Origin of the sequence: Pseudomonas sp. E45-MNA-CIBAN-0222 (assembly GCF_040310405.1) — a bacterium.
In the GTDB taxonomy this organism is placed as follows: Bacteria; Pseudomonadota; Gammaproteobacteria; order Pseudomonadales; family Pseudomonadaceae; genus Stutzerimonas; species Stutzerimonas stutzeri_AC.
In genome coordinates this window covers 227,085-284,755 of the sequence record NZ_JBEOPU010000004.1, presented here as the reverse complement: position 1 = coordinate 284,755, position 57,671 = coordinate 227,085, and the positions used below count along the sequence as shown (strand labels likewise).

48 protein-coding genes and 1 pseudogene (2 of these 49 cut by a window edge) are annotated in these 57,671 nt (G+C 63.8%); 27 read left to right on the top strand and 22 right to left on the bottom strand.

All coding sequences use genetic code 11. The annotated features are described in order from the left end of the window. Together AAEZ08_RS08445 and AAEZ08_RS08440 are read left to right on the top strand one after the other, a co-directional pair. On the top strand, nucleotides 1-728 hold the 3' portion of the coding sequence (locus AAEZ08_RS08445; protein ID WP_003284028.1) for a sulfate/molybdate ABC transporter ATP-binding protein. The gene continues 277 nt to the left of window position 1, outside the view; 728 of the gene's 1,005 nt are visible here — the last part of the coding sequence; the start codon falls outside the window, past its left edge; its stop codon occupies nucleotides 726-728. 95 nt (nucleotides 729-823) lie between these two features. Next, entirely contained in the window at nucleotides 824-1,813 is a 990-nt protein-coding gene (locus tag AAEZ08_RS08440; RefSeq protein WP_500124084.1) for a 2-hydroxyacid dehydrogenase, read from the top strand. Here the strand turns inward: AAEZ08_RS08440 and AAEZ08_RS08435 are convergent. The 9 genes from AAEZ08_RS08435 to AAEZ08_RS08395 form a co-directional block, all read right to left on the bottom strand. After that, nucleotides 1,803-2,480 carry a uracil-DNA glycosylase family protein gene (locus AAEZ08_RS08435; protein ID WP_500124083.1) on the bottom strand — a complete coding sequence of 226 codons (678 nt, stop codon included), beginning with the start codon at nucleotides 2,478-2,480 and terminating at the stop codon, nucleotides 1,803-1,805. The two genes, AAEZ08_RS08440 and AAEZ08_RS08435, sit on opposite strands and share 11 nt — an antisense overlap. A 10-nt stretch (nucleotides 2,481-2,490) precedes the next feature. Continuing rightward, nucleotides 2,491-3,027: a DUF3299 domain-containing protein gene (locus tag AAEZ08_RS08430; protein ID WP_278398992.1), complete on the bottom strand. Its 537-nt coding sequence runs from the start codon at nucleotides 3,025-3,027 to the stop codon at nucleotides 2,491-2,493. A gap of 51 nt (nucleotides 3,028-3,078) precedes the next feature. Further along, nucleotides 3,079-3,330: a GlsB/YeaQ/YmgE family stress response membrane protein gene (locus AAEZ08_RS08425; protein ID WP_003297756.1), complete on the bottom strand. Its 252-nt coding sequence runs from the start codon at nucleotides 3,328-3,330 to the stop codon at nucleotides 3,079-3,081. 85 nt (nucleotides 3,331-3,415) lie between these two features. Further along, on the bottom strand, nucleotides 3,416-4,501 hold the full coding sequence (locus AAEZ08_RS08420; RefSeq protein WP_023445445.1) for a 5-(carboxyamino)imidazole ribonucleotide synthase: 1,086 nt from the start codon (nucleotides 4,499-4,501) through the stop codon (nucleotides 3,416-3,418). A 104-nt stretch (nucleotides 4,502-4,605) separates the two neighbouring features. Further along, a complete protein-coding gene (gene purE / locus AAEZ08_RS08415; protein WP_014822018.1) occupies nucleotides 4,606-5,094 on the bottom strand; it encodes a 5-(carboxyamino)imidazole ribonucleotide mutase in 489 nt (162 codons plus the stop codon). Between the two features lie 157 nt (nucleotides 5,095-5,251). After that, nucleotides 5,252-7,744 (bottom strand): sensor histidine kinase, encoded by a 2,493-nt coding sequence (locus AAEZ08_RS08410; RefSeq protein ID WP_500124082.1) that lies wholly within the window; start codon nucleotides 7,742-7,744, stop codon nucleotides 5,252-5,254. A 279-nt stretch (nucleotides 7,745-8,023) separates the two neighbouring features. After that, on the bottom strand, nucleotides 8,024-9,946 hold the full coding sequence (locus AAEZ08_RS08405; RefSeq protein ID WP_500124081.1) for a bifunctional sugar phosphate isomerase/epimerase/4-hydroxyphenylpyruvate dioxygenase family protein: 1,923 nt from the start codon (nucleotides 9,944-9,946) through the stop codon (nucleotides 8,024-8,026). 67 nt (nucleotides 9,947-10,013) lie between these two features. Next, the gene (locus AAEZ08_RS08400) at nucleotides 10,014-12,782 is read right to left on the bottom strand and encodes an AMP-binding protein (RefSeq protein ID WP_500124080.1); all 2,769 of its coding nucleotides are present in this window, start codon (nucleotides 12,780-12,782) and stop codon (nucleotides 10,014-10,016) included. A 137-nt stretch (nucleotides 12,783-12,919) separates the two neighbouring features. Continuing rightward, a complete protein-coding gene (locus tag AAEZ08_RS08395) occupies nucleotides 12,920-13,825 on the bottom strand; it encodes a LysR substrate-binding domain-containing protein (RefSeq protein ID WP_003284038.1) in 906 nt (301 codons plus the stop codon). Nucleotides 13,826-13,988: 163 nt separating this feature from the next. On the opposite strand from AAEZ08_RS08395, the gene AAEZ08_RS08390 reads away from it, so the two are divergent. Both AAEZ08_RS08390 and AAEZ08_RS08385 read left to right on the top strand, forming a co-directional pair. Then, on the top strand, nucleotides 13,989-15,413 hold the full coding sequence (locus AAEZ08_RS08390) for an aspartate ammonia-lyase (protein ID WP_500124079.1): 1,425 nt from the start codon (nucleotides 13,989-13,991) through the stop codon (nucleotides 15,411-15,413). 90 nt (nucleotides 15,414-15,503) lie between these two features. Next, nucleotides 15,504-16,763 carry a dicarboxylate/amino acid:cation symporter gene (locus tag AAEZ08_RS08385; protein WP_500124078.1) on the top strand — a complete coding sequence of 420 codons (1,260 nt, stop codon included), beginning with the start codon at nucleotides 15,504-15,506 and terminating at the stop codon, nucleotides 16,761-16,763. Nucleotides 16,764-16,772: 9 nt separating this feature from the next. On the opposite strand, the gene AAEZ08_RS08380 is transcribed toward AAEZ08_RS08385, so the two are convergent. After that, nucleotides 16,773-17,600 (bottom strand): helix-turn-helix domain-containing protein, encoded by an 828-nt coding sequence (locus tag AAEZ08_RS08380; RefSeq protein WP_500124077.1) that lies wholly within the window; start codon nucleotides 17,598-17,600, stop codon nucleotides 16,773-16,775. 169 nt (nucleotides 17,601-17,769) lie between these two features. On the opposite strand from AAEZ08_RS08380, the gene AAEZ08_RS08375 reads away from it, so the two are divergent. The 3 genes from AAEZ08_RS08375 to AAEZ08_RS08365 all read left to right on the top strand — a co-directional run bounded on the left by AAEZ08_RS08375 (nucleotide 17,770) and on the right by AAEZ08_RS08365 (nucleotide 21,202). Continuing rightward, entirely contained in the window at nucleotides 17,770-19,191 is a 1,422-nt protein-coding gene (locus AAEZ08_RS08375; RefSeq protein ID WP_102820316.1) for an alanine/glycine:cation symporter family protein, read from the top strand. 96 nt (nucleotides 19,192-19,287) lie between these two features. Further along, on the top strand, nucleotides 19,288-20,271 hold the full coding sequence (locus AAEZ08_RS08370; RefSeq protein ID WP_003284045.1) for an asparaginase: 984 nt from the start codon (nucleotides 19,288-19,290) through the stop codon (nucleotides 20,269-20,271). Between the two features lie 121 nt (nucleotides 20,272-20,392). Further along, the gene (locus AAEZ08_RS08365; RefSeq protein WP_003284047.1) at nucleotides 20,393-21,202 is read left to right on the top strand and encodes a substrate-binding periplasmic protein; all 810 of its coding nucleotides are present in this window, start codon (nucleotides 20,393-20,395) and stop codon (nucleotides 21,200-21,202) included. A gap of 54 nt (nucleotides 21,203-21,256) precedes the next feature. Here AAEZ08_RS08365 and AAEZ08_RS08360 read toward each other — a convergent pair whose 3' ends face one another. The 3 genes from AAEZ08_RS08360 to pdxR form a co-directional block, all read right to left on the bottom strand. Continuing rightward, nucleotides 21,257-21,955: a carbonic anhydrase gene (locus AAEZ08_RS08360; protein ID WP_003284048.1), complete on the bottom strand. Its 699-nt coding sequence runs from the start codon at nucleotides 21,953-21,955 to the stop codon at nucleotides 21,257-21,259. 52 nt (nucleotides 21,956-22,007) lie between these two features. After that, on the bottom strand, nucleotides 22,008-22,916 hold the full coding sequence (gene glsB, locus AAEZ08_RS08355; protein WP_003284050.1) for a glutaminase B: 909 nt from the start codon (nucleotides 22,914-22,916) through the stop codon (nucleotides 22,008-22,010). Nucleotides 22,917-22,991: 75 nt separating this feature from the next. Next, the gene (gene pdxR, locus AAEZ08_RS08350; RefSeq protein ID WP_500124076.1) at nucleotides 22,992-24,443 is read right to left on the bottom strand and encodes a MocR-like pyridoxine biosynthesis transcription factor PdxR; all 1,452 of its coding nucleotides are present in this window, start codon (nucleotides 24,441-24,443) and stop codon (nucleotides 22,992-22,994) included. A gap of 121 nt (nucleotides 24,444-24,564) precedes the next feature. Here pdxR and AAEZ08_RS08345 point away from each other — a divergent pair, with 121 nt between their 5' ends. Next, nucleotides 24,565-25,197 carry an FMN-binding negative transcriptional regulator gene (locus tag AAEZ08_RS08345; protein ID WP_500124075.1) on the top strand — a complete coding sequence of 211 codons (633 nt, stop codon included), beginning with the start codon at nucleotides 24,565-24,567 and terminating at the stop codon, nucleotides 25,195-25,197. A gap of 27 nt (nucleotides 25,198-25,224) precedes the next feature. Then, a pseudogene (locus AAEZ08_RS08340) lies at nucleotides 25,225-25,362 on the top strand (GNAT family N-acetyltransferase); the annotation flags it as partial. Between the two features lie 82 nt (nucleotides 25,363-25,444). Here the strand turns inward: AAEZ08_RS08340 and AAEZ08_RS08335 are convergent. The 4 genes from AAEZ08_RS08335 to AAEZ08_RS08320 all read right to left on the bottom strand — a co-directional run bounded on the left by AAEZ08_RS08335 (nucleotide 25,445) and on the right by AAEZ08_RS08320 (nucleotide 30,134). Beyond that, complete coding sequence (locus AAEZ08_RS08335; RefSeq protein WP_003284055.1) at nucleotides 25,445-25,747, bottom strand: DUF3240 family protein; 303 nt, start codon at nucleotides 25,745-25,747, stop codon at nucleotides 25,445-25,447. 1 nt (nucleotide 25,748) lies between these two features. Next, entirely contained in the window at nucleotides 25,749-26,690 is a 942-nt protein-coding gene (locus tag AAEZ08_RS08330) for a sodium-dependent bicarbonate transport family permease (protein ID WP_003284057.1), read from the bottom strand. A 200-nt stretch (nucleotides 26,691-26,890) separates the two neighbouring features. Next, nucleotides 26,891-28,708, bottom strand: coding sequence for a sodium-extruding oxaloacetate decarboxylase subunit alpha (oadA, locus tag AAEZ08_RS08325; protein ID WP_500124074.1), 1,818 nt, complete (start codon nucleotides 28,706-28,708; stop codon nucleotides 26,891-26,893). A 10-nt stretch (nucleotides 28,709-28,718) separates the two neighbouring features. After that, nucleotides 28,719-30,134, bottom strand: a complete 1,416-nt coding sequence (locus AAEZ08_RS08320; RefSeq protein ID WP_003284059.1) for an acetyl-CoA carboxylase biotin carboxylase subunit — start codon at nucleotides 30,132-30,134, stop codon at nucleotides 28,719-28,721. A gap of 254 nt (nucleotides 30,135-30,388) precedes the next feature. Between AAEZ08_RS08320 and AAEZ08_RS08315 the strand changes: the two genes are divergently transcribed. Beyond that, nucleotides 30,389-31,333: a LysR family transcriptional regulator gene (locus AAEZ08_RS08315; protein WP_181067433.1), complete on the top strand. Its 945-nt coding sequence runs from the start codon at nucleotides 30,389-30,391 to the stop codon at nucleotides 31,331-31,333. Here the strand turns inward: AAEZ08_RS08315 and AAEZ08_RS08310 are convergent. After that, a complete protein-coding gene (locus tag AAEZ08_RS08310; protein WP_003284061.1) occupies nucleotides 31,278-31,487 on the bottom strand; it encodes a PA3496 family putative envelope integrity protein in 210 nt (69 codons plus the stop codon). The two genes, AAEZ08_RS08315 and AAEZ08_RS08310, sit on opposite strands and share 56 nt — an antisense overlap. A gap of 112 nt (nucleotides 31,488-31,599) precedes the next feature. Further along, nucleotides 31,600-32,466: a transcriptional regulator HexR gene (gene hexR / locus AAEZ08_RS08305; protein ID WP_003284062.1), complete on the bottom strand. Its 867-nt coding sequence runs from the start codon at nucleotides 32,464-32,466 to the stop codon at nucleotides 31,600-31,602. A gap of 143 nt (nucleotides 32,467-32,609) precedes the next feature. On the opposite strand from hexR, the gene zwf reads away from it, so the two are divergent. From zwf to trhP, 8 genes are all read left to right on the top strand, one after another. Next, on the top strand, nucleotides 32,610-34,052 hold the full coding sequence (zwf, locus tag AAEZ08_RS08300; protein WP_003284063.1) for a glucose-6-phosphate dehydrogenase: 1,443 nt from the start codon (nucleotides 32,610-32,612) through the stop codon (nucleotides 34,050-34,052). A 629-nt stretch (nucleotides 34,053-34,681) separates the two neighbouring features. After that, entirely contained in the window at nucleotides 34,682-35,197 is a 516-nt protein-coding gene (gene ectA, locus AAEZ08_RS08295) for a diaminobutyrate acetyltransferase (protein ID WP_003297792.1), read from the top strand. Continuing rightward, complete coding sequence (ectB, locus tag AAEZ08_RS08290) at nucleotides 35,194-36,471, top strand: diaminobutyrate--2-oxoglutarate transaminase (RefSeq protein WP_500124073.1); 1,278 nt, start codon at nucleotides 35,194-35,196, stop codon at nucleotides 36,469-36,471. The genes ectA and ectB overlap by 4 nt, the downstream gene beginning before the upstream one ends. A 10-nt stretch (nucleotides 36,472-36,481) precedes the next feature. After that, nucleotides 36,482-36,883 carry an ectoine synthase gene (locus AAEZ08_RS08285; RefSeq protein WP_003284068.1) on the top strand — a complete coding sequence of 134 codons (402 nt, stop codon included), beginning with the start codon at nucleotides 36,482-36,484 and terminating at the stop codon, nucleotides 36,881-36,883. 67 nt (nucleotides 36,884-36,950) lie between these two features. Continuing rightward, nucleotides 36,951-37,859, top strand: a complete 909-nt coding sequence (gene thpD / locus AAEZ08_RS08280) for an ectoine hydroxylase (RefSeq protein WP_058063436.1) — start codon at nucleotides 36,951-36,953, stop codon at nucleotides 37,857-37,859. A 153-nt stretch (nucleotides 37,860-38,012) separates the two neighbouring features. Further along, on the top strand, nucleotides 38,013-39,443 hold the full coding sequence (locus AAEZ08_RS08275; RefSeq protein ID WP_482695058.1) for an aspartate kinase: 1,431 nt from the start codon (nucleotides 38,013-38,015) through the stop codon (nucleotides 39,441-39,443). Nucleotides 39,444-39,616: 173 nt separating this feature from the next. Continuing rightward, nucleotides 39,617-39,835, top strand: coding sequence for an HP1242/YdcH family protein (locus AAEZ08_RS08270; protein ID WP_058063434.1), 219 nt, complete (start codon nucleotides 39,617-39,619; stop codon nucleotides 39,833-39,835). 127 nt (nucleotides 39,836-39,962) lie between these two features. Then, nucleotides 39,963-41,336, top strand: a complete 1,374-nt coding sequence (gene trhP, locus AAEZ08_RS08265) for a prephenate-dependent tRNA uridine(34) hydroxylase TrhP (RefSeq protein WP_500124072.1) — start codon at nucleotides 39,963-39,965, stop codon at nucleotides 41,334-41,336. Nucleotides 41,337-41,369: 33 nt separating this feature from the next. On the opposite strand, the gene AAEZ08_RS08260 is transcribed toward trhP, so the two are convergent. Continuing rightward, nucleotides 41,370-44,222 (bottom strand): putative bifunctional diguanylate cyclase/phosphodiesterase, encoded by a 2,853-nt coding sequence (locus AAEZ08_RS08260; RefSeq protein WP_500124071.1) that lies wholly within the window; start codon nucleotides 44,220-44,222, stop codon nucleotides 41,370-41,372. Nucleotides 44,223-44,475: 253 nt separating this feature from the next. Here AAEZ08_RS08260 and uvrD point away from each other — a divergent pair, with 253 nt between their 5' ends. The 3 genes from uvrD (at nucleotide 44,476) to AAEZ08_RS08245 (ending at nucleotide 48,859) form a co-directional block, all read left to right on the top strand. Further along, nucleotides 44,476-46,665, top strand: a complete 2,190-nt coding sequence (uvrD, locus tag AAEZ08_RS08255; RefSeq protein ID WP_301633146.1) for a DNA helicase II — start codon at nucleotides 44,476-44,478, stop codon at nucleotides 46,663-46,665. Nucleotides 46,666-46,738: 73 nt separating this feature from the next. Then, on the top strand, nucleotides 46,739-47,842 hold the full coding sequence (locus tag AAEZ08_RS08250; protein ID WP_500124070.1) for a TRAP transporter substrate-binding protein: 1,104 nt from the start codon (nucleotides 46,739-46,741) through the stop codon (nucleotides 47,840-47,842). 174 nt (nucleotides 47,843-48,016) lie between these two features. Beyond that, nucleotides 48,017-48,859, top strand: coding sequence for a Tim44 domain-containing protein (locus tag AAEZ08_RS08245; RefSeq protein WP_102820329.1), 843 nt, complete (start codon nucleotides 48,017-48,019; stop codon nucleotides 48,857-48,859). Nucleotides 48,860-48,989: 130 nt separating this feature from the next. On the opposite strand, the gene AAEZ08_RS08240 is transcribed toward AAEZ08_RS08245, so the two are convergent. Both AAEZ08_RS08240 and AAEZ08_RS08235 read right to left on the bottom strand, forming a co-directional pair. Next, nucleotides 48,990-49,940: an alpha/beta fold hydrolase gene (locus AAEZ08_RS08240; protein WP_500124069.1), complete on the bottom strand. Its 951-nt coding sequence runs from the start codon at nucleotides 49,938-49,940 to the stop codon at nucleotides 48,990-48,992. 37 nt (nucleotides 49,941-49,977) lie between these two features. Then, nucleotides 49,978-50,406, bottom strand: a complete 429-nt coding sequence (locus tag AAEZ08_RS08235; protein WP_102820331.1) for an organic hydroperoxide resistance protein — start codon at nucleotides 50,404-50,406, stop codon at nucleotides 49,978-49,980. Between the two features lie 119 nt (nucleotides 50,407-50,525). Here AAEZ08_RS08235 and AAEZ08_RS08230 point away from each other — a divergent pair, with 119 nt between their 5' ends. From AAEZ08_RS08230 to selA, 6 genes are all read left to right on the top strand, one after another. Further along, nucleotides 50,526-51,362: an AraC family transcriptional regulator gene (locus tag AAEZ08_RS08230; protein WP_500124068.1), complete on the top strand. Its 837-nt coding sequence runs from the start codon at nucleotides 50,526-50,528 to the stop codon at nucleotides 51,360-51,362. Between the two features lie 150 nt (nucleotides 51,363-51,512). After that, entirely contained in the window at nucleotides 51,513-54,587 is a 3,075-nt protein-coding gene (gene fdnG / locus AAEZ08_RS08225; RefSeq protein WP_500124067.1) for a formate dehydrogenase-N subunit alpha, read from the top strand. Beyond that, on the top strand, nucleotides 54,587-55,525 hold the full coding sequence (fdxH, locus tag AAEZ08_RS08220; protein ID WP_003284085.1) for a formate dehydrogenase subunit beta: 939 nt from the start codon (nucleotides 54,587-54,589) through the stop codon (nucleotides 55,523-55,525). Before fdnG ends, fdxH begins: the two co-directional genes overlap by 1 nt. A gap of 57 nt (nucleotides 55,526-55,582) precedes the next feature. Then, a complete protein-coding gene (locus tag AAEZ08_RS08215) occupies nucleotides 55,583-56,206 on the top strand; it encodes a formate dehydrogenase subunit gamma (protein ID WP_045666661.1) in 624 nt (207 codons plus the stop codon). Nucleotides 56,207-56,339: 133 nt separating this feature from the next. Beyond that, nucleotides 56,340-57,257 (top strand): formate dehydrogenase accessory protein FdhE, encoded by a 918-nt coding sequence (gene fdhE / locus AAEZ08_RS08210; RefSeq protein WP_500124066.1) that lies wholly within the window; start codon nucleotides 56,340-56,342, stop codon nucleotides 57,255-57,257. Beyond that, nucleotides 57,254-57,671: the beginning of an L-seryl-tRNA(Sec) selenium transferase gene (selA, locus tag AAEZ08_RS08205; RefSeq protein ID WP_500124065.1), read on the top strand. 992 nt of this gene lie beyond the right edge of the window; only the first 418 of its 1,410 coding nucleotides appear in the window; its start codon is at nucleotides 57,254-57,256; its stop codon lies beyond the right edge, outside the window. The genes fdhE and selA overlap by 4 nt, the downstream gene beginning before the upstream one ends.

Below are 57,671 nucleotides of genomic sequence, written 5' to 3'. Positions count from 1 at the left end.
ACAACGTGGCCTTCGGCCTGCGCATGAAGCCCAAGAAGCAACGCCCGAGCGAAGCGGTCATCGCCGAAAAAGTCCGCGAACTGCTCGGCCTCGTGCAGCTCGACTGGCTGGCCGACCGCTACCCGGAACAGCTCTCCGGTGGCCAGCGCCAGCGCATTGCCCTGGCCCGCGCGCTGGCAGTGGAGCCCAAGGTGTTGCTGCTCGATGAGCCGTTCGGCGCGCTGGATGCCAAGGTGCGCAAGGAACTGCGCCGCTGGCTGGCCCGCCTGCACGAGGACGTGCATCTGACCAGTGTGTTCGTCACCCATGACCAGGAAGAAGCGATGGAAGTCGCCGACCGCATCGTGGTGATGAACAAGGGGGTGATCGAGCAGATCGGCACGCCGGCGGAGGTGTACGCCAACCCCGCCAGCGAGTTCGTCTACCACTTTCTCGGCGACGCCAATCGGCTGCAGCTGGACGATGAACGTAGTGTGCTGTTCCGCCCGCATGAGGTTTCCCTGAGTCGTGAAGCCGCCGCCGAGCACATGGCCGGCGAGGTGCGCGACATCCGCCCGCTTGGTGCGCTGACCCGGGTCACGCTCAAGGTTGCCGGACAGGCCGAGCCGATCGAGGCCGAGGTCGGCAACGACCACGCCAGTCTCATAGGTGTGCAACGCGGCGCGACGCTGTATTTCCAACCCAAGGGCCAATCGATCAAACCGTTGCAGGAGCTGCACCCAGGCTAAATTGCTGAAACACATCGGGCGACGAAAGCGACTTGGCCTGGGCAGGTAACTGCCGCACCCTGTGCGCAGTCGCCCTTTTTCAGCGAGGCATCCTGATGCGCATCACCCTGTTCAGCAGCAAGCCCTACGACCGCGACAGTTTCGAGACCGCCAATCAGGCCCATGGCTTCGAGCTGCACTTTCTCGAAGCCCGCCTCGACCCGGACACCGCCGCGCTGGCTGCCGGGGCCGAGGTGGTCTGTCCGTTCGTCAATGATGTGCTATCGGCGCCGGTGCTGGAGAAGCTCGCCGCAGGCGGCACGCAGCTGATCGCCTTGCGTTCGGCCGGCTACAACCATGTCGATCTGGCGTGCGCGAAGCGCCTCGGCCTGCCGGTGGTACGGGTGCCGGCCTATTCGCCACACGCGGTGGCCGAGCACACCGTGGCGCTGATCCTGGCGCTCAATCGCCGACTGCCGCGCGCCTTCAACCGCACCCGCGAAGGCAATTTCTCGCTACAGGGACTGACCGGCTTTGATCTGGTGGGCAAGCGCGTCGGCGTAGTCGGCAGCGGGCAGATCGGCGCAGTGTTCGCACGGATCATGCTCGGTTTTGGTTGCGAGGTGCAGCTCTATGACCCCTACCCCAACCCGGAGCTGGAGCGCCTCGGCATGCGTTACGTGGCGATCGACGAGCTACTGGCCGGCAGCGATATCGTCAGCCTGCACTGCCCGCTCACCGAAGAGACCCGTCACCTGATCAACCAGCAGAGCCTGGCAACCATGAAACCGCACGCCATGCTGATCAACACCGGCCGCGGCGCGCTGATCGACACGCCGGCGCTGATCGGCGCGCTGAAGAGCGGCCAGCTCGGCTATCTGGGGTTGGATGTCTACGAGGAAGAAGCCGGGCTGTTCTTCGAGGATCACTCCGGCCTGCCGCTGCAGGACGATGTGCTGGCGCGGCTGCTGTCGTTCCCCAACGTGATCGTCACCGCCCACCAGGCCTTCCTCACCGAGGAGGCGCTGGCAGCCATCGCCGGCACCACCCTGGGCAACGTCGCTGCCTGGCAGGCCGGACAGCTCGCCAATCAGGTCAGCGACTAGCGTCGAGCTGGCGCAGGCGCGCTTCCAGCAACGCGGGGAAGCGTTTGAACCAGGTCTGGTTCAGCGGTGAGGGGTGCGGCAGCGGGTGCAGGGTGAAGGTTCGTGCGTGGCCTTGCGCGTCCTGCAGGTCGATATCGAGGCTGGCCGTAAAGCGATCCTCACGCTGCCAGAACGCCTCCAGGCGCTGGCGCGCCTCGCGCGGCTGGTCGATGGCGAACCAGAGAAAGGCCTCGCGACCGAGAGTGACGATATGCCGGCCATGCCAGCTGTCGATCAGCAACTGGCGCATCAGCGGCTGGAAGCGGCGCTTCACCGCCATGGACCAGGCCTTGTTGCCGATGGGCTTGTACGGCACGGTGTTGATCCAGAAGTAATGCGGCCCGAGCGCCCGCCCCGCATCGAAGTCCGGCATCTCCGCTGCGTGCAGATGGCGATAGAGCACGCGGCGGACGATCTGCCCGCCGGAGCCGATGAAGGGCTCGCCATGGCGTATCTCTTCGCGGCCCGGGTCGCGTCCGAAGAAGCAGATAGCCGCATCGGCTTCGCCAAGCCCGATGATCGGCTCCTGTGGATCACGTTCGAATGCCTGGTAGACCGGCAGATCGATGCCATCGGTGTGCGCGGCGAGGTCCCGTAGCGCCTGGCGGAGTTCAGTGGGCAGCGCCATGACCGATGCCTCAGAGGTCGCTTTCGTCGACCAGTTCGACTGCCGCCGCTTCCAGTGCATAGGCGGCATCGGCCAGCTCGTTGCTGACCGGCTCGATCTGCAGGCGACCGTCGACCCACAGCGGGGCGTAGATGTCCTCAAGGGCGATGCCCTTGGGGTAGCGCACCAGCACGATCTGGTTCGGCGGCGGCGGCGGTACGTGGATGCAGGCGCCCGGATAGGGCACCAGGAAGAATTCGGTGCTGCGCCCGCGCGCGTCGCTCTCCAGCGGCACCGGATAGCCGCCCAGACGGATCTCGCGGCCATTCAGTTCGGCGACGGTCTTGGCCGAGTACATCACCGCCGGCAGCCCGGCGTCCTGCTTCAGACCGCCCTGATCGCTGAAGCCGGCATCTTCCGGCGTCGAGTGGTCGATTTCGGGCATTTCCTCCAGCGCCTGGCGGTCCTCGGGCGGCATCAGCTCGAGCCAGTCGAGTTCGGGCGGCGTGGCCTGGGCGTGGGAAACAAGTGCGAGAAAGCAGAGCAGCGAGAGGACGAATGTGCGCATAAGGCAACTACATGAGAGAGAACGGGGCCACTGGGCGCGGCCCCCGGTGGATCAATGTTTGCGGCTGGTGACCATGCCATAGATGACCAGCAGGATGATCGCACCGACCACCGCGCCGATAAAGCCCGCACCTTCGCCCGCCTGGTACAGGCCGAGCGCCTGGCCGCCATAGGTCGCCAGCAGCGAGCCGCCGATACCGAGCAGGATGGTCATGATCCAGCCCATGCTGTCGTCGCCGGGCTTGAGGAAACGCGCGATGAGGCCAACGATGAGGCCGATGATGATGGTGCCGATGATGCCCATGGATAAGCTCCTGAGGTCCGAAAGGTGGGTAACCAATCGGACCCGAGGGCTCTGTCACCGTTCGCCGAAGCCTGACGGCCGGGCGTCAGGAATGCGGGATCAGCGTCTCTACGGCGGTGATCTGCCGGTCGAGGGTGGCGCGATCGGGGCAGCGCAGGGTGGCGTGGCCAACCTTGCGTCCGACCTTGAAGGCCTTGCCGTAGTGATGCAGATGGCAATCCTCGATGGCGATGACCTTTTCCACCGGTGGCACTTCACCAATGAAGTTGAGCATGGCGCTCTCGCCCAGCTTGGCGGTCGAGCCCAGCGGCAGACCGGCGACGGCACGCAGGTGGTTCTCGAACTGGCTGCACTCGGCGCCTTCGATGGTCCAGTGCCCGGAGTTGTGCACGCGCGGGGCGATCTCGTTGGCCTTCAGGCCGCCATCGACCTCAAAGAACTCGAAGGCCAGCACGCCGACATAGTCGAGCTGCTTGAGCACGCGACCGACGTAGTCCTCGGCCAGCGCCTGCAGCGGATGGTTGCTGCTGGCCACCGACAGCCGCAGGATGCCGCTCTCGTGGCTGTTGTGTACCAGCGGATAGAAACAGGTCTCGCCATCACGCCCGCGCACGGCGATCAGCGAGACTTCGCCGGTGAACGGCACGAAGCCCTCGAGGATGCACGGCACGCTGCCCAGCTCGGCGAAGGCATTGCTCACATCCGCCGGCTTGCGCAACAGCTTCTGACCTTTGCCGTCGTAACCCAGGGTGCGGGTCTTGAGTACCGCCGGCAGGCCGATGCTGGCCACCGCGGCGTCGAGATCGGCCTGGGACTGGATGTCGGCGAAGTCCGGGGTGGGAATGCCGAGGTCCTTGAACATGGATTTTTCGAACCAGCGATCTCGGGCGATGCGCAGCGATTCGGCACTCGGGTAGACCGGCACGAACTGCGAGAGGAAGGCCACCGTCTCGGCCGGCACGCTCTCGAACTCGAAGGTCACCAGATCCACCTCGTCGGCCAGCCGGCGCAGGTGGTCCTTGTCGTCGTAGTCGGCGCGGATGTGCTCGCCGAGGGCCTGGGCGCAGGCGTCCGGCGCCGGGTCGAGGAAGGCGAAGCTCATGCCCAGCGGAGTGCCCGCCAGGGCCAGCATGCGGCCCAGCTGGCCGCCACCGATCACACCAATTTTCATATCAACGGCCCTTCAGTAGGCGGCAGATCGAGCGCGCGCGTCGCGCGGCGCAGGAAAGCAAGTTTATACCGGCCAGCGGGCGTCGCCGCGCCGGCAGGCTCGGCTCAGACGCGTGGGTCCGGGCTGTCCAGAACGGTCTGGGTCTGCTCGTCGCGGAATTTCTTCAGTGCCTGGTGATACTCGGGAAACTCGTGACCGAGGATGCTCGCCGACAGCAGCGCGGCGTTGATCGCGCCGGCCTTGCCGATGGCCAGGGTGGCGACCGGCACGCCCGCCGGCATCTGCACGATGGACAGCAGCGAATCGACGCCGGAGAGCATCGAGGATTGCACCGGCACGCCGAGCACCGGCAGGTGCGTCTTGGCGGCGCACATGCCCGGCAGATGGGCGGCACCGCCAGCGCCGGCGATGATCACGCGCAACCCGCGGGCTTCGGCCTGTTCGGCGTACTGGAAGAGCAGGTCCGGGGTGCGATGGGCGGACACCACCGTCACTTCATGGGGGATGCCCAGCTTTTCCAGCATGTCGGCGGTGTGGCTCAGGGTGGACCAGTCGGACTTGGAGCCCATGATCACGCCTACCAGTGCGCTCATCGTCGTGCCTCTCATTGGGCGCCCGCGGGCGCGTCAAGAACAACAAACCACGCAAAAGAGCGTGGCCTGGACATTCGCGGACCGACCTTGGCCGCCCGCGCGAAAGCCGCGCAGTATAGCGCAAGGCGTGACCAGCCAGTACCCCGCACGACCAGCGCTACTGCAGCGCAGCAGGCGCCAGGCGGGGCAACTCGATCCAGAAACGGCTGCCGACGCCAGGTTCGCTGTGCAGTCCCAGCTGGCCGTTCATCAGGCGGGCGAACTCCAGGCACAGCGACAGCCCTATGCCGGTGCCCTGGATCATGCTGTTCTCGCGCCCGAGCCGCTGGAAGGGTTCGAACACCTGCGCCTGCTGCGCGGGCTCGATGCCCAATCCCGTATCCTCGACCAACAGCCGCACATGCCCCGGGCTGGTTTCGGTACGTAAGCTGATGTGGCCATCGGGAACGTTGTACTTCATCGCGTTGGACAGCAGGTTGAGCAGCACCTGGCGCAACCGACGCGGCTCGGCAAGCACCTGCAGTGGCTCATCCGGCAACTGCAATTGCAGATGCAGGCCGCGTTGCTGAACCTCGAGCGAGACCAGTTCGGCGCACTCGCGCATCAGTTTGCAGACGTCCACCGCCTGCAGTTCGAGCTGCGCCGGTTCGTTCTGCAGGCTGGACCACTCGAGAATCTCGCCCAGCAGCTGGTTGAGATGGCGACTGGCAAGCAGGATCTCGTCGAGGTATTCCGCCGCCTCGGATTGGCTCTCGTCGTCGCAGTCCATGCGCATCAGCTGGGCGAAACCGAGAATCGCATTGAGCGGCGTGCGCAGTTCATGGCTGATACCCGAGAGCAGCCGACCCTTCGCTTCGCTGGCAGCCTGGGCCTGCAGGGTCGCCGCGCGTAGTTCTTCCTCGACCCGCTTCAGCGCGTCGATATCCACATGAGTACCGGCGAGTATCTTCGCCACGCCAGTATCCGGATCATGTTCAAGCACACGCCCGCGGCTGAGCAGCCAGTGGTAGTGGCCCTGGGTATCGGCGAAGCGGTATTCGGCCTCGTAGCGCTGCTGCAGCCCGCGGCTGACGCGTTCGATCTGCGCCAGCGCCTGCGGCAAGTCGTCGGGGTGGATACGGCGACGGAACTCGCTATCGCTGAGCTGCCCCGACGGCAGGCCGAAGCGCGTCCCCATACCGCCGCGTATACGCAGCCGGTGGTTGGGCATGTCATATTCCCAGAGGCTCTCGGTTGCGCTTTCCAGCACCAGTTCCAGTCGTCGTTGCGCCTCCCAGCGCTCGGACTCGCTATAGGCCAGGCGGCTACCGATGTCCTGGGTGTGACGGCACATTTCGTCCAGCTCGCGGATCTGCGACTCGGCCGGCTGCGGCTGCCAGCGGCCGACGCCAATCTCGCCGAGCATCCGCGAGATGCCGGCGATGGGCGTCAGCAGCGCGCCGCTGAGCTGGCGTGCGCGCAGCCACATGAGGGCGAAGAAACCGATATAGAACAGCACCAACCCGGCGATCAGCAGATAGCCGATCTGCTGATAACGGCTCGCCAGGGCATTGGTTTGGCGAAATATCGCGGCCTCATCGACCACCGCCAGCAGGTGCCAGCCGGTCTGCGCCACAGTGGTCCAGGCCACCAGCTGCGGCCGGCCGCCAAGCATCACCTGCTGTACGCCGCTGCTGGCCCCGGAGATCGCCGCGGCGAGCTCAGCGGTTTCCGGGCGGCGATCGAGCTGGAAATCCTCCGGCTTGAACACCTCGCGGCGGATGGCATCAAGATAGGAATGCTCGGTCAGCTCGGCCAGGCCGAAATCCGCTTCGCCAGGTTCGGGCAGCGCCATGATCGACAGATCATCGCTGACCAGCATGGCGTAGCCACCCCAGGGCACCTGCACCTGGCCGATCTGCTCGAGGATGCCGCTGACGGTGATGTCGATGCCGACCACGCCTTCTAGAAAATCGCCGCGGTACACCGGCGCGGTCGCCGACATCATCCAGCCGTGCCCGGCCGGGTCGAGGTAGACATCGGTCCACACTACGCCGCGCGACGGGTTGTGCTTTGCGTCTGCCAGGTAATAGAAGTTGTACTTGGGGATATCCATGTCCGCCGGGTACTGATCGAGCGTGAAGAACCACGGATAGATATGGTTGAAGCTATCCCAGCTGTTGAAATAGAGGCTGGCGACCAGCGGGTTGCGCGCCTCGATCTCCTTCATCAGCGGCTCCAGCTGCCGCAGCCTGGCGATCTTCTGCAGATCATGCCGCTCGGGGGCAGTGGCGTTGGAATAGAACACGGCGGCGCCGCCGTCGTCGCTTGGGCTGTAGCGCACCCCGTCGTCGCTCAGGGCCAGATTGGGCGTCTGCTGCGGCGCTTCGCTCTGCAGCGCCTGCGCGGTGAGATTGCGATACAACTGGGTCAGGGAGCTGACCTGGCTGAGCTGCTCGCTGATCAGACGCGACTCGAGACTTACCGCCGCCTGCAGGTCGTTGAGCGCGGTTTCGCGCAGATGCTCGACCTGAGCGTCGCGAATGGCGTTGTTGGTCAGCAGATAGATCGCGATCAGCGCAGTCTCCACCAGCACCAGTGGGATGAGCGCGCTGCGCACGAAGGCCCGCCAGATCCATTGACGCAGGCCGATTGGCTTTGAGGTGGGCACGATGGGCTCCAGCGGCCGCGCAAGGCGAATAATCAGCAGTAGGCGCGGCGAGGCCGTGATCATACCATCGCGCTCGCGGCGTCGAGCTAGTGGCCTGCGCGGTGAGTTGGTTGAGGCAAGTTCGGATGAACATGGGTCCGAGACAAGGCGCTGCGACGAGTCATAGCTGGGCTATGGCAAGGAGCAGCAATGCAGTATCGGGGGCCATGGGCACCGAAATTGACCAACTGAACTTACCAAACAGGCCACTGGAGCCTGGCGGTCGAGTTCGCCGTCGTTTCAGCAGGCGCTGGCGACGCTGGTGGCGCTGGGAGCCGAGCGGCGGCATTGCTTGGCCATCGCCGCCAGGCGCACCGCGACATTGGCGGTGCCGTAGCCGGTGTAGCCATTGCAGCGCTGCAGGATCTCGAAGAAGAAGCGACCTTCGAACGGTTCGGTGTAGACGTGGAACAGCTCGCCACCCTCGGCATCGCGGTCGTAGAGCACGTTGTAGCGCGCCAGCTCAGCGAGCAGCGCGTCGTCGAAATCGAACCGCGCCGCCAGATCGTCGTAGTAGTTGCGCGGGATTTCCAGCAACGGCACCCCGGCCGCCTGCGCCCGGGCGACCTCGGCGAAGATGTCGTCGCAGGCGAACGCCACGTGGTGCACCCCGGCGCCACGATAACTGGACAGCGCCTGGGCGATCACGGTGTCGCGATCCTGCGAGGTGTTCAGCGGCAGCCGGACACGACCGCAGGGGCTACGCATGGCGCGGCACTTCATCAGCCCATAGGGATCGGGCAGCAGCAGCTCGTTGTCGGCCTCGAAATCGAACAGGCTGCGATAGAACAGCACCCAGCTGGCCAGGCTTTCGGCCGGCAGCGCGGTAGCCATGTGATCGATACGCTGCAAGCCCGCATCTTTCGGGCCGACCGCATGCAGGCGAAAGTCGATGTCGTAGTTGCTCTGCCCTGGCGCGCCGGACTCGAGCAGATAGATCAGGCTGCCGTCCGGCGCGCGCACGGCCGGAATCTGCCGCTCGTTCGGCCCGATCAGGCCGCGATAGGGCTGCCCGCCAAAGGCACAGGCACGAGCCAGCGCAGGGCTCTCTTCGTCGATCTTCAGTGCCATGGCGCACACCGACGGTCCATGCGCCTCGAAATAGTTATGGGCAAACGAATAGGGCTCGGCGTTGAGCACGATATTGATCTCACCCTGGCGAAACAGCTGCACATCCTTCGACCGATGCTGCCCGACATGAGCAAAGCCAAGACGCTGCAGCCAGCTACCCAGACGCACGGCATGCGGCTCGTCCACCGCGAACTCGAGGAAATCAATGCCTTGGTAGCGTGGTGCCGGAGGTGGTGAGAACAGCGTCTGCACCAGCGGAGATTTGACCGAGGCACTCAGACGTTGCCCGGTCTTTTCTTCCAGATGCCTAAGCGCACGCAAACCATCTGCGGCGATCCCGCGCGGCGGCGCAGCACGGAAGCCATCATTGAACACTTCCAGCGACAGCGGGCCGCTGTAGCCGGCCTGCAGCACCGGTGCGAGAAAACTCGCCAGGTCGAATCCGCCCTGACCAGGGAAGCAGCGGAAATGCCGGCTCCATTCCAGCACGTCCATGGCCAGCAACGGCGCGTCGGCAAGCTGCACGAAGAAGATCCGCTCGCCCGGGATATCGATGATGCCGCTCGGGTCGTCGCCCAGCGCCAGCGTATGAAAACTGTCGAGAATCACCCCGAGCGCGGGATGATCGACCTGCTGCACCAAGGACCAGACCTGCCGCCAAGTCTTCACGTGGCGGCCCCAGGCCAGCGCCTCGTAACCCACGCGCAGCCCGCGTGCGCCGGCGCGCTCGGCGATCTGGCCGAGGTCACCCACCAGCGTCTCGTTGTCGCCCAGCGCATCGGCCTGGACGTTGCTGCAGAGCAGCATCAGGTCGACACCCAGCTCGTGCATCAGGTCGAACTTGCGCTCGGCGCGATCGAGATTGCGCTGCACCCGCGCACGCGGGCAGCCCTCGAAATCGCGGAACGGCTGGAACAGCGTGACGGCAATGCCCAGGTCCTCGCACAGGCGGCGGATGTCCTGCGGGCTGCCGGAGTGATAGAGCAGGTCGTTCTCGAACAGCTCGACGCCATCGAATCCAGCCGCCGCGGCGGCCTCCAGCTTCTCCGGCAGGGTGCCGCTCAGCGACACGGTGGCGATCGAACGTTTCATGCGGTTACTCCTGTTACCGGGTGACTCGGGATGCTGCGCGGCAGCACGGGGATCGACGCGGGCATGATCAGGGCACCAGGCCATCGCGCTCGCCCGGCTCGGTCAGCGGCAACATCAAGCCGCTCTGACCAGGCATTGCCGCAGCCGAATCCTCCAGCAGCGCGCGCAGCGGCGTAGCGATGGAGGCGGTGTAGTCCTTGACGCAACGGTGATGGCCGCCGAGCACGTCGTAGCTTTCGAAGCTCGCGCCCATGTTCCGCCAGGCCCGGCTGGTGTAATCAGCGGAGAAGTACACCACCGGCGCATCGATACGCTGCGGCAGGTAGCGAGCCATCACCAGCGAGTACTGCAGGAAGCGCACACGCACCTCGCGATCACGCGCCGTGGGCGGCGGCGGCACGTCGCTGGCCAATCGCTGCTGAACCATGCGCGCACTGCGATGAGTGAGTTTCCACGCCAGGTTGGCGAGGCGCTTGGGATAGGGCCATTTGCTGGTTTCACCGAAGCGACTCAGCGCTTCGTAAGCACGGGCGAGGTAGCTATCCGGCAACACGCAGTCGAGGGTGCGCAGAATGGCCCGCGACCAGGGCCGAACATTGGCGGTGGGCGGATCGATCAGCGCGACAATTTCCACGCTGTGCCCGGATTCGATGAGCAGGCGAGCCGCTTCGAAGGCGACCAGCGCGCCGTTGCAGTAGCCGCCAATGCGATATGGCCCTTTGGGCTGACGCTCGAGAATCAACGGCAGGCGCTCGCGGGCCATCTGCTGCACCGATGCAGGAATCGCCTCGTCGCCCATGCCGTGCGGTGCGATGGCGGTCAGCGGCTGTTGTGGGCCGAGCAGCCTGGCCAGGCGGCGGATGTAGTAACCGCCATGAGCGAAATCGCCGTGGAACCAGAACAGCGCCGTACGCCCTGGCTGCGCGTTGAAATCGATGACCGGTATGACGTGGTTGGCGAGATTTTCCAGGCGTTCGGCCAGCTCACGTGCGGTCTCGGCCTCCACCAGTACCGACTCGGGAATCACCCGGCCGAGCATCTGCTCTAGTTCGGTCAGCATCTCGGTGGCCAGCAGCGAATCGCCGCCGCAATCGAGAAAGTTGTCCTGCGGGCCTACCGCTTCGGTTTTCAGCAGGCGGCGCCAGAGTGCAAGTACTTCCTGCTCAAGCGGCGAGGCAGCCTCACTGGCGCCAGCCTGCCGGGCTCGCTCGCTGCGCTGCTCGACATACGCATCCGCCAGGTGATGCCGCAGCACCTTGCCCGTCAGCCCGCGCGGCAAGGCGTCGATGACCTGTACGCGGCGCGGCACCTTGAAATACACCAGCTCACCGCGCAAGAAGTTCTGCAGTTCGTTGGGCGAGACGCTCATCTGCGGATGCAGCACAACCGCCGCGGCTACGTCCTGCCCGAGGCGCGGATGCGGCACGGCGAATGCGGCGGCGTCCGCCACCGCCGGATGGCGCAGCAAAGCGGCGTCGACTTCCGGCAGGCTGACCTTTTCGCCACCGCGGTTGATGACTTCGCGCAGGCGTCCGTGCAGGTAGAGAAAGCCGCCCTCGTCAAGACTGCCGATGTCGCCGGTGTGGAACCAGCCGTCACGCAGCACATCATTCAGCGCGGGATCGCCGAGATAACCGGGCATGACCGTTGCGCCGCGCACACGGATTTCGCCACGCTGGCCGGTCGGCACCGGCAGGCCTTCCTCATCGACGATGCTCAGCGTTTCCGGCCACGGCCGGCCTACGCTGCCGCTCTTGCGCTCAGCAGGGGTATTGACGGCGATCTGCGCTGCTTCGCTGGAACCGTAATGCTCCAGCAGCGGGAAGCCCATGGTCTGCTCGAAGGCATCGATGATGTCCTGCCCCAACGGCGCGCCGCCAGAAGAGGCAAAGCGCGGTCGGTGCGCACCGAGACCTTCGGGATGGGTGGTGGCGGCCTCGAGAATCGCGCGGTGCAGCGCCGGGCCGGCCGAATACCAGGTCGGGCGCAGGGCTTCGAACCACTCGTGCAGGTCCACCACCGCCGGACTGAGCGGAAAAGCGACGATGCCGCCGGTGAGCAGCGGCGTGAGGATGGTGACCTTCAGCCCGTGGGAGTAATAAGGCGCCGACACGCACAGGCAGCGGTCGCCGGCATCCAGGCCGAACCAGCGCTGCCATTTGCGCGCAGCGGTCAGCATGTTGCGATGAGTGAAGGGAATCAGCTTGGGCAGTGCGGTGGTGCCGGAGCTGCGCAGAATGAATGCCGGAGCGTCAGGCAGCGGCAGCTCGTCGGCGGCCGGTTGCGCGGCGACTGGCATGTCGAGCAACAGCGCCGGCGTGCCATCTTCGGCCGCTTCGGCGCTGATTAGAGTCAGTCCATGGCGCTCGGCGGCCGCCCGGCCATGCTGATCGACATCGCTGCCGATCAGGAGGGCGTCGAGCGGCAGCTGCTGAAGAAACTGATCAAGCTCAGCCGGGCCAAGACGTGGATCGAGCGGCACGGCAACTGCGGAACAAGCGATGGCGATGATCGCCACTGCAGCCTGCGGGGCTTCAGGCAGCAATACGCCGATCCGCGCATCACGGCCAAAGCCGGCCTGACGCAACTGGCGACGGGTCTGTTCGATCATCTGCTGCAGGCCGCGATAGTCCAGCGGCGCGAAGCGAGTCGAAAGCACCGCCGGTTGAGCGGGCGCGCCACGTGCAATGCGCGTCAGCGTGGCATACAGAGTGATGGGCTCGATGCTGATGGTCGCCGAGTCGGGCACAGCAAAGGCCGAGCCCACAGGGGGCACGGCGGAGTCGGAGTCTTGGGTCACGGCTGTCTGTCCTTGGCTAAAGTCCGGCCTGGCCATGGCACGGATTGCTCAGCTAAGACAGTGCCGCCGCTAAAAGTTGCCCGGAGCGACGCAACAAAATGTGTGCAGATAGCCGCTTGATGCGCTCAATTGGATGCTCAGGCGCTTTAGATCACCGCCTCACCCTTCTGTCGTTACCCATCGGTCATGCGGCTCTCCAGCCGCCGCCAGAGCAGGCGCACCGCCCCCTTGCGCATCAGCGAACAGCGATACAGGCGGATTTCCAGCGGCACTCTCCATTGCTCGCTGCCGCAGATGGCCAACTCCCCGCGCTGCAGCTCCGGCTCGACGCTCAACCGCGGCACCCAGGCGATGCCGAGCCCCTGCAGGGCCATGCTCTTAAGGCTGTCGGCCATGGCCGTCTCGTAGACGGTGGTCGAGCGCAGCGCGCGCTGGCGCAGCAGCAGGTTCACCGAGCGGCCGAGGAAAGCACCGGCGCTGTAGGCCAGCAGCGGCACGGTCTGGCCGCTATCGACGTCGTACAGCGGCACGCCGTCAACGCCCGCCGCGCAGACCGGGAGCATTTCGGTGCGCCCCAGGTGCAGCGAGGGGAACAGCTCCGGGTCGAGCTGCAGCGCGGCATCCGGGTCGTAGTAGGCGAGGATCAGGTCGCAACCGCCCTCGCGCAGCACATGCACGGCTTCGCCGACGTTGGTGGCGATCAGTCGGGTGGCGATGTTCAACCCGTCGTGGCGCAGGCCGGCGATCCACGCCGGGAAGAAGCCCAGCGCCAGCGAGTGCGCCGCAGAAATCTGCAGCACCTCGCCCTGCTGGCCTTCGACGTGATGCAGATGGCGCACCACTTCGCCGAGCTGCTCGACCATGTTGCGCGCACTTACGAGGAACAGCTGGCCGGCTTCGGTCAGCTCGATCGGCGTGCGCGAACGGTTGATCAGCTGCAGGCCGAGCGCCTCTTCCAAAGAGCGTATCCGACGACTGAAGGCCGGCTGCGTGACGAAACGGCGTTGTGCCGCCTGGGAAAAGCTGCGGGTCGCTGCCAGAGCGATGAAATCCTCCAGCCACTTGGTTTCCAGATTCATCTAAAGATCCCCTCGATACGATGGCGGCGGGCGAGAAGTCACACCAACATTATGCCGTTCCGGCATAGCCCAGCCGGCAACGGCATTGGCCGCCAAATACCTGAAAGCCTTATTTTAGGCGCACTGCAGCACTGCCTGCGCCTACCGAAGCCACATTACCATCATGTCCGAAGTTGCATCATCGCGAGTCGAAAAAGACCTGCTTGGCACCCTTCCCGTTCCTTCCGACGCCTACTACGGCATCCAGACCCTGCGCGCATTGCACAACTTCCGCCTCTCCGGCGTGCCGTTGGCGCATTACCCGAAACTGATCGTCGCCCTGGCGATGGTCAAGCAGGCAGCGGCAGATGCCAACCGTGAGCTGGGCTACCTGCCCGAGACCAAGCACGTGGCGATCAGTCAGGGCTGCGCCCGGTTGATTCGCGGTGAGTACCACGAGCAGTTCGTGGTGGACATGATCCAGGGCGGCGCCGGCACTTCGACCAACATGAATGCCAACGAGGTGATCGCCAACCTTGGCCTGGAAGCGATGGGCCACGCCAAGGGCGAGTATCAGTACCTGCACCCGAACAACGACGTGAACATGGCGCAGTCCACCAACGACGCCTATCCAACGGCGATTCGCCTGGGCCTCTTGCTCGGCCACGACACCCTGCTCGCTAGCCTGGAGAGCCTCTGCCAGTCGCTGACCGGCAAGGGCCATGCCTTCGCCCACGTGCTGAAGATGGGCCGCACCCAGCTGCAGGACGCCGTGCCCATGACCCTGGGCCAAGAATTCCACGCCTTCGCCACCACCCTCGGCGAGGATCTGCATCACTTGCGCGGCTTCGCCCCGGAGCTGCTGCTTGAGGTCAACCTCGGCGGCACCGCGATCGGTACGGGCATCAATGCCGACCCGCGCTACCAGTCGATCGCCGTGCAGCGTCTGGCCCAGATCAGCGGCCAGCCGCTGCGCCAGGCCGCCGACCTGATCGAAGCCACCTCGGACATGGGCTCGTTCGTGCTGTTCTCTGGCATGCTCAAGCGCCTGGCGGTGAAACTGTCGAAGATCTGCAACGACCTGCGCCTGCTCTCCAGCGGCCCGCGCACCGGCTTCAACGAAATCAATCTGCCGCCGCGCCAGCCGGGCAGCTCGATCATGCCGGGCAAGGTCAATCCGGTGATCCCCGAGGCGGTCAACCAGGTCGCTTTCGAAGTGATCGGCAACGACCTGGCGCTGACCATGGCCGCTGAAGGCGGACAGCTGCAGCTCAACGTCATGGAGCCGCTGATCGCCTACAAGTTGTTCGATTCGATCCGCCTGCTGCAGCGCGCCATGGACATGCTGCGCGAGCATTGCATCGAAGGCATCACCGCCAACGAAGCGCGTTGCCGCGAGCTGATGGAAAGCTCCATCGGCCTGATCACCGCGCTGAATCCCTACATCGGCTACGACAACAGCACCCGCCTGGCTCGTGAGGCGCTGCTCGGCGGCCGCAGTGTGCTGGAGCTGGTGCGCGAGGAGCGCTTGCTCGACGACGCCATGCTCGCCGAGATCCTGCGCCCGGAAAACATGATCGCGCCACGCCTAGCACCGCTGGTGGTGTGACCGTCCCAAGCGCCCGGCACCCATGCCGGGCGTTCGCTTTACGAGCCACCAGCCCGGCTCGTTCGCACAATAAAAACAACAGGAAAACCCATGACTCAGAGTACGACCCTCTCCGCTCCCCTGCGCCTGCTCGTCCGCCTGCCGCTCTGGCAGCAGATCCTCATCGGCCTGGCCCTCGGCGTCGCCGCCGGAATGGCCTTTGGCGCAGACGCGCAGCTGCTGGCACCGATCGGCACGCTGTTTCTCAATGCGATCAAGATGCTCATCGTGCCGCTGGTGTTCGTTTCGCTGGTGGCCGGCATAACCTCGATGCAGGACAGCGCCAAGCTCGGCCGCATCAGTCTGAAGACCATCGTCATCTATCTGGTGACCACTGCCTTCGCGGTCAGCATCGGCCTGCTGTTCGGCGCGCTGTTCAGCCCCGGCGAAGGGATGAACATGGTCGCCAGTGGCAACGAACAGGCCAAGCAGGCGCCCTCGCTGGTGTCGATTCTGGTCGGCCTGGTGCCGGCCAACCCGGTCACCGCCTTCGCCGAGGGCAACATCCTGCAGATCATCGTCTTCGCCATCGCCCTGGGCGTCAGCATCAACCTGATCGGCGAGCGCGGCGCGCCGGCGGTGCGCCTGTTCGATGCGCTGGCCGAGAGTTTCTACAAGCTCACCGATCTGGTGATGCGCGTCGCGCCGATTGGCGTCTTCGCCCTGACCGCCGGCGTGGTCGGCAGCCATGGTGCTGAAGTACTGCTGCCGCTGGCGGGCGTGATCGGCGTGATCTACCTGGCCAGCATCACCCATGTACTGCTGGTCTACGGCGGCCTGCTCGGCCTGCTGGCGCGGCTCAACCCGCTGCGCTTCTTCCAGGGCATCGCCCCGGCGCTGGCGGTGGCCTTCAGTACCTCAAGCAGCTCCGGCACGCTGCCGGTGTCCATCGAATGTGCGCGCAAGAATCTCGGTGTATCCGAGGGTGTAGCGGGCTTCGTGTTGCCGGTGGGCGCGACCATCAACATGGACGGCACGGCGATCTATCAGGGCGTGCTCGCACTGTTCATCGCCCAGGCCTTTGGCATCGACCTCAGTGCCGGGCAGTACGCGATGATCATCCTCACCGCGACGCTGGCCTCCATCGGTACCGCCGGCATTCCCGGCGCCGGGCTGATCATGCTCGGGCTGGTGCTCACCGCCGCCGGCCTGCCGCTCGAAGGCGTGGCGCTGATCGCCGGCATCGACCGCATCCTCGACATGGCCCGCACCACGGTGAACGTCGCCGGCGACCTGATGACCACCACGCTGGTCGGTCGCAGCGAACAGGAACTCGACCGCGCGATCTACGACAGCAGCAACAAGGAGTGAAGGCGCGTGTCACTCGATGCCGAACAGGCCGTTCTCCAGATGCGGCGTCGCCAGCCGCTCACGGATTTCCGGGTCAATGCGCGGGTCGTCCGGGCTGTAGAGCATCACCTGGCGATAGGCACTGACCCGGTTGATCTCGCGGCCCAGGTATTCCCACACCACCGAGGTGCACGCCGGCGTGCGCCGGTCGCCCGAGGAAACGCCGGTCTTAAGGCCGTTGAGGCGGGTGATGCGGCTCTTGAAGCTGGGAATGAGGATGGTCTGGCTCATCTCGTTGAGCGTCAGCGACTCGTAGTCGATCAGAAACAGCCGGTCCTGCAGGCCGAACGCGGCGCCGAGGTAGCGACAACGCACCCAGTCCTCGGCCTGGCCAAGGGTGGGGTTGGCACGCTCCTGGCGCTCCTGGCGCTCCTGACGCTCGAACAGGTACAGGCCGTTTTCTTCACGCAGGTGCACCAGCGAGATGAGGATGCTGCCCGGTACCGACATGCAGTTGGCGTATTCGAAGTAGTAGCCGCAATAGCGCGCCAAGCTGGTGGCGTGCTCGCGAAGCGGCTGCAGCAACGCCAGCAGTGGATCGGTACGCGGCACCGCCTGCGCCTCTGGATGGCGCGCGCCGACCAGCCGGGCGAACTGTTCCGGCGGCATTTCCAGCTCGTAGCCCTCGACTCCGAAGAAGTCGCCGATGCGCTTGAGATTGAACGGCGTCGGCCGGCTTTGCCCACCCAGGTACTTGTTGAACTGCGCTCGATTGATGGCCAGCTTGCGGCACACCTCGGCAATCGAACGGTAATGACTGCAGAGCAACTTGAGATTTTCGGCGAGATGGGAGGTCACGGCTGCCCCTGGAGATTGGCGCGAGTGCAGCCATTCTAGCATCAGGTTGCGTCACATCGCGGCCAACCGCGAAATTGCCCTACACGCCACACTGTTGAAACATCCCCCGCTTGCACGGCGCAGCGGCGTGCGCCGGCACTCAAACAACGACAACAAGGTGAACATTGCCATGCTCGACCTTCTAAACGACCTCATTTGGAGCAAGCTGCTGATCGTCATGCTGATCGGCCTCGGTCTGCTCTTTACCATCCGCTCCGGCTTTGTCCAGTTCCGCTATTTCGGCAACATGTTCACGATCTTCGGCCATGCTTTCGAGCGTCAACCGGGACAGCTTTCTTCCTTCCAGGCCCTGATGCTCTCGGTTGCCGGCCGCGTCGGCGCGGGCAACATCGCCGGCGTCTCGGTAGCGATCATGCTCGGTGGCCCGGGCGCGATCTTCTGGATGTGGGTGGTGGCGCTGGTGGGCATGGCGACCAGCTACTTCGAGTGCTCGCTGGCACAGCTGTACAAGCGTCGCGAACCAGACGGCACCTACCGCGGCGGCCCGGCCTTCTACATCCAGCACGGCCTCGGCCAGCGCTGGCTGGGCATCGTGGTATCGATCCTGCTGCTGATGACCTTCGGCTTCGGCTTCAATGCCGTACAGTCGTTCACCGTCGCCAGTTCCCTGCACGACACCTTCGGCGTACCGACCGTAGCCAGCGGCATCGCGCTGACCCTGGTCATCGGCGGCATCATCTTCGGCGGCATCCGCCGTATCGCCAAGTGGGCCGACGTGCTGGTGCCGGTCATGGCGTTCTCCTATCTGGCCATGGCGCTGTTCGTCATCGGCAGTAATTTCAGCGCGATTCCGGAAACCTTCGGCCTGATCTTCCGTAGCGCCTTTGGCCTGGAGCAGGCATTCGCTGGCGGCATCGGCGCGGCGATCCTGATGGGCGTCAAGCGCGGGCTGTTCTCCAACGAAGCGGGCCTGGGCAGTGCGCCCAACGTCGCAGCCGTCGCCGAGGTCAAGCACCCGGTGGCCCAGGGCATCGTGCAGTCGCTCTCGGTGTTCATCGACACCATCATCCTGTGCAGCTGCACCGCGCTGATCATCCTGCTCTCGGGGGTTTACGAGCCGGGCATGGACCAGGCCGGCGTAGTGCTTACCCAGACTGCCGTTGCCGCCGTAGTCGGTGAGTGGGGCCGTGTGTTCATCAGCATCGCGCTCTTGCTGTTCGTCTTCACCACGCTGATCTACAACTACTACCTGGGCGAGAACGCGCTGGGCTTCTTCACCGAGAAGCGCATGCCGGTGGTGATCTACCGCATTCTGGTAATCATCCTCGTACTCTGGGGCTCGGTGCAGGATCTGGGCACCGTATTCGCCTTCGCCGACGTGACCATGGGTCTGCTGGCCATCGCCAACCTGATCGCCGTGGCCCTGCTGTTCAAGGTCGGCCTGCGCCTGATGCGCGACTACGATCGCCAGATCCGCGCCGGCATCGAGCAGCCCGTGCTCGACCCGAAAGACTTCGCCGATCTGGATCTCGATCCCGCCGTCTGGAAGGCAAACATGCCTGCCACGCCAGAGACCACCGAGCGCCGCTAAACGCTCGCGACGCGACCGGCCAGCCCCTGTGCTGAGGGGCTGGCACCATCCGCCCCATTTTTCTGATGGCCTGCGCCGACTGAGCGAGGTGTGCGCGTGAACGAATCAATCGAACGTCTGCTGGTGCTCTACACCGGCGGCACCATCGGCATGCAACAGAGCGCCGCCGGGCTGATGCCGGCGTCCGGTTTCGAAGCCCGGCTGCAAGCGCAGCAGGCATCGGAGCTAACGCCGCTACCTGCCTGGACCTTCTGCGAACTGCAACCGCTGCTGGACAGCGCCAACATGCAGCCGGCCCATTGGCTGCAGATGGCGACGGCCATCCGCGAGGCCGTGGCGCAGGGGGATTGCGATGCGGTGCTGCTGCTACATGGCACCGATACCCTGGCCTACAGCGCGGCGGCGCTGTCATTCCTGCTGCTCGATCTTGAGATACCGGTGCTGCTCACCGGCGCCATGCTGCCCGCGGGAAGCGAGGGCAGCGATGCCTGGCCCAACCTGTTCGGTGCCATGCGCGCGCTGCAGGCCGGTCAGGTGCAAGGCGTGCAACTGTTCTTCAACGGCGTGCTGCTGCACGGCGCGCGGGTCAGCAAGCTGCGCAGCGATGCCTTCGACGCCTTTGCCGAGGCGCCTCGCAAACGCCAGGCCGAAGCAAGCAAAGATCGCCCACCGGCACTGCTGCCGCAGCGCCCGGCCGAGGTCGCGATATTGCCGCTGTACCCCGGCGTCGGTGCCGCGCAAGTCCAGGCACTGGTGGCCAGTGGCGCTCAGGCGCTGCTGCTCGAATGCTATGGCAGCGGCACCGGCCCGGTGAACGACGTCGACTTCATCCAGGCGCTGCGCACGGCACACCGACAGGGCGTGGTGCTGGCAGCGATCAGCCAGTGCCCGGGCGGCCATATCGACTTCGACGTCTATGCCACCGGCAGCGGCTTGCGTGATGCCGGCCTCGTCTCCGGCGGCGGCATGACCCGCGAGGCAGCGCTGGGCAAGCTGTTTGCCCTGCTCGCCGCCGGCCTCGACCACGCCGAGGTGGAGCATTGGTTCTGCCGTGATCTGTGCGGAGAAATGGCCGACTGAAAACGACACCGGCATAAATGCGCGCTGCCCCGCAGGGCAGCGTCGCCGGCTGGCGATGTGCCTGCAGCACCGCTACCCTTGCTCACGCCAACAACAAAAAAAGCGTCAAGGAGCCGATGCCATGGCCAGATTCCCAACTGCCGGGGCGCTGTTCGCCCTGCTCATCAGCGCTGCATGCACCGCCCATGCCGAACTGCCCGCCAACTACCAGATCACCCTGCAAACCGACAGCTTCCCGCCGTTCAACATGGGCCCCAACGGCAAGGGCTTCGCCCGCGGCGACGATGTCCAAGGTATTGATGCCGACACCGTGCGTGACATCTTTCACCGCGCCGGTATTGCCTACAACCTGACCCTTCGAGGCCCCTGGAACCGGCTCTACGAGCAGACCCAGCAGCAATCCGCCCACGGCTTGTTCTCAGTGGCGCGCACGCTGCAGAACGCCGCACAGTTCAAGTGGGTCGGGCCGTTGGCCCATCACGCCAGCGTGCTGCTGGCGCCGGCTGCCAGTGGCCTGAAGCTCGACAGCCTGGCACAGGCCAAGGACTACCAGATCGGCAGTCATGCCAATGGCAGCGTCAGCCTGTATCTGGAAAGCCAGGGCATCACCCCCAGCAACAGCCTCAACGACGCGGAGAATCTGCGCAAACTGCTGACCGGGCGCATCGACCTGTGGGCGGTGGCCGATCCGGTTTGGCGCCATTACGTACGGCAGCAGGGCGTCGACGAAAGCCAGCTGCGCATAGCGCTGAGCTATCGCAGCGAGCCGCTGTATCTGGCGCTGAGCCCTGATACTCCAGACGAGGTCGTAAAGCGTCTGCAGAAGGCTCTCGACGAAGTGATTGCCGAAGGCTACGCCGGCTGCAGCAAGACCCCGGACCTGTGTTACCTGATCCAGGAGCGCGGCAAGACACTGGCCGGCAACCGCTGAGCCATCGCGTCCTTAGCCATGCCAAGGGCACCGGCATGCGTCACCGGGCGGACTTCAACCTACCTGATAGCGCGCCCGCGGCGTGGCCATCGGCAGCGGGCCGTCACCGATCAGGCGGAACTCACCCTTCTCGGCATCGTAAGCGCGGATTTCGCTGGTACCGATGTTGTATACCCAGCCGTGGATGAACAGCTGACCACTGGCCAGCCGCGCGGCCACCGAGGGATGGGTGCGCAGATGATCGAGCTGAGCCACGACGTTTTCCTCGGTAAGGATGCCAAGGGTATTGTGGTCGGCGCAGCCGCAGTTCTGCTCGACGACGATCTTCGCCACCTCGGCGTGGCGCAGCCAGCCCTTGACCGTCGGCATGCGCTCCAGCTGAGCCGGGTTGAGCACCGCCTTCATCGCGCCACAATCGGAGTGGCCACAGACAATGATGTGCTGCACGCCAAGTGCCATCACGGCGAACTCGATGGCGGTCGACACGCCGCCGTTCATCTGTCCGTAGGGCGGCACCACGTTGCCGACGTTACGGGTAACGAACAGGTCGCCGGGCGAGCTCTGGGTGATCAACTCCGGGATGATCCGTGAGTCGGCACAGGTAATGAACATGGCCCGCGGCGTCTGTTCGTAGGCCAGTTTTTCGAACAGTTCGCGCTGCTGGGGATAGACCTCTTCGCGGAAGCGTTTGACGCCTGAGACGATGTGCTCGAGGGCCTCTTGGGCGGTTTCGCTCGTCTTGTCGTCATTCATGCTCAGTTCTCTCCAGAGGAATTTGAAGGGTAGGCGCCGCCGCAGCGACGCTTCAGAAAATGGACCAGCCGATACGCTGCGACAATGCCTCAAGGGCAGCCATGCCAATCAACGAGTTGCCTGCGGCATTGAGCTCCGGTGACCAGACGCAGACGGTGAAACGCCCTGGCACAACCGCAACGATACCTCCGCCAACCCCGCTCTTGCCGGGCAGCCCGACCCGATAAGCGAAGTTGCCGGCCTCGTCGTACAGGCCGCTGGTGGCCATGATGGCGTTGACCTGCTTGCTCTGACGCGGAGAAAGCACCACCTCGTCGCTCTGCGGGCAGACGCCATCACGAGCGAGAAAGGCAAACGCGCGGGCAAGGTCGACGCAGTTCATGCGTAGCGCACAGTGGTGAAAATAACTGCGCAAAACCGCTTCGACATCGTTGTGGAAGTTGCCGAAGGACTGCATCAGATACGCCATCGCCGCATTGCGTGCCCTGTGCTGGTACTCCGATTCCGCAACCCGACTGTCGGAGACGATCAGCGGATTGCCCGACAGATGCCGAACCAAATCACGCATCGACAGCGCAGGCACCGCGAAGCGCGACTGATTGATATCGCAGATCACCAACGCACCGGCGTTGATGAACGGATTGCGCGGTCGGCCACGCTCGAATTCCAGCTGCACCAGCGAGTTGAACGGCTGCCCGGAAGGCTCATGCCCCAACCGCTCCCAGAGGGTCTCGCCACCATGCTGAATTGCCTGCACCAGGCTGAACACCTTGGAAATGCTCTGGATCGAGAACGGTGTCGTGGCATCGCCGGCCTGGTAAAGCTCGCCATCAGCACTGCAGACCGCGATGCCCAGCTGATCGGCCGGAACGTCCGCCAGCGCGGGGATGTAATCCGCCACCTTGCCCCGACCGAGTAACGGTCGGACCTCATCGAGGATTTCGCTCAACAGGTTTTGCATGCAAGTCCCATGGAAGAGTAAGTCGGGCGCTGCGCCGTAGGCTACTAGACGCCGGTCAGAGCGCGTCCATCACAGTCAACGCCAGGCCCGGCGCAGATTTTCCAGAGCGTGGCCGATCTGCAGCTCGTCGATGCCGGCAAAGCCCAACACCAGACCGGCGCGAACAGGCCCGGGAGGCAGGCAATAGTCGCTCAAGGCACTCAGTTCGATGCCAATCGCGGCCGCCTTATCCAGCAGCTCGCGTTCACGGGCCAAACTCGGCAACGGCACGCAAACATGCAATCCGGCATGAATCGGCGGCAGCATCACTCCGGCTTCCTTGGCGGGCCAGTTCCGCAGCAAAGCATCGCGACGCGAGCGCGCGGCCTGGCGCATGCGCCGGATATGCCGCTGGAAGTGGCCGCGCGCGATGAACTCGGCGAGCACCGCTTGAGTGCCAACTTCCGAATGGCGCATGGCAAGGGTACGTAACTGCGCCAGCGGCTCGACCAATGCCGGCGGCACAACGAGATAGCCCAGTCGTAATGCTGGAAACAGCACCTTGGAAAAGGTACCGACGTAAAGCACCCGGCCCTGCCGGTCCAGCGACGCCAGCGGCGCAAGCGGGGCGCCGCTATAGCGGTACTCGCCGTCGTAGTCGTCCTCGATGATCCAGGCGTCTTCACGTTCGGCCCAGTCGAGCAGCTCCAGACGGCGTGCCAGCGACAGGGTTACACCACTGGGGTATTGGTGCGACGGCGTCACATAGACCAGCCGGCAATCGTGCAGCGCTGCCAGCTGGCGGGTATCAAGCCCGTCCTCATCCACCGCCACCCCACGCAGGCACGCACCGGCAACGGCGAAGGTCTGCGCGGCAGCGCGGTAGCAGGGGTTTTCCACTGCCACGCTATCGCCGGCTTGCAACAGCAGCTGGGTGCAGAGGCTGATGGCCTGCTGCGCACCGCTGGTGATCACCACTTGTTCGGGCGAACAGCGCAGGCCACGCCCGTTACGCAGGTAGGCCGCGACCATCTCGCGCAGGCGCGGATCGCCGGCCGGGTCACCGTAGCCCAACTGATCGAGTGAGGACGCCCGCCAGAACTGCGCCTGCAGGCGCGACCAGATGTCGAATGGGAACAAATCAAGCGCTGGCAAACCAAGGCGGAATGCCCGGGGTGGGCCCGATGGCGGTGCGCCAGGACCGTGCGCCTGCAAGCGCGCCTGTAACCATTCGGGGGCACGCGCCTGCAACACCGGCGGCGTGGAGGCAGGCATGCCACTGCCCAGCTCAGCGACGTAGGTGCCGTCACCAATACGCCCTTCCACATAGCCTTCGGCATATAGCTGGTCATAGGCGCGCACCACGGTATTGCGCGACACGCCGAGCGTCTCAGCCAGTTCGCGACTGGCAGGCAAGCGCATGCGGCTGGCCATGCGGCCGTCGAGAATGCGCTCGCGCAACGCTTGGTACAGCTGGCGAGCCAGGCCTTTGCGCGGATCGAGGTGGAAACCGGCAGGGTCGAGGGGTAAAGGCGGCTTACTGGTCACGGCGACGGCCTGGTTGGGCAAAGCACCAGCCTAAATTGGCTCTATGTAAAAGGCCATAAATGGCTCTTACAAAGGACCAATACCGCACTTAGCATCACCTTATTACCTCAGAGACCAAGCCATGTATTCGCCCACCTCCTTTCGCGTCGTTGACCTCGCTCAGCTGCACGATCTCATCGACCAATCACCGCTGGCGACACTGGTTACCGCCGGCGAACAGGGACTGCTCGCCAGTCACCTGCCCGTGCTACTGGAACGCCACGCGGAAAATCGGGGCACGCTGCATGGGCACTTCGCTCGCGCCAACCCGCAGTGGCGTGATCTCGCGCAGGGCGCGGAGGTATTGGCAGTGTTCAACGGCGCCTCGGCTTATGTCAGCCCCGGGTATTACCCGAGCAAGGCCCGCGATCACAAGGCGGTGCCGACTTGGAACTACGTCGCCGTGCATGCCTGGGGCACGGCCGAGATGTTCGACGAACCGTCGCGCCTTCGCGAACTGGTCGCCAAGCTAAGCGACCATCACGAGAGAGACCAGCCGCACCCCTGGTCGCTGGATGACGCGCCCGCCGACTACCTGGACGCCATGCTGCACGCCATCGTCGGGTTTTCCCTACCCATCGAACGCATCGAAGGCAAATGGAAGCTCAGCCAGAATCAACCCTCGGATAACCGCACAGGGGTCCGCGATGCGCTGGCAGCTAGCCCACTGACGAGTGCCAACCAAGTCGCGCAGCTGATGAACAACGCGCGCTGACAGCAACTCAGACGAAGGAGTCGCCTAATGCCCAGCCTCGAAATTCGCTCGGTCACCACCGCCGACCACACTGCATGGCTAGCACTCTGGCAGGCCTATCTACGCTTCTATGAAAGTGAGCTGCCGACGGAAATCACCACCAACACCTGGGAGCGTTTTCTCGACCGCCATTGTTCGGCATGACCGGGACGGCGAATGCCCGGTGAATAGCGGCCCGGACCGCTCCGGGCACGCCCATCCGGTCGACTTAGAACTTCTCCGGCCGCAGTACTTCGACCTCGGACAGGTAGCAGACCATGGCGAAGTGCTCGTAATAGCGTGCCTGCAGATGCTCAGCGATACGCTCGGCGATCTCGCGGCTACAGATCACCTCCACGCGGATATTGCCGTCAGTGTCCCAGCCGGCACTGCGCACGCCGCGGCTACCGCTGCCGCGCGCGTCCGACAGCGTCCAGCCTGGCGCGCCGAGGGTTTTCAGGTCGCCGACCAGCTTGTGTTCCAGTGCTGCCTCGCAGATCACGGTCAGCAGCGTACGGTTATGCGCGTTCATCTCAGAACCCCCAGGCGATCAGCCGCTCGGCGAAGGCCAGGTAGAGCGGTATGCCGATCAGAATATTGAACGGAAAGGTGATGCCCAGCGATGCGGTGAGGGACAGCGACGGATTGGCCTCCGGCACCGCCAGACGCATCGCCGCGGGCACCGCGATGTAGGACGCACTTGCCGCCAGGGTCGCGAGCATCGCCGTGCCGCCCAGCGACAGGCCCATGAAGCGCGCCAGCATGGCGCCAATCAACGCGCCGATCAGCGGCATGATCAGGGCGAACGCGGCGAGCTTGATCCCGTAGCGCTTGAGCGAACCCAGCTGACCGGAGGCAATCAGGCCCATCTCCAGCAGGAAGAACGCCAGTACCGGTTTGAACATGCTGGTGTAGAGCGGCTCGAGCGGCTTGATCGCCTCCTTGCCGGCGATCGCGCCAATCAGCAGGCCACCGAGCAGCAGCATGATGCTCTTGCCGAGGAAGATCTCGCGGCCGAGCTCCTTCCAATCGGTATCACGCGACACACCCTTGGCCAGCAGGATGCCGACCAGGATCGCCGGGATTTCGAGAATCGCCACGAATAGCGGCATATAGCTCTCGAAGAAGATTTCCCGCGCGGCAAGATAAGCCACCACTACGGCGAACGTACCCGCGCTCACCGAACCGTAGTGCGCCGCCACCGCAGCCGCATTCACGCGGTCGAAGCGCAGGCCGCGCAACAGGACGAAGGCCAGGATCGGCAGCAACACGCCCAGCGCCAGCACCAGCAGCGACTGACCCAGCAACGCCGCACTGGCCTGCTCGGCCAGCTCTACGCCGCCATGCAGACCGATTGCCAACAACAACACGATGGAAAGCGTTTCATACAGTGCCGGTGGCAGCTTCAGCTCACTTTTCACCAGCCCGGCGAACAGGCCGAAGACGAAGAACAGCACTACTGGGTCGATACCCATCTACATTCTCCACAGCATGGAAGGTGTACCACTCCCTGGCAGACATGGACCTGAAAAAAAGGAGCCGCTTGGGCTCCAAAGGGGACACTTTGCCCAGCACGCGATAGCCATTGAGCCCGCCCGCACTGTTTTTGCAGCATAGCCCGCCCTGCGCGTAACCCGAACCGGCGTGACGTGATACCACGTCACGCCGCCCATATTCAGCCCTCGATCTCGATCAAGACATCGCCCGGGTTCACCCGGTCACCTTTGGCGACATGAACCGCTTTTACGGTTCCGCCCATGGGCGCCTGGATCTCGGTTTCCATCTTCATCGCTTCGCTGATTAGCACGGCCTGGCCGGCTTTGACCACATCGCCCTCCTTGACCAGCACATCGACCACGTTGCCCGGCATGCTGGTACTCACATCGCCCGGTCCGCTGGCCTGCTTGCGTTGGCTGCCGCTACTGCCGCCGACGAAATTGTTCAGCGGCTCGAATACCACTTCTTCCGGCATGCCATCGATAGAGAGGAAGAAGTGCCGCTTGCCTTCGCCCTTGACGCCCACGCCGGTGATGTCGACGCGGTAGGTCTCACCGTGCACATCGATGACGAATTCGGTCGGCACGCCCTGCCCGCCCGCGGCGGTCGCCGTGCTGCCGTCAGGAATCGGCAGCAAGGTCTCGGGCACCAGCGTGCCGGCCTCGCGCTCCTCGAGGAATTTGCGGCCGATGTCGGGGAACATGGCATAAGTCAGCACGTCTTCTTCGGACGTGGCCAGCGCGCCGATTTCGCGCCGCAACTTATCCAACTCGGGCTTGATCAGGTCCGCCGGGCGCACCTCGATGAGCTCTTCCCCGCCGATCGCCTGGCGCTGTAGCTTGGCGTCGATGGTGCCCGGTGCCTTGCCATAGCCGCCCTGCAGGTAGAGCTTCACCTCGTTGGTGATGGTCTTGTAACGCTCGCCGGCCAGCACGTTGAAGAACGCCTGGGTGCCAACGATCTGCGAGGTGGGCGTGACCAGCGGCGGGTAGCCCAGGTCCTTGCGCACGCGCGGGATCTCGGCCAGCACTTCGTCCATGCGGTTTAGCGCGCCCTGCTCCTTGAGCTGGTTGGCGAGGTTGGAAATCATCCCGCCCGGCACCTGATTGACCTGCACGCGGGTATCGACGCCGGTGAAGTCGCTCTCGAACTGGTGGTACTTCTTGCGCACCGCATAGAAGTACAGCCCGATCTCCTGGATCAGTTCCAGATCGAGGCCGGTGTCGTAGGGCGTGCCGCGCAGCGCGGCGACCATGGACTCGGTGCCGGGGTGGCTGGTGCCCCAGGCCATGGACGAGATCGCGGTGTCGATGTGGTCGGCGCCATTCTCGATGGCTTTGAGCTGACACATGCTGGCCACGCCCGCCGTGTCGTGGGAATGGATGAACACCGGCAGATCGATCTCGGCCTTCAGCGCACGGACCAGATCACCGGTGGCAAACGGCGTCAGCAACCCGGCCATGTCCTTGATCGCGATGGAGTCGACGCCCATGTCACGCATCGCCCGGCCCTGCTCGACGAACAACCCGACGGTGTGCACCGGACTGGTGGTGTAGGCGATGGTGCCCTGCGCGTGCTTGCCGGTCTTTTTCACCGCACGTATGGCGGTTTCCAGGTTCCGCACATCGTTCATCGCATCGAAGATGCGGAACACGTCGATACCGTTTTCCGCCGCCTTGGCGCAGAAGGCTTCGACCACGTCATCGGCGTAGTGCCGATAGCCCAGCAGGTTCTGCCCGCGCAATAGCATCTGCAAGCGGGTATTGGGCAGCGCCGCCTTGAGCTGGCGCAGACGCTCCCAGGGATCCTCTTTCAAGAAGCGCACGCAGGCGTCGAATGTCGCACCGCCCCAGACTTCCAGTGACCAGTACCCGACGCGGTCGAGCTTGTCGCAGATGGGCAGCATGTCTTCGGTGCGCATGCGGGTGGCCAGCAGCGACTGGTGAGCATCACGCAGGATGGTGTCGGTAACGGTGATTTTCTTCTGAGCAGTCATGGTTCGTTCCTCACAGTCCTGCGTGGGCGGCGATGGCGGCAGCGATGGCCAGGGCCAGCTCGCCCGGCTTGCGTTTGATCGAGTAGTTCAGCAATTCCGGATGGTTGTCGACGAAGCTGGTGTTGAACTGCCCGCTGCGGAAATCCGGGTTGGCGAGAATCTGCTGATAGTAGGTGGCGGTGGTCTTCACGCCCTGCACGCGCATGTCGTCCAGTGCGCGCGAACCGCGGGCGAGCGCCTCCTCCCAGGTCAGCGCCCATACGATCAGCTTCAGGCACATGGAGTCGTAGTACGGCGGGATGGTGTAGCCGGTGTAGATCGCCGTATCGGTACGCACACCGGGGCCGCCGGGGGCGTAGTAACGGGTGATCTTGCCGAAGCATGGCAGGAAGTTGTTGCGAGGCTCCTCGGCGTTGATGCGGAACTGCAGGGCGAAGCCGCGATACTGGATGTCTTCCTGCTTGACCGAGAGCGGCAGGCCCGAAGCGATACGGATCTGCTCGCGGACGATGTCGATACCGGTGATTTCCTCGGTGATGGTGTGCTCCACCTGTACCCGGGTGTTCATCTCCATGAAGTACACCTCGCCTTCAGCGAGCAGGAACTCCACGGTGCCGGCGTTCTCGTAACCCACCGCCTTGGCAGCACGTACCGCCAGGTCGCCGATATAGGCCCGTTGCTCAGGCGTGAGTTGCGGGCTCGGGGCGATCTCGATGAGCTTCTGGTTACGCCGCTGGATCGAGCAATCGCGCTCGAACAGATGCACGGTGTTGCCGAAGGAATCGGCAAGGATCTGCGCCTCGATGTGCTTGGGCTCGACGATGCATTTCTCCAGGAACACGTCGGCCGAACCGAAGGCCTTGGTGGCCTCGGATATGACCCGCGGATAGGCCTGGGCCAATTCTTCGCGCGAGTTGCAGCGACGGATACCACGACCGCCGCCGCCAGACGTCGCCTTGAGCATCACCGGATAGCCAATGCCGTCAGCCGCGGCCAGCGCTTCCTCAACATTCGCCACGTTGCCTTCGGTGCCTGGTGTGACCGGCACGCCAGCCTTGATCATGCTGCGCCGTGCCTCGGTCTTGTCGCCCATGCGGCGAATCACTTCGGCGCTCGGGCCGACGAAGCGGATGCCACGCTCGGCGCAGATTTCCGCCAGCTCGGCGTTTTCAGAGAGGAAGCCGTAGCCCGGATGCAGGGCGTCGCAGCCGGTTTCCACAGCTAAATTGACCAGCTTTCGCGGGTTCAGATAGCCGGCCAACGGGTCGTCGCCAATAAAGTGCGCCTCGTCGGCGCGCTTGACGTGCAATGCGTGGCGGTCGGGCTCGGCGAAAACCGCCACCGAGCGCACGCCCATTTCGGCGCAGGCCCGCACGATGCGGACGGCAATTTCACCGCGGTTGGCGATCAGCAGCTTCTTGATCACGCTGTCAGTCCCTCGGTCGATGAGCAGGTGACCCGTATGCGGGTCATGATCACTCGCATTCACAACGAGCCTTTTCACCCTACGCCCGCACGGGGGATTATCGAAAATGAATAATTGTTTGCTTGATGATAAGTAATTACTTATAGATGTAGGCAACAGCGCATTAAGCTGGCCAATCGGTCAGCACATCGCCGGGCTCCACTCCAGCGAACCAATCACCCTAAAATGCGGTAAACGTGATGCGAAAATCGCTGATGCGCATGACATTGCGCCAGCTACAGGTATTTCGTGCGGTTTGCGAAACGCTCTCTTACAGTCGCGCAGCAGAAGAAATGTCGCTGACCCAGCCTGCTGTCAGCCTGCAGATTCGCCAGCTGGAAGAATTGGTCGGACAGCCGTTGTTCGAGTATGTCGGCAAGAAGCTCTATCTCACCGACGCTGCTGAAGCACTGCAACGGGCCAGCACAGACATTTTCGGTCGTTTGGACAGCCTCGACATGCAGCTGTCCGACTTGCAGGGCTCGCTGCAGGGGCAACTCAACCTGGCCGTAGAGTCCAGCGCCAAGTACGTCACCCCACACCTGTTCGCCGCCTTCAAGCGCCTGCATCCAGAGGTCAGCCTGCAGCTGGTGGTGGTCAACCACGCCCAGGCGGTCAAGCGCCTGTCAGTGAGCCGTGACGATCTGCTGATCATGTCTCAGGTGCCTACCGACATGGACTTGGAGTTCATGCCCTTTCTGAACAACCCGATCATCGCAGTGGCGCCGCCCGAGCACCCGCTATGTAGGGCGGCAACGCTATCGCTGCAGGACCTCACAGGCTATCCACTGCTGGTACGCGAGCCAGGCTCCGGTACGCGCCGCGCCGGCGATGACTACTTACGCCAGAAGCGCGCGCATTTCGCTCAGACTATCCAGGTTGCCTCGCTGGACGCGCTACGCGAGTGCGTGGTGGCCGGGCTCGGTCTGGCCCTGCTGCCACGCCACGCGGTGCACCTGGAGCTCGCCAGCGGGCGGCTATGCGAGCTGCCGGTGGTGGAACTGCCGTTGTACCGCAGCTGGTGCGTGGTGCATCCGCGCGGCAAGCGCCTGAGCCCGGTGGCCCAGGCGTTCTTCGCCTTCCTCCGTGAAGAGCGCGCGCAGATCAGTGCGCTGGCGGAGCGCTTCGCCGGCTCGCCGACGAGTCCCGCAGCGAGCTGATCACCAGCGCGTCGGCGTAGTCATTGAGTTCGGCATGCAGCTGGCGTTGCTCGGTGTAGCTTTCTATAGCGCGGCGAAAACGCATGCGGCGCTCATCCTGCTGTTTGCGACGGGACTTACTGTCGAGCTGGCTGTCGTCGGTGTGCCGGAGCATGGGCGGTCTCCCAGAACAGGTAAGGGAAAACCAGCATCGACGCTATGGATGACAGCATGAAGTCAGCGCCATTACGCGCCGATGAAAACGGAGCAACCTGCAGAACAGCCGCTCAGTCTTCGTGCGACTTGACCTTCTGTGGCGACAGGCGAAGGCTGCGCAGGCTGCGTTTCACGCTCTTGAGGTGATTGACCAGGCTCGGTCCGCGCGCCATCGCGACCCCCATGGCCAGCACGTCGATTACCACCAGATGGGCAATGCGCGAGGTCAGCGGGGTGTAGATCTCAGTGTCTTCCTGCACGTCGATGGCCAGGTTGATGGTGGCCAGCTCGGCCAGCGGCGTCTGGCTCGGGCACAGGGTGATCAGCGTAGCGCCAGACTCCCGCACCACGTTGGCGGTGATCAGCAGGTCCTTGGAGCGCCCCGATTGGGAAATGCAGATGGCCACATCGCTGGGCTTGAGGGTCACCGCCGACATCGCCTGCATATGCGGATCGGAATAAGCCGCGGCTGACAGCAACAGACGGAAGAACTTGTGCTGTGCGTCGGTAGCCACCGCGCCGGAGGCGCCAAAACCATAGAACTCCACGCGCTCGGCCTTGGCCATGGCGGCGACGGCGCGTTCCAGCGCGTCGGAGTCGAGCTTCTCGCGCACCTCCATCAGCGTGTGCAGGGTGGTGTCGAAGATCTTCAGCGCGAAATCGGTTACCGAGTCGTTCTCGCTGATCGCGAACTGACCGAAGCTGGCACCGGCCGCCAGACTCTGCGCCAGCTTCAGCTTGAGATCCTGGAAGCCGAGGCAGCCGATAGCGCGACAGAAGCGCACGATGGTCGGCTCGCTGACACCCACGGCATGCGCGAGGTCTGCCATGGAGCTGTGCATCACCGCGGCCGGATCGAGCAACACATGATCGGCCACCTTAAGCTCCGACTTCCGTAGCAGGCTTCTAGACTGGGCGATGTGCTGCAGCAGATTCACGTTCCGGACTCGCTATGATCACGTATGACGGCCTCATTCAGGCGCAACAGGCGCCGCTCGGCCATCAGCGGGTTGTAGTGGGGCGGTAGTTATACTACAAGCCTCGGCATGCCGCCCATTTTTTGGCCTCTAGGAGTGACCCGATGTCGATTTCCTGTGACATGCTCGTGTTCGGTGGAACCGGTGACCTGACGCTGCACAAACTGCTTCCGGCGCTCTACCACCTGCACCGCGACGGTCGCCTGCACGCCGACGTGCGGATCCTCGCCCTGGCACGCAAGAAGCTCGACCGCGATGGCTACGTGGCTCTGGCGGAGCGGCATTGCCGTGCCCAGGTTGCGCGTAACGACTTCAGTGCCGACACCTGGCAAGCCTTCGCCCAACGCCTGGATTACTTCGCCATGGACGCCACCCAGCGCGGTGAATTCGTCCGACTTGCCCATCATCTCGGTAAGGCCGAAGGGCGTGTGCGGGTGCATTACCTGGCGACTGCTCCTGATCTGTTCGAACCTATCGCCGCCAACCTCGAAAGTGCAGGCCTGGCTGGGGACGACGCACGCATCGTGCTGGAAAAGCCCATCGGTCACTCGCTCGATTCGGCGCTGGAGATCAACGAAGCGATCGGCGCGGTATTCCCCGAGTCACGCATCTACCGGATCGACCATTACCTGGGCAAGGAGACGGTGCAGAACCTCATGGCCCTGCGCTTCGCCAACGCGTTGTTCGAACCGATTTGGCGCGCCGGACATATCGATCACGTGCAAATCACTGTCGCCGAGACCCTCGGCGTGGAGAACCGCGGCGGCTATTACGACAACGCTGGCGCCATGCGCGACATGCTGCAGAACCACCTGTTGCAGCTGCTCTGCCTGGTGGCGATGGAAGCGCCGGTGCGTTTCGACGCCAAGCATATCCGCGGCGAAAAGGTGAAGGTGCTCGAGGCGCTCAAGCCCATCACCGGCAACGATGTACTGGACAAGACCGTGCGCGGCCAATACGGCGCAGGCCAGATCGGCGGCCAGGATGTGCAGGCCTACTACTTCGAGCCCAGCATCGACAACGACAGTGACACCGAAACCTTCGTCGCCGTACAGGCCGAGATCGACAACTGGCGCTGGGCCGGCGTGCCCTTCTATTTGCGGACCGGCAAGCGCATGGCAAGAAAGCGCTCGGAGATCATCATCACCTTCAAACAGGTGCCACACATGCTGTTCACCAAAGGCGAAGTGAACCGCCTGGTGATCAGCCTGCAGCCGGAGGAGAGCATCAGCCTGCAGCTGATGGCCAAGGCACCCGGCAAAGGCATGCAGCTGGAGCCAGTGGAGCTCGATCTGAACCTCGCTCACGCCTTCAGCAGCACACGCCGCTGGGAGGCCTACGAGCGTCTGCTGCTGGATGTGATCGAGGGTGATTCGACGCTATTCATGCGCCGCGACGAGGTGGAAGCGGCCTGGAACTGGGTCGACCCGATCCTTCGCGGCTGGCATGGCCACTACCGCAAACCGCGGCCGTACCCGGCCGGAGAAGATGGGCCGGATCAGGCACACCAATTCATCGAACGCCAGGGCCGCCACTGGTGGCAATGAAATTACCCAGAGCAACTTCTCACAACTTCGCTGCAGCCCGCGTATAACGCGAGATAGAGCGGATCGGTAGACTTTTCGTAACCACCCGGTACGGCCCTGGCAACTAGTGAGATCAACTAGCTCAGCCTCGGCCGTATCACGCCAACATACAGGCGTCATATCAGCCAATTATTATGGATAGTTCGGCTCGCATATCACTGCTATTTCCCTGCTCGCATTGCGTACTATTCTTCCAGGCATACTTCACCGCAAAATGGCATGAGCACTCGCACCAATACAGCGATTGAGCAGCGCGCCAGGAAACAGATCGAAACCCAGCACTCACGGCACCTGCAGCCCAGATCACGCAACGCTTTGAGAACTTCTTCGCGCCACGACGCTCGAACTTCCCGTGTCACTCCCTGAACTCACTCATAACTATCAGCGATCATTACTCGCCAGTCGGAATGAAACAGACTGATACATCAATGGCGCAATCGCTGTAATAGCGCGGGATTGAGCGATATATGCGAGCCCCAGCACTTCGCATATTCGGAAGTTCGGGTTGAGAAACTTCTCCAGATATGCCTACCCTAATAAGGAATTCAATCAACAACCCCAAAGGCATTGTTTTGAGTTTCCCCACCGTAGTGCTCCGTCGCCCAACCGACGGCGACGGTTACAACCTGCATCAGCTGGTGGCGCGCTGCCAGCCCCTCGATACCAATTCGGTCTACTGCAACCTGCTGCAGTGCTCCGATTTCGCCGACACCGCCATCGCCGCAGAGAACGCCCAAGGCGAGCTGGTTGGTTTCATCTCGGGTTATCGCCCCCCTGCCCGCCCGGACACCCTGTTCGTCTGGCAGGTCGCCGTCGACAGTTCGATGCGCGGTCAGGGCCTGGCCCTGCGCATGCTGCTGGCACTGACGGCCCGTGTGGCTCGTGAGCACGACGTGCGCTTCATGGAAACCACCATTTCCCCGGACAACGCGGCGTCGCAGGCACTGTTCAAGCGGGCCTTCGATCGGCTGGGTGCCGACTGCACCACGCGCACGCTGTTTTCCCGCGCCGCGCATTTTGGCGGTCAGCACGAGGACGAGGTGCTCTACCGCGCCGGCCCGTTCACCGTTTCCCATCTAGAAGAAGAGCTCAAGGAGCACGCATGAAAACTTTTGAACTGAACGAATCCAGGGTTCGCAGCTACTGCCGTTTCTTCCCCGTGGTCTTCAACCAGGCCCAGGGCGCCGAACTGGTCACCCAGGACGGCAAGCGCTACATCGACTTCCTCGCCGGTGCCGGCACGCTCAACTACGGGCACAACCACCCGGTACTCAAGCAGGCGCTGCTCGAGTACATCCAAAACGACGGCATCACCCATGGCCTGGACATGTACACCGCGGCCAAGGAGCGTTTCCTCGAAACCTTCAACCGCCTGATCCTCGAACCGCGCGGCATGGGCGACTACCGCATGCAGTTCACCGGCCCGACCGGCACCAACGCGGTCGAAGCGGCAATGAAGCTGGCGCGCAAGGTCACCGGGCGCAACAACATCATCAGCTTCACCAACGGCTTCCACGGCTGCAGCATCGGCGCGCTGGCCGCGACCGGCAACCAGCATCACCGCGGCGGCTCCGGCATCAGCCTCACCGATGTCAGCCGCATGCCGTACGCCAACTACTTCGGCGACAAGACCAACACCATCGGCATGATGGACAAGCTGCTCTCCGACCCCTCCAGCGGCATCGACAAGCCGGCCGCGGTGATCGTCGAGGTGGTGCAGGGCGAAGGCGGTCTCAACACCGCGTCGACCGAGTGGATGCGCAAGCTCGAGAAGCTCTGCCGCAAGCACGAGATGCTGCTGATCGTCGACGACATCCAGGCCGGGTGCGGCCGCACCGGGACCTTCTTCAGCTTCGAGGAGATGGGCATCCATCCGGACATCGTGACCCTGTCCAAGTCGCTCTCCGGCTATGGCCTGCCATTCGCCATGGTGCTGCTGCGCCCAGAGCTGGACCAGTGGAAGCCAGGCGAGCACAACGGCACCTTCCGCGGTAACAACCATGCGTTCGTCACCGCTGCCGCAGCCGTCGAGCATTTCTGGCAGAACGACGAGTTCGCCAACAGCGTGAAGGCCAAGGGCAAGCGCATCGCCGACGGCATGCAGCGCATCGTCCGCCGCCACGGCCCGGATTCGCTGTTCCTCAAGGGCCGCGGAATGATGATCGGCATCAGCTGCCCGGATGGTGATATCGCCTCCGCCGTCTGCCGTCACGCCTTCGAGAACGGCCTGGTGATCGAAACCAGCGGCGCCCACAGCGAAGTGGTCAAGTGTCTCTGCCCGCTGATCATCAGCGAAGAGCAGATCGACCGCGCACTCGCCATCCTCGACAAGGCCTTCGCCGCCGTGATGAGCGAGCAGACCGAAAACCAAGCTTCCTGAGGTATTTGCAATGATCGTCAGAACCCTCGCCGAGTGCGAGCAGACCGACCGCAAGGTCCACAGCAAGACCGGCACCTGGGACAGCACCCGCCTGTTGCTCAAAGACGACAACATGGGCTTCTCATTCCACATCACCACCATCTACGCCGGCAGCGAGACGCACATCCACTACCAGAACCATCTGGAGTCGGTGTACTGCATGAGCGGCAACGGCGAGATCGAGACCATCGCCGACGGCAAGATCTACAAGATCGAACCCGGCACGCTGTACATCCTCGACAAGCACGACGAGCACCTGCTGCGTGGCGGTAGCGAGGACATGAAGATGGCCTGCGTCTTCAACCCGCCGCTCAACGGCAAGGAAGTGCATGACGAGAGCGGCGTCTATCCGCTGGAGGCCGAAACCGTCTGATACCGGTTTACCGGGGCGGCCGCCGAGCCGCCCCCCATCACAAGAAAAGGAGGTAAGCGTGAACCCTATGCAAGCCGACCTGTATCCCTCGCGCCAGGAAGACCAGCCCAGCTGGCAGGAACGCCTGGATCCGGTCGTCTACCGCAGCGACCTGGAAAATGCGCCGATAGCGGCGGAGCTGATCGAGCGTTTCGAGCGCGACGGCTACCTGGTCATTCCCAATCTGTTCAGCGCCGACGAAGTGGCGGTGTTCCGTGCCGAACTCGAGCGCATGCGCAAGGACCCCGCCGTCGCCGGTTCCGGCAAGACCATCAAGGAACCCGATAGCGGCGCAATCCGCTCGGTGTTCGACATTCATAGCGACAACGATCTGTTCGCCCGCGTGGCTGCCGACGAGCGCACCGCCGGCATCGCCCGCTTCATTCTCGGTGGTGATCTGTACGTGCATCAGTCGCGGATGAACTTCAAGCCCGGCTTCACCGGCAAGGAGTTCTACTGGCACTCGGACTTCGAGACCTGGCACGTCGAGGACGGCATGCCGCGCATGCGCTGCCTGTCCTGCTCGATCCTGTTGACCGACAACGAGCCGCACAACGGCCCGCTGATGCTGATGCCTGGCTCGCACAAGCACTACGTGCGCTGCGTCGGCGCCACGCCGGAGAACCACTACGAGAAATCCCTGCGCAAGCAGGAGTTCGGTGTGCCTGACCAGAACAGCCTTAGCGAGCTGGCCGGCCGCTTCGGCATCGACTGCGCCACCGGCCCCGCGGGCAGCGTGGTGTTCTTCGACTGCAACACCATGCACGGCTCCAACGGCAACATCACACCCAGCGCGCGAAGCAATCTGTTCTACGTCTACAACCACGTGGATAATGCCGTGCAGCCGCCGTTCTGCGAGCAGAAACCCCGCCCGGCATTCGTCGCCGAGCGCGAGACGTTCAAGCCGCTGGACATTCAGCCGCAACAGTATCTCTGAGGCGATTGGGCGCGTCTGATGACGGGCCCGATCCCCCGGCTTGGCCGATCACTTACGGCCCAGGGATGAATTCACTTTCAGCTCGTTGATCGACAGGTGCGCCAGCCGCGCCGGGCCCGTCAACGGCCTGCCAGATTCGGACGCAATAAAAATATGCATACCGTAGAAAAGATCGGCGGCACGTCGATGAGCCGCTTCGAGGAAGTCCTCGACAACATCTTCATCGGCCACCGTGAAGGCGCAGCGCTGTACCAGCGCATCTTCGTCGTCTCGGCCTACAGCGGCATGACCAACCTGCTGCTGGAACACAAGAAGACCGGCGAGCCCGGTGTCTATCAGCGTTTCGCCGATGCGCAGAACGAAGGCGCCTGGCGTGAGGCACTGGAACAGGTGCGCCAGCGCATGCTGGAAAAAAATGCCGAGCTGTTCAGCTCCGAGTACGAACTGCACGCCGCCAACCAGTTCATCAACTCGCGCATCGACGATGCCAGCGAGTGCATGCACAGCCTGCAGAAGCTCTGCGCCTACGGCCACTTCCAGCTCTCCGAGCACCTGATGAAGGTGCGCGAAATGCTTGCCTCCCTCGGTGAGGCGCACAGCGCATTCAACTCGGTGCTGGCCCTCAAGCAGCGCGGCGTCAACGCCCGCCTGGCTGATCTCACCGGCTGGCAGCAGGAGTCGCCGCTGCCGTTCGAGGAGATGATCGCCAGCCACTTCGCCAGCTTCGACTTCGCCCGCGAACTGGTGGTCGCCACCGGCTACACGCATTGCGCCGAAGGCCTCATGAACACCTACGACCGCGGCTACAGCGAGATCACCTTTGCCCAGATCGCCGCCGCCACCGGCGCGCATGAGGCGATCATCCACAAGGAATTCCACCTCTCCTCGGCCGACCCAAATCTGGTGGGTGCCGACAAGGTGGTCACCATCGGCCGCACCAACTATGACGTCGCCGACCAGCTCTCGAACCTCGGCATGGAGGCGATCCACCCGCGTGCGGCCAAGACCCTGCGCCGTGCCGGTGTCGAGCTGCGCATCAAGAATGCCTTCGAGCCCGAGCATGGCGGCACGCTGATCAGCCAGGACTACAAGTCCGAGAAGCCCTGCGTCGAGATCATCGCCGGGCGCAAGGACGTCTTCGGCATCGAGGTGTTCGACCAGGACATGCTCGGCGACATCAGCCACGACATGGAGATCAGCAAGCTGCTCAAACAGCTCAAGCTCTATGTGGTGAACAAGGATTCCGACGCCAACAGCATCACTTACTACGCCTCCGGTTCGCGCAAACTGATCAACCGCGCCGCGCGGCTGATCGAGGAGCACTACCCGGCCGCCGAGGTCACGGTGCACAACCTGGCCATCGTTTCGGCGATCGGCTCCGACCTCAAGGTCAAGGGTATCCTCGCCAAGACCGTGGCCGCTCTGGCCGAGGCGGGCATCAGCATCCAGGCGATCCACCAGTCTATCCGCCAGGTGGAGATGCAGTGTGTAGTCAACGAAGAGGACTACGACGCCGCCATCGCTGCGCTGCACCGCGCACTGATCGAGCCGGAAAATCACGGCGATGTGATCGCAGCGGCCTGATCGACGCTTCATTGGAAAACGCCGGGCTCGTCCCGGCGTTTTGCTGTCTGGACGCTGACGCCGATCAATACTGCCGGCAACGCGCAGGATGACTATGGAGACAAGAAGCACGTCACGCTTTACCCGCTGGGGCCTGACCTGCTCGCCGGCTTATCCACCATGCAGGAGTTGCCATGTTTCCCGAGTACCGCGACCTGATCACCCGCCTGAAGGCAGAAAACAAGACCTTTGCCCGCCTGTTCGATGAGCACAACGAGCTGGATCAACGGGTCAAGAACATCGAAGCCCACATCGTGCCAGGCACCGACAGCGAGGTGGAAACCCTGAAGAAGGAGAAGCTGCATCTCAAGGATCGGCTCTACGAGATGCTCAAGGACGCATCCGCCGCCTGAGCCCCGGCGCCCCGCTCAGGCGGGGCGCCATTGCGCCTCACCCCGAATATCGCAGACGACGCGCAATCGGCCGGCAAGCACAGTAAAATGCCGCGCTTCTTCGATGCCCTCCTGCGAGTCCCGCGCCATGAGCACCCCTTACCGCACCGAGCTGCTGTCCCCTGCCGGCACGCTGAAATCCATGCGTTACGCCTTTGCCTACGGTGCCGATGCGGTATACGCCGGGCAGCCGCGGTACAGCCTGCGCGTGCGCAACAACGAGTTCGACCACGCTAACCTCAAGCTCGGCATCGACGAAGCGCATGCGCTGGGCAAGCAGTTCTATGTGGTGGTCAACATCGCCCCGCACAACGCCAAGCTGAAGACCTTCATCAAGGACCTGGAGCCGGTGGTAGCGATGGGCCCGGATGCGCTGATCATGTCCGATCCCGGCCTGATCATGCTGGTTCGTCAGCATTTCCCCGCGCAAACCATTCACCTGTCGGTACAGGCCAACGCGGTGAACTGGGCCACGGTTAAGTTCTGGGAAAGCCAGGGCGTCAGCCGCGTGATCCTGTCCCGCGAGCTGTCGCTGGAGGAGATCGCCGAGATCCGCGAGCAGGTGCCGGACATGGAACTCGAAGTGTTCGTCCACGGTGCACTGTGCATGGCGTACTCCGGCCGCTGCCTGCTGTCGGGCTACATCAACAAGCGCGATCCCAACCAGGGCAGTTGCACCAACGCCTGCCGCTGGGAGTACAAGACCCATGAGGCGAAGGAAAACGAGATAGGCGACATCGTGCACAAATACGAGCCGATCGCCGTGCGACAGGCCGAGCCGAGCAGCCCTGAACCGACCCTAGGCGTCGGCGCGCCAACCGATGAAGTGTTCCTGCTCGAAGATAGCAGCCGTCCGGGCGAATTCATGTCCGCCTTTGAGGACGAGCACGGCACCTACATCATGAACTCCAAGGACCTCCGTGCCGTGCAGCATGTCGAGCGCCTGGTGCAGATGGGTGTGCACTCGCTGAAGATCGAAGGCCGCACCAAGAGCCACTACTACGTGGCACGCACCGCGCAGGTCTACCGCAAGGCCATCGACGACGCCCTCGCCGGTCGGCCGTTCGACAAGTCGCTGATGGACACCCTCGAATCGCTAGCCCACCGCGGCTACACCGAGGGTTTCCTGCGCCGCCATGTGCATGACGAGTACCAGAACTACGAGCGCGGCTTCTCGGTCTCCGATCGCCAGCAGTTCGTCGGGGAGCTGACCGGCGAGCGTCGCAACGGATTGGCTGAAGTGAAGGTGAAGAACCGTTTCGCTGTCGGCGACAAGCTGGAGCTGATGACGCCTCAGGGCAATCTCAACCTGCGCCTTGAGCAGCTGGAGAACAAGCGCGGCGAATCCATCGAGGTAGCACCAGGCGATGGCCACACCGTCTATCTACCCGTACCGGAAGACGTGGACCTGAGCTACGCCCTACTGATGCGCGAACTGGAAGGCACGACTACTCGCGGCTGACGCCGCTACGGGCGGCGCGTTACCGCGTCGCCGCTAGCGCAGCAATTCGGCGAACTGCTCAGCCGGCACCGGCGGGCTGAGCAGGTAGCCCTGAATCTCGTCGCACTGGTTGGCCTTGAGGAAATCCATCTGCGCCTGGGTTTCCACTCCTTCGGCCACCACCTTGCGTTCCAGGCTATGAACCATGGCGATGATCGCGCGGGTAATCGCCGCATCCTGGCTGGAATGCTCCAGCTCACTGATGAACGAACGATCGATCTTCACGTAGTCCACCGGGAAGCGCTTGAGATAGCTCAATGACGAGAAACCGGTGCCGAAATCGTCGATGGCCAACTTCACACCCAGCGCGCGCAGCTGTTCGCTGATGCTGATGGCATTGTCGATGTCGTCCAGCAACTGACTTTCGGTCAGCTCCAGCTCCAGCATCGTCGCTGGCAGGCCGGTCTCTTCGAGCACCTGGCGCACCAGACTGACGAAGTTGCCCTGACGCAGCTGCTTGACCGAGAGGTTCACCGACACACGAATCTCCGCCAGCCCGTCCTGCTGCCACTGACGCGCCTGGCGACAGGCTTCACGCAGGACGAACTCACCCAGCGGGATGATCAAGCCGGTTTCCTCGGCCAGCGGTATGAAGTGCGCGGGGGCAATCAGGCCGCGCTGCGGATGCCGCCAGCGCACCAGCGCCTCGGCGGCATCCAGGCTGTCGTCGGCGAGACTCAGGCGTGGCTGATAGAAAACCTCCAGCTGGCCGACTTCGAGCGCCTTGCGCAGCTGATTCTCCAGCTGCAGGTACTGCATGCTCGAGGCCTGCGGCCGGTCGGTAAAGAACTGCAGTGTATTGCCGCCCAGATGCTTGGCGTGCTGCATGGCGGTGCTGGCCTGGCGCAGCAGTACCTCGGCGTCGCGGCTGTTGTCCGGCAGCAGGCTGACGCCGATGGAAGCCCCGATCACCAACTCCTGATCACCGACGACTATCGGCTTGCGGATCCGCTGCAGCAGCCGGCTACCCAGATGAGCGAGACCGCTGAGGCTGCCATAGCCATCGAGAAGCACGACGAATTCGTCGCCAGACAAGCGAGCGATGGTGTCCGCATCGGCCAGGGTCTGCTTCAACCGGCGCGATACCTCGCGCAACAGCTCATCGGCCGCTTCATGACCGAGGCTTTCGTTGAGCAGTTTGAAGCGATCCAGGTCGATGTAGAGCACCGCCATGTTGCGTCCGTTGCGATGCCCACGCTGGCAGGCCTCATGCAGCCGCTCCTTGAGCAGGCCGCGATTGGCGAGCCCGGTGAGATCGTCATGCTGACTCAGATAACGCAGGCGTTCCTCGATCTTGCGCCGTACGCTGAGATCGGAAATGAAGGCGACCACGTGAGAGACACTGTTGTTGGCATCACGCACTTCACGCAACTGCACCCACTGCGGGTAGACCTCGCCGCTCTTGCGCGTCTCGATCAGCTCGCCCTGCCAGTAGCCATGACGCTCCAGTGCTTCGCGCATCGCCGCGTACTGGCGCTGGCTTTCCGGTGAGCCGGCAATGCGCGCCACGCTACGACCGAGCAATTCCTCACGGCTATAACCGGACAACGCACAACAGGCGTCATTGATCGCCAGCACGCGGTACTTGGCGTTCATGATCACCATGCCTTCGCTGGCCGCTTCGAACACCGTCGCAGCCAGTCGCTGCTGCTCGGCCTGGCGGCGCAGATCACTGATGTCGCGACGGGTACCGATCATGCGCAGCGCTCGCCCGGAAGCATCACGCTGGATCACCCGCCCGCGGTCCTCCATGCAGATCTCAGTGCCATCGGCTCGCAACGCACGATACTCGACGGCAAAAAACTCGGTTTCGCCCTTCAGGTGCGAAATCAGGGTGGCGCGGACACCCGCCAGATCATCCGGATGGATGTCCGGCAGCGGGGAGCCGTCTTCGTCATGGCGCCTTTGTAGCCCGATGCCAAAGACCACCTCGAGTCGAGAGTGGTGAATGCGGTTGTGTTGCAGGTCCCAGTCCCAAAGCCCGAGACCGCTGGCATCGAGGGCCAGATTCAGTCGCGCCTCGCTTTCGCCCAGCTCCTCGGCAACCCGGGCCAGCTCGGCGGTGCGCTTGACCACCCGCTGCTCGAGGTCGTCATAAGCGTCACGCAATTGCTGCTCGGCATGGCGGCGCTGCTCGACTTCCGATGCCAGGCGACGGTTGAGCACATCCGCCTCGCGCCCGGCCTTTTCCAGCCGCTCGATCAGGCGCTGCTTGTGCAACCGCTGTTGCAGGCCGTCGCTGACCAGTCGGTTGATCTGCCAAGCGATCAGGCTCAGGGTCGCAAGCACGATCATCGCCAACAAGCCCCACCCCTGCTGCAGCGGGTGCTCACTGGTCATTAGGAGCAAGCCCGTCGGCAGCAGGCTGGGCACGGCAAAACTGAAGAACGCCGGCAGACTGACCCCGTAGGCGACACTGGCTGCCACCACCACCGAGCCGATCAGACCGTAGAGCAGCGCCTGGGTGACGAACACGTCAGGCGGCACCAGAACCACCATGGCGTAGCACAGACTCAGCGCAGAGGCAGCACTGCCCAGCAAGAAGCGCCAGCGCCAATACGGCTCTGCCTGCTGCTCGGAGCTGGTTCGATTGAAAGTCATGACCTGCTGCAGCCGCAACAGCCCCAGAAATGCCATCCAGCCTGCCCAGACGCCAAGCTCGATGCCGCCCCGCTCACCCCAGAGCACAACCACACAGATCAGCGTGGTGATCAACAGCAGCACAGCCGGAATACGCGAACCCCGGTACAACAGTCGTGTGCGCTCGGCGGGGTGATCGGCTGCCGATGCCCCGCTGGGGACTTGCTGCGCTGATGCCAGGTTGGCGGCTCGGATAGACTCGGTCATGGATGTTGTTCTAGTAATAGCTGCACCCGAATTAGGCTCTCTGGGAACCAAAACACGTTTGATAATGGCATGTTGCTAGCCCCTCGTCATACCACGGTGCGTCGGAAATACCCCTATGGTCACCCTTATCGACCAATGGATGAGCCGCTACACCAATCCGATTCGCCAACGGTAACCTTCGTTTGCCGCGAGCGGCACGCCGGAACGGACCACAGGGCGAGCGAAGCGCAGGCATTTCCAATAGAATGCCGCGATGCATGACGATCTCTCTCTCCTCCTGAATTCCCTCAACGATGCTCAGCGCCAGGCCGTGGCCGCGCCGCTGGGCCGTCAACTGGTATTGGCTGGCGCTGGCTCGGGCAAGACCCGGGTACTGGTGCACCGCATCGCCTGGTTGCACCAGGTCGAGCGCGCATCATTGCACTCGATTCTTTCGGTGACCTTTACCAACAAGGCTGCTGCAGAGATGCGTCAGCGTATCGAGCAGCTGCTGCACGTCAACCCGCAGGGCATGTGGGTCGGCACCTTCCACGGCCTGGCCCACCGCCTGCTGCGGGCGCACTGGCAGGAAGCCAAGCTGGCGCAGAATTTCCAGATACTCGACTCCGACGACCAGCAGCGTCTGGTCAAGCGGGTGATCCGCGAACTCGGCCTTGATGAGCAGCGCTGGCCGGCACGCCAGGCCCAGTGGTGGATAAATGGTCAGAAAGACGAAGGCCTGCGCCCGCGTAACATCCAGGCTGGCGGCGATCTGTTCCTCGCTACCCAGCTGAAGATCTACGAAGCCTACGAAGAGGCCTGCGCCCGCGCCGGCGTCATCGACTTTTCCGAACTGCTGCTGCGCGCCCTGGACCTGTGGCGTGATCATCCGGGTTTGCTCGAGCACTATCAGCGGCGCTTCCGCCACGTATTGGTCGACGAGTTCCAGGACACCAACGCCGTGCAGTACGCCTGGCTGCGACTGCTGGCCAAGGGCGGCGAAAGCCTGATGGTGGTCGGCGACGACGACCAGTCGATCTACGGCTGGCGCGGCGCGCGGATCGAGAACCTGCACCAGTTCAGCGCCGATTTCCCTGACGCCGAAACCATCCGCCTGGAGCAGAACTACCGCTCCACCGCCTGCATTCTCAAGGCCGCCAACGCGCTGATCGCCAACAATCAGGGTCGTCTCGGCAAGGAGCTCTGGACTTCCGGTTGCGAGGGCGAGCCGATCAGCCTGTACGCCGCCTTCAACGAGCACGACGAAGCGCGCTATGTGGTCGAGAGCATCGAGAAGGCCATCCGCGACGGCATGAGCCGCAGCGAGATCGCCATTCTCTATCGATCCAACGCCCAGTCGCGGGTGCTGGAAGAAGCGCTGCTGCGCGAGAAGATTCCTTACCGTATCTATGGCGGCCAGCGCTTCTTCGAACGCGCCGAGATCAAGAACGCCATGGCCTACCTGCGCCTGATCCAGACCCGCGACAATGACGCGGCGCTGGAGCGGGTGATCAACGTGCCGGCCCGTGGCATCGGTGAGAAGACCGTCGAAGCACTGCGCCAGCTGGCGCGTGAGCAGGGCCTGTCGATGTGGGCGGCGCTGCATCAGGCGGTCGGTACCAAGGCGGTTTCCGGCCGCGCTGCCAGCGCGCTGAACGGCTTCGTCGAGCTGGTCGATACCCTGGCGTTGAAAGTCGAGGGCATGCAGCTGCACAACATGGCGCAGCTGGTCATCGAACAGTCCGGCCTGCTGGCCTATCACCGCGATGAGAAAGGCGAGAAAGCCCAGGCGCGGGTAGAGAACCTCGAGGAACTGGTTTCTGCCGCGCGCGCCTTCGACAGTTACAGCGAAGAGGACGACGACGTCCAATCGCCGCTTGCCGCATTCCTCGACCACGCCTCGCTGGAGGCCGGCGAACAGCAGGCCGGCGACCACGAGGACAGCGTGCAGCTGATGACCCTGCACAGCGCCAAGGGCCTGGAGTTCCCGCTGGTGTTCCTGGTCGGCATGGAAGAAGGGCTGTTCCCGCACAAGATGAGCCTGGAGGAATCCGGCCGTCTGGAAGAGGAACGCCGCCTGGCCTACGTCGGCATCACCCGCGCCATGCAGCAGCTGGTGATCACCTACGCCGAAACCCGCCGGCTGTACGGCAGCGAGACCTACAACAAGATCTCGCGCTTCGTCCGCGAAGTGCCGCCTGCGCTGATCCAGGAAGTGCGCCTGAGCAATACCGTGACGCGCTCGTTCAGTGGCAAGAGCATGAGCGGCTCCTCGCTGTTCGACGGCGCCGGCGTACCGGAAACGCCGTTCAGCCTCGGCCAGCGCGTGCGTCACTCGCTGTTCGGCGAGGGCACCATCCTCAACTTCGAAGGCTCCGGCGCCCAGGCCCGGGTGCAGGTGAATTTCGAAGACGAAGGCAGCAAATGGCTGATGCTCAGCTACGCAAAACTTGAAGCACTGTAGAGTTGACGCTAACGTCAACCCGTCATACCAACAAGCCTTCCCTATAAGAAGAATCTTCCAAGGATACCGACCCATGAAACGCCGCCATCTGTTCGGTGCTGCCGCTGCCTTGCTTGCTATCCTCGGCCTTGCCGGCTGCAATGACGACAAGAAAGTCGAAAACGCCGGCCAACCAGCCGCCAGCGAACCCGCCAAGACCTACACCTGGAAAATGGTCACCGCCTGGCCGAAGAACTACCCGGGCCTGGGCACCGCCGCCGAGCGCCTGGCCGACCGCGTCAAGGTGATGAGCGACGGCCGCCTGACCATCAAGGTCTACGCCGCCGGCGAACTGGTTCCGGCGCTGGAAGTGTTCGATGCCGTTTCCCGCGGCACCGCCGAACTGGGTCACGGCGCCGCCTACTACTGGAAAGGCAAGGTCCCGACCGCGCAGTTCTTCACCTCGGTCCCGTTCGGGCTGTCCGCCATCGAAATGAACGCCTGGCTCAGCAAAGGCGACGGCCAGAAGTTCTGGGAAGAGGCCTATGCACCCTTCGGCGTGAAGCCGATGGTGGTCGGAAACACCGGCATGCAGATGGGCGGCTGGTACAACAAGGAAATCAATGCGCTGGGCGATCTGCGCGGCCTGAAGATCCGCATGCCGGGCCTCGGCGGCGAAGTGCTGGCGCGCCTCGGCGCGACCACCGTGAACCTGCCTGGCGGCGAAGTGTTCACCGCGTTGCAGACCGGCGCCATCGACGCCACTGACTGGGTCAGCCCGTACAACGATCTGGCCTTCGGTTTGCACAAGGCGGCCAAGTACTACTACTACCCGGGCTGGCAGGAGCCGCAGGCGGTGCTGGAGTTGCTGGTCAATCAGAAGGCAATGGATACCCTGCCCGAGGACCTGCAAGCCATCCTCACCGAAGCGACCCGCGCGGCCAGCCGCGACATGATGGACGACTACGTCTACAACAACGCCATGGCGCTGGAGCAGCTCAAGCAGCAGGGCGTGGAGCTCAAGCGCTTCCCTGACGAGGTGCTCGACTCCATGCAGGAACAATCGGAACTGGTACTCGGCGAGCTGGCCGCACAAAGCGAGCTGAACGGTCGCATCTGGGCGTCGATGAAGGCCTTCCAGGAGCAGGTCAAGCCGATGCACGAGATCTCCGAGAAGGAACTGTACAACTGGCGCTAAACCCGCTGCAGCACAGAACGGAGCCGTCAGGCTCCGTTTTCGCATCTTGCCCAGCGCTCACCCGGCGCGACCAACGGTCGCAAGCAAAAGCCGGTAACATACTGCCCCTGGCCAACCCCTGCCCGTCTCGGCAGGATGGCGCGCGTACTCCACTCTTTTCAGCGGGAACACTCAATGCAACGTGTGCTTAGCATTTTCATGGCGCTGTGTATCAGCCTGACCTTCGCGCTCGACGCCCACGCCAAGCGCTTCGGCGGCGGCAAGAGCTTCGGCTCGGCGCCGAGCCACCAAACTCGCCAGGCGCCCCAGCAGACCCAGGCCGCGCCGAATCAGGCAGGTCGTCAGACGCCCGCCGCCGCGAGCGGTGCTTCCCGCTGGCTCGGCCCACTGGCCGGTCTGGCCGCCGGTGGCCTGCTCGCTTCCATGTTCATGGGCGACGGCTTCGAGGGTATCCAGTTCATGGATATCCTGATCTTCGGCGCGATCGCGTTCCTGCTGTTCCGCTTCCTCGCCGCCCGCCGTCGCCAGCAGCAGCCAGCCATGGCTGGCCATGCGCCGATGCAGCGTGAAATGCCGCAGCAGCCGGCAAGCTCCATCTTCGGTGGCAGCGCCGCCCCGGTTGCCGCCGCTCCGGTGATCAACGCCCCGGCCTGGTTCAACGAGCAGAGCTTCGTCGCTGCGGCCCGCGAGCACTTCCTCTCGCTGCAGCAGCACTGGGACGCCAACGAGATGGACAAGATCGCCGAGTTCGTCACCCCGCAACTGCTGGGCTTCCTCAAGCAGGAACGCGCCGAGATCGGTGATGCCTACCAAGCGACCTACATCGACGATCTGCAGATCCAACTCGACGGTGTCGACGACGATGCCGAGAAGACCACCGCCACCCTGACCTTCAACGGTGTATCGAAGACTTCGCGCTTCGACCAGGGCGAGCCGTTCAGCGAAAGCTGGCGCATGGAGCGTGCCCAGGGCGAGAACCAGCCATGGGTCGTCGCTGGTATTCGCCAGAACGCCTGACCGACGTAACACGGAAAACCGGTCTGCCTCAGGGCAGACCACAGACAAACCCCGCCACTCGGCGGGGTTTGTCGTTTCTGAGCGGCAAGCGACGCGGTGCTGCGAGCCGCTCGGCGAAGCTGCTCCCCCATCACTCCTTGAGAAAGCCCAGCAGATCGTTGTTGAAGCGCTGCTTGTGGGTGTCAGTCAGGCCGTGCGGCGCACCGGGATAGACGATCAGCTTCGCGCCCTTGATCAATGCAGCGGACGCCTTGCCCGAGCTGTCTAGCGGTACGATCTGGTCATCGTCGCCGTGGATCACCAGCGTCGGTACGTCGAACTTCTTCAGGTCGCCGCGGAAGTCCGTTGCCGAGAAGGCGGCAATGGAGTCGTAGGTATTCTTGTGCCCGGCCTGCAGACCCTGAGCACGCCAGTTGTCGATCAGCCCCTGGGGGGCCTTCGCACCCGGACGATTGAAGCCGTAGAACGGGCCGGAGGCGAGGTCGAGGTACAGCTGTGCGCGATCTTCCAGCGATGCCTTGCGGATGCCGTCGAAGACTTCCATTGGCAGACCACCCGGGTTATCCGCAGTTTTCAACATCATCGGCGGCACGGCGCTGACCAGCACGGCTTTTTTAACCCGTTCGGTGCCGTGGCGACCGATGTAGCGCGCCACCTCGCCGCCACCGGTGGAGAAGCCCACCAGCGTGACGTCCTTCAGGTCCAGCGCCTCGATCACCGCGGCCAGGTCGTCTGCGTAGTGATCCATATCGTTGCCTTGCCACGGCTGACTGGAGCGGCCATGGCCGCGGCGGTCGTGAGCGACCACGCGATAGCCTTCGGATGCGAGGAACAGCATCTGCGATTCCCAGCTGTCCGAGTTGAGCGGCCAGCCGTGGCTGAAGGTCACCACCGGACCATCCTTCGGGCCCCAGTCCTTGTAGTAGAGCTGCACGCCGTCGGCCGTGGTGATGGTGCTGGCGGTGCGGACGCTGGCGATGCTGGATGTCGGTTGCGTCGTCTGCTCCGGCTGCGCGGCGAAGGCCGGCTGTATCGCGATCGCCAGCAGCGGGAGGGTGAAGGTACGGATGATGGCATTCATGGCGTGTGTCTCCTGTTCGTAGGTACGGTGGTCTGGATCAGTCGGCGAGGATCAGCGTTACGTCGATGTTGCCGCGGGTGGCATTGGAGTACGGGCAGACCACATGGGCCTGGTCGACCAGCTCCTGCAATACGTCGCGGGCAATGCCGGGCGCGCTGATGGTCAGCTCGGCCTCGATGCCGAAGCCGGTGGGGATCTGGCCGATGCCAACCTTGCCGGTGATGCGGGTATCCGCCGGCAGGGCGACCTTCTGCTTGCCAGCGACGAACTTCAGCGCGCCGAGAAAGCAGGCCGAATAGCCGGCAGCGAACAGCTGCTCGGGGTTGGTGCCCGGGCCGCCGGCGCCGCCCAGTTCACGCGGCGTGGACAGTTGCACGTCGAGCGCCTGGTCGGAGGAGCTGGCGCGACCTTCACGGCCGCCGGTGGCGGTTGCAGTGGCGGTGTAGAGAATCTTTTCGATGGTCATGGCTACGGTTCCTGTTCTGTTGGTAGGCCAGGGCGTTGTTGCCCGGTGAGCGCTATTCTGCTCACCACAGAAAACTATTGGTGACGTAGAATCCTGAAAACATGATCAGGAGTACGAAGATGGCCGACCGGCTCGCTGCACTGATGACCCACTTCCCGATGCGCGCACAGGTGTTCAACGCCGGGCCGCTGTGCGGCATCAACACTCTGCAAAGCGATGGCGTGCACGGACAGCTGCATCTGGTGCGCAGCGGCACGCTGGAGGCGCGCTATGGCAGGGAGTCGCTGATGGTCGAGCAACCGAGCCTGCTGCTGTTTCCGCGCCCGCTAACGCACCGTTTCATCGTCGCCCCCGGGCAGAACGCGGACATGGTCTGCGCGAACCTGTCGTTCGAAGGCGGCACCAGCAACCCGATTGCCTCTGCGCTGGCCGATGTCGTCTGCTTGCCGCTGGATCAGGTCTGGGGCGCCGAGCCGATTCTCTCGCTGCTGTTCGAGGAGGCCTTCGAACAACGCTGCGGGCGCGTGGCATTGGTCGAGCGGTTGCTCGAAGTGGTGATGATCCAGGTCCTGCGTCAGCTGATGGAAAGCGACGAGGTGAATGGCGGGCTGCTGTCCGGGCTGGCGCACCCGCGCCTGCGCAATGCCCTGGTGGCGATGCACGAAGCGCCGGCGCAAGACTGGACGCTCGAGGAGCTGGCCAGGGCCGCCGGAATGTCACGCAGCGTGTTCGCCACGGCCTTTCGCGAGACGGTCGGCACCACGCCGGGCCAGTATCTGCAGGGTTGGCGCGTCCGCCTGGCACAGAAAGCCTTGCGCCGCGGGCGGCCGATCAAGGTGATCGCGATCGAAGTGGGCTACGGCAGCGAAGCCGCATTCTCCCGGGCTTTCAAGGCGCACACCGGGCAATCGCCCAGGGATTGGAAAAAGCAGCTGGCCATGGCTGCCGATGCCTGAATGCCCGCCCCGACCAAGGCTCGTTTATCGGTACGCCGCGAGGCAGCGGAGCTCGGAATTAGTCCTTTACTTTGTCCATTCTTGACTAAGCTGCTTAGCAGACGCCGGCAAAGCATCGGCGTACCAGCCTGATAAGAAAGGAGAACACCGATGGATATGAACCGTCGACAGTTCTTCAAGGTCTGCGGTGTGGGCCTTGGGGCGTCGAGCATGGCGGCATTGGGCATGGCACCGCCGTCGGCGTATGCCGAGTCGATACGGCATTTCAAACTGACCAACACGCGCGAAACCCGCAACACCTGCCCTTACTGCTCGGTCGGCTGCGGACTGATCCTCTACAGCCATGGCAGTGGCGGCAAGAACGTCGCGCAGAACATCATTCATATCGAAGGCGACTCCGATCACCCGGTCAACCGCGGCACGCTGTGCCCGAAGGGCGCGGGCCTGCTGGACTTCGTTCACAGCCCCAACCGCCTGACTCACCCGGAAGTCCGTGAAGCCGGCAGCAACGAGTGGAAGCGCATCGAGTGGAGCGATGCCCTCGACCGCATCGCGCGGCTGATGAAGGACGACCGCGATGCCAATTTCATCGAGCGCAATGAAAAGGGCCAGACGGTCAATCGCTGGCTGACTACCGGTTTCCTGGCCGCCTCGGCATCATCCAACGAGGCTGGCTACATCACCCACAAAGTGGTTCGTTCACTCGGCATTCTGGGATTCGACAACCAGGCACGTGTCTGACATGGCCCGACGGTGGCAAGTCTTGCCCCGACGTTTGGCCGTGGAGCCATGACCAATCACTGGTCCGATATCCAGAACGCTGACCTGATCCTGATCATGGGCGGTAACGCCGCCGAAGCGCACCCGTGCGGCTTCAAATGGGTTACAGAGGCCAAGGCGCGCAACAAGGCGCGGCTGGTGGTGGTCGACCCACGCTTCACCCGCTCGGCCTCGGTGGCCGATTACTACGCGCCGATCCGTACCGGAACCGACATCGCCTTCCTTGGCGGGTTGATCAACTACCTGCTGGAAAACGACAAGATCCAGCACGAGTACGTGGTCAACTACACAGATGTCTCGTTCATCGTGAAGGAAGGCTTCGGCTTCGAGAACGGCCTGTTCAACGGCTACGACGCCGACCGCCGCGCCTACCCGGACAAATCAGCCTGGAGTTACGAGCTCGACGAGGACGGTTTTGCCCGCGTCGACAAGAGCCTTACGCATCCGCGCTGCGTGTTCAATCTGCTCAAGCAGCACTACAGCCGCTACACGCCGGAGGTGGTCAGCAACATATGCGGCACGCCGCAAGACCGCATGCTCAAGGTCTGGGAAACCATCGCCGAGACTTCGGTGCCGGGCAAGGTCATGACCATCATGTATGCCCTCGGCTGGACCCAGCATTCGACCGGCTCGCAGATGATCCGCACCGGCGCCATGGTGCAGCTGCTGCTCGGCAACATCGGCATGCCCGGCGGCGGCATGAATGCCCTGCGCGGGCACTCCAACATCCAGGGCCTGACCGACCTCGGCCTGCTCTCCAACCTGTTGCCGGGCTACATGACCCTGCCGCTGGAAGCCGAGCAGGATTACACCTCCTACATCGCCAAGCGCACTGCCAAGCCGCTACGGCCGGGGCAGCTGTCCTACTGGCAGCACTACGAGAAATTCCACGTCAGCCTGATGAAGGCCTGGTACGGCAAGAACGCCACGGCGGAGAACAACTGGGGTTACGACTGGCTGCCGAAGCTGGATATCCCCGGCTACGACGTGCTCAAGGTGTTCGACATGATGTACCAGGGGCAGGTGAACGGTTATTTCTGCCAGGGCTTCAACCCCATCGCCTCGTTCCCCAACAAGGCCAAGGTCAGCGCCGCACTGGCCAAGCTCAAGTACCTGGTGATCATGGACCCGCTGGCCACCGAGACGTCGGAGTTCTGGCGCAATGCCGGCGAATACAACGACGTCGACACCGCCAGCATCCAGACCACGGTGTTCCGCCTGCCGACCACCTGCTTCGCCGAGGAGGACGGCTCGCTGGTCAACAGCAGCCGCTGGCTGCAGTGGCACTGGAAGGCCGCCGAGCCGCCAGGCCAGGCGCAGACAGACGTGGTGATCATGGGCGGGCTGTTCCATCGTCTGCGCGAAATGTATCGCAAGGAGGGCGGCGCCTACGCCGAACCGCTGCTCAACATCGACTGGGGCTATCGCCAGCCGGAAGAACCGACCGCCGAGGAAATCGCCCAGGAGTACAACGGCAGAGCCTTGAGCGATGTCTTCGACCTGCAGACCGGCGCTCAGGTGGCCAAGGCCGGTGAACTGCTACCAGGCTTCGGCCTGCTGCGTGCCGACGGCACCACCTCCAGCGGCTGCTGGATCTGGTGCGGCTCCTGGACTCAGGCCGGCAACCAGATGGCCCGGCGCGACGACGCCGACCCCTACGGCATGGGCCAGACGCTGGGCTGGGCCTGGGCCTGGCCGGCCAACCGCCGCATCCTCTACAACCGTGCATCTGCCGACCCCGCAGGCAACCCGTGGGAGCCGCAGAAAAAGCGGCTGGTGTGGTGGGACGGCGGCAAATGGGGCGGTACCGACGTGCCGGACTTCAAGGTCGACTCGCGGCCCGAGGACGGCATGAACCCGTTCATCATGAACCCCGAAGGGGTGGCGCGACTGTTCGCCGTGGACAAGATGAACGAGGGGCCATTCCCCGAGCATTACGAGCCGTTCGAGACGCCCATCGGGCGCAACCCCATGCACCCGGACAATCCGAATGCCATCAGCAACCCGGCCGCGCGGGTGTTCAAGAACGACATGGAGCTGTTCGGCACCGCGGAGGACTTCCCCTACGCGGCCACCACCTACCGGCTGACGGAGCATTTCCACTTCTGGACCAAGCATTGCCGGCTCAACGCGATCACCCAACCCGAGCAATTCGTCGAGATCGGCGAAGTGCTGGCCAACGAGTTGGACATCAAGGCCGGTGAGCGGGTCAAGGTGTCGTCCAACCGCGGCTACATCAAGGCGGTGGCAGTGGTGACCAAGCGCATCAAGCCGCTGACGGTGGACGGCCAGACCGTGCACCACATCGGCATCCCGCTGCACTGGGGCTTCGCCGGAGTGGCGCGCAACGGTTACCTGACCAACACGCTGACGCCGTTCGTGGGTGACGCCAACACCCAGACGCCGGAGTTCAAGTCGTTCCTGGTCAACGTGGAGAAGGCATGATGGCTACTCAAGACGTGATTGCCCGCTCCGCCACGACCACCGAGCGGCCGTCGATCCGCGAGATCGGCGAAGTGGCGAAACTGATCGACACCTCCAAGTGCATCGGCTGCAAGGCCTGCCAGGTGGCGTGTTCGGAATGGAACGACCTGCGCGACGAAGTCGGCACCAGCAACGGGACCTACGACAACCCGATCGACCTCACCGCCGAATCCTGGACGGTGATGAAGTTCGCCGAGTACGAGAACCCCGGCAGTGGCGACCTCGAGTGGCTGATCCGCAAGGACGGCTGCATGCACTGCGCGGACCCGGGCTGCCTCAAAGCCTGCCCGGCGCCGGGAGCGATCGTTAAGTACGCCAACGGTATCGTCGACTTCAACCAGGACCACTGCATCGGCTGCGGCTACTGCATCACCGGCTGCCCGTTCGACATCCCGCGCATTTCCGAGAAGGACAAGAAGGCCTACAAGTGCACGCTGTGTTCCGACCGCGTTTCCGTCGGCCTTGAGCCAGCCTGCGTAAAGACCTGCCCCACTGGGGCCATCGTCTTCGGCAGCAAGGACGACATGAAGGAGCACGCGGCCGGGCGCATCGCCGATCTGAAGGAGCGCGGTTTCGACCAAGCCGGGCTGTACGACCCCGATGGCGTCGGCGGTACGCACGTGATGTACGTGCTGCACCATGCCGATCAGCCTTCGCTGTACAGCGACCTGCCGAACGAGCCGACCATCAGCCCGTTGGTCAGCCTGTGGAAAGGTGTGACCAAGCCCCTCGCCCTGCTGGGCATGGGAGCGGCGGTGCTGGCCGGCTTCTTCCACTACACGCGGGTCGGCCCTGTTCGCGTCGAGGAAGAGGACGAGAAGGCCGAACTCAGCGAGCCCGTGGTGCACCAGGTCGATCCCTCGGTGCATGTGGTCGACCCCAAGGAGCCGCGACCCTGAATCCGGCGGCCCCGCTCGCGGGGCCATCCTCGGAGTCGATCGCTCAAGGAGCCAACGATGAATAACAACGACATCGAACGCTACAACCCCTCGCAGCGAACCAATCACTGGATCGTTGCCATCCTCTTCGTCCTTGCCGCGCTGTCCGGCCTGGCGCTGTTCCATCCGGCGCTGTTCGGCCTCTCCGGGCTGTTCGGCGGCGGCACCTGGACGCGCATCCTGCACCCCTTCATCGGGGTCGCGATGTTCGTCTTCTTCCTCTGGCTAGCGATCCGCTTTGCCGGGCACAACCGCATCGAAGCGCGCGACCGCCAGTGGCTCAGGCAGATCAACGACGTGGTGCACAACCGTGAGGACAAGCTGCCGGAAGTCGGCCGCTACAACGCCGGGCAGAAGGTGCTGTTCTGGGTGCTGATCCTCAGCATGCTGGTGCTGCTGTTCAGCGGCATCGTCATCTGGCGCGAGTACTTCAGCAGCTTCTTCGGCATCGTCTCGCTGCGCTGGGCCAGCCTGCTGCATGCCATCGCCGCCTTTGTGCTGATCGTCAGCATCATCGTGCATATCTATGCCGCCATCTGGCTCAAGGGTTCCATGGGCGCGATGCTCTACGGCACCGTCAGCCGCGCCTGGGCACGCAAGCACCACCCCGCCTGGTATCGGGAGATCACCGAGCGCAAATAAGCGGCACCGCTGTTCAACTGAAGATTCCCGAGCACCCGCGCGGGAATCTTCAGCCCCACGCACCATCGAAAGCCGAGCGGTAGCCGATGACGGACTATGCTGTTCGGCACAACCCCAAGAAAAGGAGTCCTGCGTGGCAGGCACCATTCTCGAGCCCGGGCAGATCGAAGCTGCTGCCTGCAAACCACCCTTCATCAACCTGCCGCCGCGCGATCTGTTCGCCCTGCGCAGCGCGCGCCTGACAAAGCTCGCAGAAGGCCATCCGTTCGCCGACTACCTACGCCTGCTCGCGGTCATCTGCCAGGCGCAACAGCACGTGCTGGACAACCACCCCGCCGAACTACCGGTGGACGCCCATCGCACCGCGGAATGCCTCAAGCATGGCCTGCCTCCGCTCGCCGCCGACACCCTGGTGCGTGAAGGTGCCTGGCTGCCGCTGCTGGATGCCTGGCTGACGGCCTTCGTGGTGCCGGACAACCCCGCCGTAGCCGCCGCTATCGGGCAGCTTCGCGAGGCCGACAGTGGCCAGCGCAAGGCCTGGGCCGTTTCATTGCTCAGCGGCCAGTACGACAGCCTGCCGCCAGCGCTGGTGCCCTTCCTCGGCGCCGGCCTGCAACTGGCGTGGAGCCACTGGCTGCTGCAACTGGACCTCACCACCCTGCGCGAACGCGAAGACCAGACCCACTGCCCCTGCTGCGGCGCACCGCCCATGGCCGGCATCATTCGCCATCTTGGCAAGCTCAACGGCCTGCGCTATCTGGTCTGCTCGCTGTGCGCCTGCGAATGGCACTACGTACGGCTGAAATGCAGCCACTGTCGCAGCACCAAGAAGCTCGACTACCTGCACTTTGAGGGCTCGCCCCAGGGCGTCAAGGCCGAGGTGTGTCCCGAGTGCAACAGCTACCTCAAGCAGCTCTATCTCGAACTGGCGTCGGATGGCGAAAGCCTCTCCGCCGACCTCGTGACCCTGGACCTGGACCTGCTGCTGGCCGAGCAGGGCTTTCAGCGCCAGGCGCCTAACCTGCTGCTGGCACCGGGGGGCGATGCATGAGCAGCAGCCACCTGCCCTCGGTCGACAGGCTGCTGCGTAACCCAGCCTGCCAACCGCTGCAGCAGCGCTACGGCCGCCAGGCATTACTGAACACCCTGCGCGACCTGCTCGATGAATTGCGCGAACCGGCCCGCCACGGCCAGCTGGCCGCGCTGGAACTGTCCGAAGCGGTGCTCGCCGGGCGCGCCGGCGAACGCCTGGCCAGCCAGCACAAGAGCCGCGTGCGCCGAGTGTTCAACCTCACTGGCACGGTGCTGCACACCAACCTCGGGCGCGCCCTGTTGCCGGATGAAGCCATAGAGGCAATCACCCTCGCCGCGCGCTACCCGCTCAACCTGGAATTCGATCTCGCCACCGGCAAACGCGGCGATCGCGACGACCTCATCGAAGGACTGATCCGCGAGCTGACCGGCG

Coding starts and splice junctions, on each gene's coding strand:
- AAEZ08_RS08345 (WP_500124075.1), top strand. CDS start 24,565: ATGTATTCGCCCACCTCCTTTCGCGTCGTTGACCTCGCTCAGCTGCAC.
- ectB (WP_500124073.1), top strand. CDS start 35,194: ATGAAAACTTTTGAACTGAACGAATCCAGGGTTCGCAGCTACTGCCGT.
- AAEZ08_RS08385 (WP_500124078.1), top strand. CDS start 15,504: ATGACTCAGAGTACGACCCTCTCCGCTCCCCTGCGCCTGCTCGTCCGC.
- AAEZ08_RS08270 (WP_058063434.1), top strand. CDS start 39,617: ATGTTTCCCGAGTACCGCGACCTGATCACCCGCCTGAAGGCAGAAAAC.
- AAEZ08_RS08400 (WP_500124080.1), bottom strand. CDS start 12,782: ATGGCCAGGCCGGACTTTAGCCAAGGACAGACAGCCGTGACCCAAGAC.
- AAEZ08_RS08330 (WP_003284057.1), bottom strand. CDS start 26,690: ATGGGTATCGACCCAGTAGTGCTGTTCTTCGTCTTCGGCCTGTTCGCC.
- AAEZ08_RS08315 (WP_181067433.1), top strand. CDS start 30,389: ATGCGCATGACATTGCGCCAGCTACAGGTATTTCGTGCGGTTTGCGAA.
- AAEZ08_RS08425 (WP_003297756.1), bottom strand. CDS start 3,330: ATGGGCATCATCGGCACCATCATCATCGGCCTCATCGTTGGCCTCATC.
- AAEZ08_RS08310 (WP_003284061.1), bottom strand. CDS start 31,487: ATGCTCCGGCACACCGACGACAGCCAGCTCGACAGTAAGTCCCGTCGC.
- AAEZ08_RS08260 (WP_500124071.1), bottom strand. CDS start 44,222: ATGACCGAGTCTATCCGAGCCGCCAACCTGGCATCAGCGCAGCAAGTC.
- glsB (WP_003284050.1), bottom strand. CDS start 22,916: ATGCAAAACCTGTTGAGCGAAATCCTCGATGAGGTCCGACCGTTACTC.
- AAEZ08_RS08435 (WP_500124083.1), bottom strand. CDS start 2,480: ATGGCGCTGCCCACTGAACTCCGCCAGGCGCTACGGGACCTCGCCGCG.
- thpD (WP_058063436.1), top strand. CDS start 36,951: ATGCAAGCCGACCTGTATCCCTCGCGCCAGGAAGACCAGCCCAGCTGG.
- oadA (WP_500124074.1), bottom strand. CDS start 28,708: ATGACTGCTCAGAAGAAAATCACCGTTACCGACACCATCCTGCGTGAT.
- AAEZ08_RS08375 (WP_102820316.1), top strand. CDS start 17,770: ATGCTCGACCTTCTAAACGACCTCATTTGGAGCAAGCTGCTGATCGTC.
- AAEZ08_RS08390 (WP_500124079.1), top strand. CDS start 13,989: ATGTCCGAAGTTGCATCATCGCGAGTCGAAAAAGACCTGCTTGGCACC.
- AAEZ08_RS08245 (WP_102820329.1), top strand. CDS start 48,017: ATGCAACGTGTGCTTAGCATTTTCATGGCGCTGTGTATCAGCCTGACC.
- AAEZ08_RS08360 (WP_003284048.1), bottom strand. CDS start 21,955: ATGAATGACGACAAGACGAGCGAAACCGCCCAAGAGGCCCTCGAGCAC.
- AAEZ08_RS08395 (WP_003284038.1), bottom strand. CDS start 13,825: ATGAATCTGGAAACCAAGTGGCTGGAGGATTTCATCGCTCTGGCAGCG.
- AAEZ08_RS08250 (WP_500124070.1), top strand. CDS start 46,739: ATGAAACGCCGCCATCTGTTCGGTGCTGCCGCTGCCTTGCTTGCTATC.
- AAEZ08_RS08405 (WP_500124081.1), bottom strand. CDS start 9,946: ATGAAACGTTCGATCGCCACCGTGTCGCTGAGCGGCACCCTGCCGGAG.
- purE (WP_014822018.1), bottom strand. CDS start 5,094: ATGAGCGCACTGGTAGGCGTGATCATGGGCTCCAAGTCCGACTGGTCC.
- AAEZ08_RS08430 (WP_278398992.1), bottom strand. CDS start 3,027: ATGCGCACATTCGTCCTCTCGCTGCTCTGCTTTCTCGCACTTGTTTCC.
- zwf (WP_003284063.1), top strand. CDS start 32,610: ATGTCGATTTCCTGTGACATGCTCGTGTTCGGTGGAACCGGTGACCTG.
- fdxH (WP_003284085.1), top strand. CDS start 54,587: ATGGCTACTCAAGACGTGATTGCCCGCTCCGCCACGACCACCGAGCGG.
- AAEZ08_RS08275 (WP_482695058.1), top strand. CDS start 38,013: ATGCATACCGTAGAAAAGATCGGCGGCACGTCGATGAGCCGCTTCGAG.
- AAEZ08_RS08230 (WP_500124068.1), top strand. CDS start 50,526: ATGGCCGACCGGCTCGCTGCACTGATGACCCACTTCCCGATGCGCGCA.
- AAEZ08_RS08365 (WP_003284047.1), top strand. CDS start 20,393: ATGGCCAGATTCCCAACTGCCGGGGCGCTGTTCGCCCTGCTCATCAGC.
- AAEZ08_RS08440 (WP_500124084.1), top strand. CDS start 824: ATGCGCATCACCCTGTTCAGCAGCAAGCCCTACGACCGCGACAGTTTC.
- trhP (WP_500124072.1), top strand. CDS start 39,963: ATGAGCACCCCTTACCGCACCGAGCTGCTGTCCCCTGCCGGCACGCTG.
- AAEZ08_RS08215 (WP_045666661.1), top strand. CDS start 55,583: ATGAATAACAACGACATCGAACGCTACAACCCCTCGCAGCGAACCAAT.
- AAEZ08_RS08235 (WP_102820331.1), bottom strand. CDS start 50,406: ATGACCATCGAAAAGATTCTCTACACCGCCACTGCAACCGCCACCGGC.
- AAEZ08_RS08335 (WP_003284055.1), bottom strand. CDS start 25,747: ATGAACGCGCATAACCGTACGCTGCTGACCGTGATCTGCGAGGCAGCA.
- AAEZ08_RS08285 (WP_003284068.1), top strand. CDS start 36,482: ATGATCGTCAGAACCCTCGCCGAGTGCGAGCAGACCGACCGCAAGGTC.
- AAEZ08_RS08240 (WP_500124069.1), bottom strand. CDS start 49,940: ATGAATGCCATCATCCGTACCTTCACCCTCCCGCTGCTGGCGATCGCG.
- AAEZ08_RS08420 (WP_023445445.1), bottom strand. CDS start 4,501: ATGAAAATTGGTGTGATCGGTGGCGGCCAGCTGGGCCGCATGCTGGCC.
- uvrD (WP_301633146.1), top strand. CDS start 44,476: ATGCATGACGATCTCTCTCTCCTCCTGAATTCCCTCAACGATGCTCAG.